The organism is Lysinibacillus sp. COL-1 (assembly GCF_059814265.1).
Map to the genome: position 1 here is coordinate 2,304,732 of NZ_JCAWSJ010000004.1, position 57,671 is coordinate 2,362,402.

The 57,671-nt window shown below is 36.6% G+C and carries 58 protein-coding genes and 2 pseudogenes (2 of these 60 cut by a window edge); 13 read left to right on the forward strand and 47 right to left on the reverse strand.

Annotated features, from left to right (window positions below; genetic code table 11):
* Both AC6BKE_RS19710 and acnA read right to left on the reverse strand, forming a co-directional pair.
* On the reverse strand, nucleotides 1-632 hold the start of the coding sequence (locus tag AC6BKE_RS19710; protein ID WP_499857756.1) for a DUF6612 family protein. It extends 859 nt beyond the left edge of the window; the window shows 632 of its 1,491 coding nt (coding positions 1-632); the start codon lies at nucleotides 630-632; its stop codon lies beyond the left edge, outside the window.
* Nucleotides 633-823: 191 nt separating this feature from the next.
* Nucleotides 824-3,529 carry an aconitate hydratase AcnA gene (acnA, locus tag AC6BKE_RS19715; RefSeq protein ID WP_036120887.1) on the reverse strand — a complete coding sequence of 902 codons (2,706 nt, stop codon included), beginning with the start codon at nucleotides 3,527-3,529 and terminating at the stop codon, nucleotides 824-826.
* A 656-nt stretch (nucleotides 3,530-4,185) separates the two neighbouring features.
* Here acnA and AC6BKE_RS19720 point away from each other — a divergent pair.
* Complete coding sequence (locus AC6BKE_RS19720) at nucleotides 4,186-4,389, forward strand: hypothetical protein (RefSeq protein ID WP_058843690.1); 204 nt, start codon at nucleotides 4,186-4,188, stop codon at nucleotides 4,387-4,389.
* 111 nt (nucleotides 4,390-4,500) lie between these two features.
* On the opposite strand, the gene AC6BKE_RS19725 is transcribed toward AC6BKE_RS19720, so the two are convergent.
* The 7 genes from AC6BKE_RS19725 to AC6BKE_RS19755 form a co-directional block, all read right to left on the reverse strand.
* A complete protein-coding gene (locus AC6BKE_RS19725) occupies nucleotides 4,501-4,923 on the reverse strand; it encodes a hypothetical protein (RefSeq protein WP_342534868.1) in 423 nt (140 codons plus the stop codon).
* A 9-nt stretch (nucleotides 4,924-4,932) separates the two neighbouring features.
* Nucleotides 4,933-5,586 carry a hypothetical protein gene (locus tag AC6BKE_RS19730; RefSeq protein WP_342534869.1) on the reverse strand — a complete coding sequence of 218 codons (654 nt, stop codon included), beginning with the start codon at nucleotides 5,584-5,586 and terminating at the stop codon, nucleotides 4,933-4,935.
* 400 nt (nucleotides 5,587-5,986) lie between these two features.
* On the reverse strand, nucleotides 5,987-6,541 hold the full coding sequence (locus AC6BKE_RS19735) for a M15 family metallopeptidase (protein ID WP_036116908.1): 555 nt from the start codon (nucleotides 6,539-6,541) through the stop codon (nucleotides 5,987-5,989).
* A 2-nt stretch (nucleotides 6,542-6,543) separates the two neighbouring features.
* On the reverse strand, nucleotides 6,544-6,909 hold the full coding sequence (locus AC6BKE_RS19740; RefSeq protein WP_170829827.1) for a phage tail tube protein: 366 nt from the start codon (nucleotides 6,907-6,909) through the stop codon (nucleotides 6,544-6,546).
* 253 nt (nucleotides 6,910-7,162) lie between these two features.
* A complete protein-coding gene (locus AC6BKE_RS19745) occupies nucleotides 7,163-7,930 on the reverse strand; it encodes a hypothetical protein (RefSeq protein WP_058843688.1) in 768 nt (255 codons plus the stop codon).
* A gap of 66 nt (nucleotides 7,931-7,996) precedes the next feature.
* Nucleotides 7,997-8,233 (reverse strand): hypothetical protein, encoded by a 237-nt coding sequence (locus AC6BKE_RS19750; RefSeq protein ID WP_036116996.1) that lies wholly within the window; start codon nucleotides 8,231-8,233, stop codon nucleotides 7,997-7,999.
* A 1,098-nt stretch (nucleotides 8,234-9,331) separates the two neighbouring features.
* Nucleotides 9,332-10,183: a LysR family transcriptional regulator gene (locus AC6BKE_RS19755; RefSeq protein WP_036116998.1), complete on the reverse strand. Its 852-nt coding sequence runs from the start codon at nucleotides 10,181-10,183 to the stop codon at nucleotides 9,332-9,334.
* A gap of 185 nt (nucleotides 10,184-10,368) precedes the next feature.
* On the opposite strand from AC6BKE_RS19755, the gene AC6BKE_RS19760 reads away from it, so the two are divergent.
* The 4 genes from AC6BKE_RS19760 to AC6BKE_RS19775 all read left to right on the forward strand — a co-directional run bounded on the left by AC6BKE_RS19760 (nucleotide 10,369) and on the right by AC6BKE_RS19775 (nucleotide 12,052).
* Nucleotides 10,369-11,286: a DMT family transporter gene (locus AC6BKE_RS19760; protein ID WP_283778197.1), complete on the forward strand. Its 918-nt coding sequence runs from the start codon at nucleotides 10,369-10,371 to the stop codon at nucleotides 11,284-11,286.
* Between the two features lie 23 nt (nucleotides 11,287-11,309).
* Nucleotides 11,310-11,444, forward strand: coding sequence for a YrzO family protein (locus AC6BKE_RS19765; RefSeq protein ID WP_080717008.1), 135 nt, complete (start codon nucleotides 11,310-11,312; stop codon nucleotides 11,442-11,444).
* Between the two features lie 230 nt (nucleotides 11,445-11,674).
* A complete protein-coding gene (locus AC6BKE_RS19770) occupies nucleotides 11,675-11,797 on the forward strand; it encodes a hypothetical protein (RefSeq protein WP_256375530.1) in 123 nt (40 codons plus the stop codon).
* A 138-nt stretch (nucleotides 11,798-11,935) separates the two neighbouring features.
* Nucleotides 11,936-12,052, forward strand: coding sequence for a YjcZ family sporulation protein (locus AC6BKE_RS19775; RefSeq protein WP_080717009.1), 117 nt, complete (start codon nucleotides 11,936-11,938; stop codon nucleotides 12,050-12,052).
* A 1,015-nt stretch (nucleotides 12,053-13,067) separates the two neighbouring features.
* Here the strand turns inward: AC6BKE_RS19775 and AC6BKE_RS19780 are convergent.
* The 5 genes and pseudogenes from AC6BKE_RS19780 to AC6BKE_RS19800 form a co-directional block, all read right to left on the reverse strand.
* Nucleotides 13,068-13,943 (reverse strand): cation diffusion facilitator family transporter, encoded by an 876-nt coding sequence (locus AC6BKE_RS19780; RefSeq protein ID WP_058843684.1) that lies wholly within the window; start codon nucleotides 13,941-13,943, stop codon nucleotides 13,068-13,070.
* 355 nt (nucleotides 13,944-14,298) lie between these two features.
* Nucleotides 14,299-15,045, reverse strand: a pseudogene (locus tag AC6BKE_RS19785) (SDR family oxidoreductase).
* A 235-nt stretch (nucleotides 15,046-15,280) separates the two neighbouring features.
* Nucleotides 15,281-15,937, reverse strand: a complete 657-nt coding sequence (locus tag AC6BKE_RS19790; protein WP_058843683.1) for a hypothetical protein — start codon at nucleotides 15,935-15,937, stop codon at nucleotides 15,281-15,283.
* Nucleotides 15,938-15,983: 46 nt separating this feature from the next.
* Nucleotides 15,984-16,457 (reverse strand): GNAT family N-acetyltransferase, encoded by a 474-nt coding sequence (locus tag AC6BKE_RS19795; RefSeq protein ID WP_036117011.1) that lies wholly within the window; start codon nucleotides 16,455-16,457, stop codon nucleotides 15,984-15,986.
* Between the two features lie 330 nt (nucleotides 16,458-16,787).
* A complete protein-coding gene (locus tag AC6BKE_RS19800) occupies nucleotides 16,788-18,263 on the reverse strand; it encodes a methyl-accepting chemotaxis protein (protein ID WP_036117013.1) in 1,476 nt (491 codons plus the stop codon).
* Nucleotides 18,264-18,400: 137 nt separating this feature from the next.
* Between AC6BKE_RS19800 and AC6BKE_RS19805 the strand changes: the two genes are divergently transcribed.
* Nucleotides 18,401-19,363: an MBL fold metallo-hydrolase gene (locus AC6BKE_RS19805; RefSeq protein ID WP_499857759.1), complete on the forward strand. Its 963-nt coding sequence runs from the start codon at nucleotides 18,401-18,403 to the stop codon at nucleotides 19,361-19,363.
* A 236-nt stretch (nucleotides 19,364-19,599) separates the two neighbouring features.
* On the opposite strand, the gene AC6BKE_RS19810 is transcribed toward AC6BKE_RS19805, so the two are convergent.
* Nucleotides 19,600-21,417, reverse strand: a complete 1,818-nt coding sequence (locus AC6BKE_RS19810) for a DNA ligase D (RefSeq protein WP_499857761.1) — start codon at nucleotides 21,415-21,417, stop codon at nucleotides 19,600-19,602.
* Nucleotides 21,418-21,524: 107 nt separating this feature from the next.
* Here AC6BKE_RS19810 and ku point away from each other — a divergent pair, with 107 nt between their 5' ends.
* Nucleotides 21,525-22,346: a non-homologous end joining protein Ku gene (gene ku / locus AC6BKE_RS19815; RefSeq protein ID WP_499857763.1), complete on the forward strand. Its 822-nt coding sequence runs from the start codon at nucleotides 21,525-21,527 to the stop codon at nucleotides 22,344-22,346.
* Nucleotides 22,347-22,376: 30 nt separating this feature from the next.
* Here the strand turns inward: ku and AC6BKE_RS19820 are convergent, their stop codons facing one another.
* Both AC6BKE_RS19820 and AC6BKE_RS19825 read right to left on the reverse strand, forming a co-directional pair.
* The gene (locus AC6BKE_RS19820; RefSeq protein WP_101966712.1) at nucleotides 22,377-22,898 is read right to left on the reverse strand and encodes an AAA family ATPase; all 522 of its coding nucleotides are present in this window, start codon (nucleotides 22,896-22,898) and stop codon (nucleotides 22,377-22,379) included.
* A 303-nt stretch (nucleotides 22,899-23,201) separates the two neighbouring features.
* Entirely contained in the window at nucleotides 23,202-23,732 is a 531-nt protein-coding gene (locus AC6BKE_RS19825; protein WP_342543904.1) for a dihydrofolate reductase family protein, read from the reverse strand.
* Between the two features lie 100 nt (nucleotides 23,733-23,832).
* Between AC6BKE_RS19825 and AC6BKE_RS19830 the strand changes: the two genes are divergently transcribed.
* From AC6BKE_RS19830 to AC6BKE_RS19840, 3 genes are all read left to right on the forward strand, one after another.
* Nucleotides 23,833-24,783 carry a helix-turn-helix transcriptional regulator gene (locus AC6BKE_RS19830; RefSeq protein WP_499857765.1) on the forward strand — a complete coding sequence of 317 codons (951 nt, stop codon included), beginning with the start codon at nucleotides 23,833-23,835 and terminating at the stop codon, nucleotides 24,781-24,783.
* Nucleotides 24,784-24,880: 97 nt separating this feature from the next.
* Nucleotides 24,881-25,921: a DUF418 domain-containing protein gene (locus tag AC6BKE_RS19835; protein ID WP_036117025.1), complete on the forward strand. Its 1,041-nt coding sequence runs from the start codon at nucleotides 24,881-24,883 to the stop codon at nucleotides 25,919-25,921.
* Nucleotides 25,922-26,363: 442 nt separating this feature from the next.
* Nucleotides 26,364-27,227 carry a PhzF family phenazine biosynthesis protein gene (locus AC6BKE_RS19840; RefSeq protein WP_036117027.1) on the forward strand — a complete coding sequence of 288 codons (864 nt, stop codon included), beginning with the start codon at nucleotides 26,364-26,366 and terminating at the stop codon, nucleotides 27,225-27,227.
* 148 nt (nucleotides 27,228-27,375) lie between these two features.
* On the opposite strand, the gene AC6BKE_RS19845 is transcribed toward AC6BKE_RS19840, so the two are convergent.
* The gene (locus tag AC6BKE_RS19845; protein WP_036117030.1) at nucleotides 27,376-28,230 is read right to left on the reverse strand and encodes a hypothetical protein; all 855 of its coding nucleotides are present in this window, start codon (nucleotides 28,228-28,230) and stop codon (nucleotides 27,376-27,378) included.
* 839 nt (nucleotides 28,231-29,069) lie between these two features.
* Here AC6BKE_RS19845 and AC6BKE_RS19850 point away from each other — a divergent pair.
* On the forward strand, nucleotides 29,070-29,315 hold the full coding sequence (locus tag AC6BKE_RS19850; protein ID WP_036117032.1) for a hypothetical protein: 246 nt from the start codon (nucleotides 29,070-29,072) through the stop codon (nucleotides 29,313-29,315).
* A 54-nt stretch (nucleotides 29,316-29,369) separates the two neighbouring features.
* Here AC6BKE_RS19850 and AC6BKE_RS19855 read toward each other — a convergent pair whose 3' ends face one another.
* The gene (locus AC6BKE_RS19855) at nucleotides 29,370-29,762 is read right to left on the reverse strand and encodes a RidA family protein (protein ID WP_036117034.1); all 393 of its coding nucleotides are present in this window, start codon (nucleotides 29,760-29,762) and stop codon (nucleotides 29,370-29,372) included.
* 681 nt (nucleotides 29,763-30,443) lie between these two features.
* Nucleotides 30,444-31,457 (reverse strand): alpha/beta fold hydrolase, encoded by a 1,014-nt coding sequence (locus tag AC6BKE_RS19860; RefSeq protein ID WP_499857767.1) that lies wholly within the window; start codon nucleotides 31,455-31,457, stop codon nucleotides 30,444-30,446.
* 129 nt (nucleotides 31,458-31,586) lie between these two features.
* Between AC6BKE_RS19860 and AC6BKE_RS19865 the strand changes: the two genes are divergently transcribed.
* The gene (locus AC6BKE_RS19865) at nucleotides 31,587-32,471 is read left to right on the forward strand and encodes a LysR family transcriptional regulator (RefSeq protein WP_089932724.1); all 885 of its coding nucleotides are present in this window, start codon (nucleotides 31,587-31,589) and stop codon (nucleotides 32,469-32,471) included.
* 192 nt (nucleotides 32,472-32,663) lie between these two features.
* On the opposite strand, the gene AC6BKE_RS19870 is transcribed toward AC6BKE_RS19865, so the two are convergent.
* The 15 genes from AC6BKE_RS19870 to AC6BKE_RS19940 all read right to left on the reverse strand — a co-directional run bounded on the left by AC6BKE_RS19870 (nucleotide 32,664) and on the right by AC6BKE_RS19940 (nucleotide 45,478).
* Nucleotides 32,664-33,230, reverse strand: a complete 567-nt coding sequence (locus tag AC6BKE_RS19870; protein WP_058843671.1) for a GNAT family N-acetyltransferase — start codon at nucleotides 33,228-33,230, stop codon at nucleotides 32,664-32,666.
* Nucleotides 33,231-33,390: 160 nt separating this feature from the next.
* Nucleotides 33,391-33,672 (reverse strand): hypothetical protein, encoded by a 282-nt coding sequence (locus tag AC6BKE_RS19875; protein ID WP_036117048.1) that lies wholly within the window; start codon nucleotides 33,670-33,672, stop codon nucleotides 33,391-33,393.
* Between the two features lie 235 nt (nucleotides 33,673-33,907).
* Nucleotides 33,908-34,093 (reverse strand): hypothetical protein, encoded by a 186-nt coding sequence (locus AC6BKE_RS19880; protein ID WP_058843670.1) that lies wholly within the window; start codon nucleotides 34,091-34,093, stop codon nucleotides 33,908-33,910.
* Nucleotides 34,094-34,652: 559 nt separating this feature from the next.
* Nucleotides 34,653-35,858, reverse strand: a complete 1,206-nt coding sequence (locus AC6BKE_RS19885) for an EAL-associated domain-containing protein (protein ID WP_036117053.1) — start codon at nucleotides 35,856-35,858, stop codon at nucleotides 34,653-34,655.
* 536 nt (nucleotides 35,859-36,394) lie between these two features.
* Entirely contained in the window at nucleotides 36,395-37,498 is a 1,104-nt protein-coding gene (locus tag AC6BKE_RS19890) for a TFIIB-type zinc ribbon-containing protein (protein WP_058843669.1), read from the reverse strand.
* A gap of 14 nt (nucleotides 37,499-37,512) precedes the next feature.
* Nucleotides 37,513-38,829: an SPFH domain-containing protein gene (locus AC6BKE_RS19895; protein WP_036117057.1), complete on the reverse strand. Its 1,317-nt coding sequence runs from the start codon at nucleotides 38,827-38,829 to the stop codon at nucleotides 37,513-37,515.
* Nucleotides 38,830-38,989: 160 nt separating this feature from the next.
* Complete coding sequence (locus AC6BKE_RS19900) at nucleotides 38,990-39,364, reverse strand: DUF423 domain-containing protein (RefSeq protein ID WP_499857769.1); 375 nt, start codon at nucleotides 39,362-39,364, stop codon at nucleotides 38,990-38,992.
* Nucleotides 39,365-39,375: 11 nt separating this feature from the next.
* Complete coding sequence (locus AC6BKE_RS19905) at nucleotides 39,376-39,801, reverse strand: acyl-CoA thioesterase (protein WP_499857770.1); 426 nt, start codon at nucleotides 39,799-39,801, stop codon at nucleotides 39,376-39,378.
* 297 nt (nucleotides 39,802-40,098) lie between these two features.
* Complete coding sequence (locus AC6BKE_RS19910; RefSeq protein WP_499857771.1) at nucleotides 40,099-40,419, reverse strand: hypothetical protein; 321 nt, start codon at nucleotides 40,417-40,419, stop codon at nucleotides 40,099-40,101.
* Nucleotides 40,420-41,061: 642 nt separating this feature from the next.
* Complete coding sequence (locus AC6BKE_RS19915; protein WP_499857772.1) at nucleotides 41,062-43,575, reverse strand: ATP-binding protein; 2,514 nt, start codon at nucleotides 43,573-43,575, stop codon at nucleotides 41,062-41,064.
* Between the two features lies 1 nt (nucleotide 43,576).
* Nucleotides 43,577-43,843 carry a hypothetical protein gene (locus tag AC6BKE_RS19920; protein ID WP_499857774.1) on the reverse strand — a complete coding sequence of 89 codons (267 nt, stop codon included), beginning with the start codon at nucleotides 43,841-43,843 and terminating at the stop codon, nucleotides 43,577-43,579.
* 13 nt (nucleotides 43,844-43,856) lie between these two features.
* A complete protein-coding gene (locus tag AC6BKE_RS19925; protein ID WP_499857776.1) occupies nucleotides 43,857-44,237 on the reverse strand; it encodes a glycosyltransferase in 381 nt (126 codons plus the stop codon).
* Between the two features lie 90 nt (nucleotides 44,238-44,327).
* The gene (locus AC6BKE_RS19930) at nucleotides 44,328-44,615 is read right to left on the reverse strand and encodes a hypothetical protein (RefSeq protein WP_499857778.1); all 288 of its coding nucleotides are present in this window, start codon (nucleotides 44,613-44,615) and stop codon (nucleotides 44,328-44,330) included.
* Between the two features lie 233 nt (nucleotides 44,616-44,848).
* Nucleotides 44,849-45,187 (reverse strand): YolD-like family protein, encoded by a 339-nt coding sequence (locus AC6BKE_RS19935; RefSeq protein ID WP_499857780.1) that lies wholly within the window; start codon nucleotides 45,185-45,187, stop codon nucleotides 44,849-44,851.
* A gap of 15 nt (nucleotides 45,188-45,202) precedes the next feature.
* Nucleotides 45,203-45,478, reverse strand: coding sequence for a YolD-like family protein (locus AC6BKE_RS19940; RefSeq protein ID WP_499857781.1), 276 nt, complete (start codon nucleotides 45,476-45,478; stop codon nucleotides 45,203-45,205).
* A 193-nt stretch (nucleotides 45,479-45,671) separates the two neighbouring features.
* Between AC6BKE_RS19940 and AC6BKE_RS19945 the strand changes: the two genes are divergently transcribed.
* A complete protein-coding gene (locus tag AC6BKE_RS19945; RefSeq protein WP_499857782.1) occupies nucleotides 45,672-46,109 on the forward strand; it encodes a hypothetical protein in 438 nt (145 codons plus the stop codon).
* Nucleotides 46,110-46,196: 87 nt separating this feature from the next.
* On the opposite strand, the gene AC6BKE_RS19950 is transcribed toward AC6BKE_RS19945, so the two are convergent.
* The 12 genes and pseudogenes from AC6BKE_RS19950 to AC6BKE_RS20005 all read right to left on the reverse strand — a co-directional run.
* The gene (locus AC6BKE_RS19950; protein ID WP_499857784.1) at nucleotides 46,197-46,931 is read right to left on the reverse strand and encodes a Panacea domain-containing protein; all 735 of its coding nucleotides are present in this window, start codon (nucleotides 46,929-46,931) and stop codon (nucleotides 46,197-46,199) included.
* A complete protein-coding gene (locus AC6BKE_RS19955) occupies nucleotides 46,913-47,596 on the reverse strand; it encodes a RelA/SpoT-related domain-containing protein (protein ID WP_499857785.1) in 684 nt (227 codons plus the stop codon). The genes AC6BKE_RS19950 and AC6BKE_RS19955 overlap by 19 nt, the downstream gene beginning before the upstream one ends.
* A gap of 357 nt (nucleotides 47,597-47,953) precedes the next feature.
* Nucleotides 47,954-48,425, reverse strand: a pseudogene (locus tag AC6BKE_RS19960) (peptidoglycan recognition protein family protein); the annotation flags it as partial.
* On the reverse strand, nucleotides 48,422-48,829 hold the full coding sequence (locus AC6BKE_RS19965) for a phage holin family protein (protein WP_499858328.1): 408 nt from the start codon (nucleotides 48,827-48,829) through the stop codon (nucleotides 48,422-48,424). The gene AC6BKE_RS19965 and the pseudogene AC6BKE_RS19960, both read right to left, overlap by 4 nt.
* A gap of 140 nt (nucleotides 48,830-48,969) precedes the next feature.
* A complete protein-coding gene (locus tag AC6BKE_RS19970; protein ID WP_499857786.1) occupies nucleotides 48,970-49,206 on the reverse strand; it encodes a hypothetical protein in 237 nt (78 codons plus the stop codon).
* A gap of 95 nt (nucleotides 49,207-49,301) precedes the next feature.
* Nucleotides 49,302-50,453 (reverse strand): siphovirus ReqiPepy6 Gp37-like family protein, encoded by a 1,152-nt coding sequence (locus tag AC6BKE_RS19975; protein ID WP_499857787.1) that lies wholly within the window; start codon nucleotides 50,451-50,453, stop codon nucleotides 49,302-49,304.
* A gap of 49 nt (nucleotides 50,454-50,502) precedes the next feature.
* Nucleotides 50,503-50,820 (reverse strand): hypothetical protein, encoded by a 318-nt coding sequence (locus tag AC6BKE_RS19980; RefSeq protein ID WP_499857789.1) that lies wholly within the window; start codon nucleotides 50,818-50,820, stop codon nucleotides 50,503-50,505.
* 94 nt (nucleotides 50,821-50,914) lie between these two features.
* On the reverse strand, nucleotides 50,915-51,064 hold the full coding sequence (locus tag AC6BKE_RS19985; RefSeq protein WP_499857790.1) for a hypothetical protein: 150 nt from the start codon (nucleotides 51,062-51,064) through the stop codon (nucleotides 50,915-50,917).
* Between the two features lies 1 nt (nucleotide 51,065).
* Nucleotides 51,066-51,410 (reverse strand): hypothetical protein, encoded by a 345-nt coding sequence (locus AC6BKE_RS19990; RefSeq protein ID WP_499857792.1) that lies wholly within the window; start codon nucleotides 51,408-51,410, stop codon nucleotides 51,066-51,068.
* 11 nt (nucleotides 51,411-51,421) lie between these two features.
* Nucleotides 51,422-53,593, reverse strand: a complete 2,172-nt coding sequence (locus AC6BKE_RS19995) for a hypothetical protein (protein WP_499857794.1) — start codon at nucleotides 53,591-53,593, stop codon at nucleotides 51,422-51,424.
* A gap of 11 nt (nucleotides 53,594-53,604) precedes the next feature.
* A complete protein-coding gene (locus AC6BKE_RS20000) occupies nucleotides 53,605-54,468 on the reverse strand; it encodes a phage tail family protein (protein ID WP_499857795.1) in 864 nt (287 codons plus the stop codon).
* Nucleotides 54,469-54,487: 19 nt separating this feature from the next.
* Nucleotides 54,488-57,671: the 3' portion of a phage tail protein gene (locus tag AC6BKE_RS20005; RefSeq protein WP_499857797.1), read on the reverse strand. Its footprint extends 1,364 nt past the window's final position; only the last 3,184 of its 4,548 coding nucleotides appear in the window; its start codon lies off the right edge, out of view; the stop codon is at nucleotides 54,488-54,490.

The following is a 57,671-nucleotide window of genomic DNA, read 5'->3' on the forward strand; positions in this document are numbered from 1 at the left end:
GGCTGTGTATCCACAGGTAAGTCTAATGCGTTGACGATAAATGTTGCTAACTGACCACGCGTAACATTTTTATCTACACCAAATTCTGTGGCAGAAACCCCCTTCGCAACGCCTGCCTCATACAGTGCTGTTACTGCCTCTGCAAATGGACTATTTTGCTGTACATCAGTAAATGGGCTTTTGCCTTTCGCTGTTAAACCTGCTGCCTCTGCTACCATTATCGCCATTTGACCACGTGTAATCGTGTCATCTGGACGGAATGTATCATCCTCATAGCCTTGTACAACCCCAAGATTTACTAGTGTAACTATCGCCTTATAGTATGGGCTAGATGAGTCAACATCCTTGAAATTCGGATTTTCTACAGTCAAATCCGTTGTTGTTAATTGAAAAGCACTTGCTATCATCTTTGCCGCCTGTCCACGTGTTACGTCCTGTGAGGGCTTAAATGTACCATCTGGAAAACCATGAATAATATCTGCTGCATGTAATGTGGAAATACCGTTAAAATATGCATGATCTTCGCTCACATCTGAAAATGGACTAGCAGCCGAAACAGGTACTACTGCAACAGTTGTAACCGCCATTGCAGCTGTTGCCGCCGTATAAAGCTTATGTTTTTTCTTTGTCATAATTAATCGTCCCCCCATTTATGTAAAATGTAATGCTTACATATTAATTTTATCTAAAGATTTGGGAAAATGCTAGGTTAGTTGGAAATTAAAATATAATTATCCAATATATCCGTCATTTGGTTCGATCTAATTTTTATCCTCCATATAAAAAAACCGACCTCCTAAGAGATCGGTTTTTATGATGATGATTACTCAGCAGCTTTTGCGCGTAGAACCATTTGTAGGATACCACCGTGACGGTAGTAGTCTACTTCTACTTCTGAGTCGAAACGAGCTAAAGCTTGGAAAGTTTTAACTGTGCCGTCTTCAGATTTAGCAGTTACTGTTAAGATTTCACGTGGTTTTACGTTGTCAGTAATGTTAACAGAGATTTCTTCTTTACCAGTTAAGCCTAGTGTCTCAGCAGATTCACCTGGCATAAATTGAAGTGGAAGAACACCCATCATTACTAAGTTAGAACGGTGGATACGCTCGTAAGATTGTGCGATAACAGTTTTCACGCCAAGTAGGAATGTACCTTTCGCAGCCCAGTCACGAGAAGAACCCATACCGTAGTCATTACCAGCAAGTACGACTAAGCCAGTACCTTGCTCTTGGTATTTCATACATGCGTCATAGATATACTCTACTTCGCCTGTTGGCCAGTAAGTAGTGAATCCACCTTCTGTACCAGGAGCCACTTGGTTACGGATACGGATGTTTGCAAATGTACCACGCATCATTACTTCGTGGTTACCACGACGAGAACCGTAAGAGTTGAAGTCACGGATTGCAACACCGTTTTCAATTAAATATTTACCTGCAGGTGTATCTTTACCGATTGCACCAGCTGGAGAAATATGGTCAGTTGTGATTGAGTCACCGAACTTCGCCATAATGCGTAAGCCGTCTAAGCCTTGGATTGCTTCTGGCTCTTTTGCAAGACCTTGGAAGAATGGTGGGTTTTGGATGTAAGTTGATTTATCATCAAATGTGTATAGAGACTCAGTTGATGTTTCAATTGCATTCCATTTTTCGTTCGCTGTGAATACTGTTTCGTATTCTTTTTGGAATAACTCACGGTTAACAACAGTACTTAATACTGCATTAACTTCTTCTGTTGATGGCCAAATATCCGCGAAGAATACTTCATTACCATCTTTGTCTTTACCGAATGAATCTTTTTGTAGATCGATATCCACTGTACCAGCAAGTGCATAAGCAACAACAAGTGGTGGAGAAGCTAAGTAGTTAGCTTTTACAAGTGGGTGTACACGACCTTCAAAGTTACGGTTACCAGAAAGTACAGAAGTTACGAATAAGTCATTTGCTTTAATTGCATCTTCGATTTCAGGAAGTAATGGACCTGAGTTACCGATACATGTTGTACAACCATAACCTACAGTGTTGAAGCCGATTGTATCAAGGTACGTTTGTAAACCTGAATCTTCAAGGTAACCAGTTACAACTTTAGAACCTGGTGCTAAAGAAGTTTTTACCCATTTAGGCACTGTTAGACCTTTTTCTACAGCTTTTTTCGCCACTAAGCCCGCAGCAATTAATACGTATGGGTTAGATGTATTTGTACAAGAAGTGATCGCTGCAATTGCAACAGCACCTGTTGGAATTTCTACATCGCCTTCAGCGAATTTCGCTACAGAAGTTTTTGCGAATTCATCTTCTGTTAAACCAAAACCTTGTGTACCTTGTGGTGCCACCACTGCTTCTTTGTAACGAGAACGCATTTGAGATAGTGGAATTAAGTCTTGTGGACGTTTTGGACCAGAAAGGTTTGGTTCGATTTCAGCTAAGTTTACTTCTAAAACATCAGTGTAAACTGGCTCTAATGCTGGATCGAAGAACATGTGGTTTGCTTTAAGGTAAGCTTCAACAACCGCGATGTGCTCTTCGTCACGACCAGTTAAACGCATGTAGTTTAATGATTCTTCGTCGATTGCGAAGTAACCACATGTAGCACCATATTCAGGAGCCATGTTTGAGATTGTCGCACGGTCAGCTAGTGGTAATTTAGATACGCCAGGTCCGAAGAACTCAACGAATTTACCAACTACGCCACGTTGACGTAATACTTGTGTTACTTTTAATGCTAAGTCAGTAGCAGTTGTTCCGTTTGGAAGATCGCCAACTAATTTAACACCGATAACTTCTGGAATTGGGAAGTATGAAGGCTGACCAAGCATACCTGCTTCGGCTTCAATACCACCTACGCCCCATCCAAGAACACCGATACCGTTGATCATTGTTGTATGAGAGTCAGTACCTACTACTGAATCTGGGAAAGTTTCGAATGTACCGTCAGCATTTTCGTTTACGTGTACAACTGGAGCTAAGTACTCTAAGTTTACTTGGTGAACGATACCTGTTGCTGGTGGTACAGCACGGAAGTTATTGTAAGCAGTTTGAGCCCATTTTAAGAAGTTATAACGCTCAGCGTTACGTTCAAACTCAAGGTCCATGTTTGCTTGCAGTGCAGATGCATTACCGTATTTGTCAACTTGTACTGAGTGGTCAATTACAAGGTCAACTGGAATAGCAGGGTTGATTTTGCTTGGGTCACCGCCCATTTCCTTCATTGCAGAACGAAGTGATGCAAGGTCAACAACTACTGGTACACCAGTAAAGTCTTGTAATACAACGCGGGATGGTTTGAATGGTACTTCTGCTTCAGGGTCAGCACCATTGCCCCATTTTGCTAATTCGTTTACATGTTCTTCTTTAATTACATACGCATCATATTGACGTAAAACAGATTCTAATAACACTTTAATTGAGTAAGGAAGGTTTGAAACTTTTGCAACGCCAGCTTTTTCAATCGCAGCTAAGTCATAGTAATTGTAAGTTTTACCATTCACTTCGAATGATGCACGGCTGTTGTGTAAATTACCTTGTGCCATTTGCGGATCCCCCTAAATATATCTTTTTGAAAAGGCTTTAAAAATGTGTAGCATCTTTTCTCCAATACCCATGATAGCGCATTTATATTCATAAGTAAATTACATTAATATTATCTTTTTTGATAAGTATAACTTATGACCTTGATTTCTATCCTGATGTTTTTAATTTTTTGATGTGCATAATATCAAGGGTTTGTATTAATGTGGGTTTCTATACCTATCTAACGAAGCATATCTAAATGTATTTAACTGTGGTACAGATTGCGGTACACGAACTTTTTGTAAAAAGTGTACCGCAGGAATAAATAGTAAATAAAAATTCATCCTGACACGTATGAGTAGTAGAAAAAATCAATACAACAACTTTTACTTTTAGATTATTAACTTCTTTATAATTAAACATTAAAGAAATGATGCAACTATTTTAATAACTATATAATATACATATACACATATGACAATACCTTACAATTTGTTTCTTCTTGGATAATCAGTTCTGCTTTAATAAAAAACAAACCAGGTGCACATTTGAGCGTCTGGTACCATTCATATGATTAACCAACAGTTTTTCAACTTGTGTTTTTTAAATGTAAATTGCGGAAAAATTTAGGTACTTCTTTTTAAAGACATCGTACTATATTAAAGAGGAGGATTTAATGAAGAAAAATCCGCAGACTGAGGCGAATAAACGTTGGCAAGCGAAGAATAAAGAACGTGCTAAATATCTTAGTGCACGATCTGGAGCACGTAGCTTTATAAGAGACCACGCCTTAGAGGAAGATTTAGACGAGCTCATGGAATTAATATTAGAACGTAAACAAGTATTATTAGAAATGAAAATAAACCAAGATGGCATGTAGCTGTCTTGGTTTATTTATTTTGGTTTGTATTTTATTAAGTAATTAATTTGTGGAAATAAAAAAAAACCAGGTACTCATTGTTGAATGAGCGCCTGGCCTTTGCTTTAAATCCTAATCAAATTCTTTTTTTATCTGTAATGCAAATTGTTCAATAGATTTTCTATTTTGATAAATTGTAATACCAATACCGGAACGAGTAGCTCTATGAGAGTTATATTCTCCTGCATCAATCCAAAATTGGAATTGATAAATCTGTTCATCAATTAGGTCACTATTATTCGCTAAAATAGCAAATGAAAAAGATGGATCCGTTGAGTCCCATACTTCTGCTTCCAATAATTCGTCCCAATTATTTAATATCAGCGTATGCAGCATTATAAGATCACTTCGTAAAACCAAAAACTTAAAATCTAAATGATGTTCACCACAATTAAATTTAATCAAAATATTACTGGAAATAGTATCACTCTCTATATTAACCACTTCTAAACTTGTCTTTGATGCATCAAATGATCTATCGTATAAGGTTGCCATAATTAAATCTTACCATCCCCAGTTACTACTAATAAATTTCTTAGCGATTTCCCCACTATCAGGTTTGTAAACCGTTACAACCTCTTTTGAATTCCCTATAAACACTACATTAATATTTTGATCTTTATCATAAATAGCTCTAGCACGTGTATGTTTATCCATGAATTTTTTTCCATTTACAATTGCATCAGCAACTTGTTTGGAAGAAAGTTGACGTGCATTAGCCTGTATAACTGCGTGTGAAGAAAATTTCACTGTTGCTTTTGGAATTTGTTTTACAACTAGTTTAACACATGTAGCTGCAACGAACCATACAATCGGAGCGACCCTCGGAGCAACAATAAATTGTTCAGATTCCAGTGAATTCATAAAAGGAGTTCGTGCAGTGTTAATAGAATCCCAAAAATATTGTCTTTCAACATCGGTAAATGATTCATATAGTTCCTTAAATTCCGGATGCTCATTTATATAATTTTCAGTATCTAAAATGTATTTATTATATTCCTCTGTATCTAGTTGAGGAACTAATAATTCAGTTTCCGAATATAAACTTTCATTTTGATCATTATCTGTGAATTCTATTGCTGAGGCAGCTGGTGGAAATACAATGCTAATTAATAAAGTAAATGTTAGTAAAATACTAATAATTTTTGTATGTTTCATGATTTATCCCTTCAAACTTGTATTTGATTCACTAGCAAATCCTTACCTCGAGTTAATTATTATCCTATCATTGGTAACTTCCCCAATTCAATATTATGTTCACGCCACTTTTTTGACGGTGTGAACGCCATTAATTTGACGCTACTCATAGGAAATTCGTCAAGTCCGCCAAATCACGCCACTTATTCCCATCTTTTTTTAGTGGTATCGATATTTTTTTAGTGCTATATATACATTTATAGCGTTAACTCCATTTTATGCTTGACATTTTCAATAAAAACAAAAAAATATTGCTAATAACAAGTTCACTAATTTGACTATGGACATATCATTTACATTACTATTCTTATAATATTTTTATGAAATGCCCATTACTGATTAAGGTAACAGGCATTTGCTGTTAAACGCTACGTTGTGCAATGATAATCTTCAATCCTTCAAAATCACCACTTGTCATAGTTCCATTATCGAATTTTTCAAGCCATGACTTATCAATCACCTTTTTGTCTACGGCTTGTTGAATGTAATCACGTACTGCAGCTTTTGCGGTTGTGCTTGTGAATTTCATAGTATCATCCTCCTTTTGTTTTTGTGTATCCTCTACAATGAGTTGTACCTTTATGGCACTACTTGAGGGCACGATTACTTGTCCTTCAAATTTATAACCTGCAGGCATCTTCCATGTTGTAGGAATTTCAAAATGAGGTGCATCATACTGACCTACAGGCCAATAGCCTCCCCTAGTGATTCCTAGTTTTTTAGCTATTGCCCCAACCTTTGAAAGAGTAGAAATATCATATAAATTTCTTGGCGGTGCTACAGCAATATCCCAAGCTCTACGCGATGTATGATTACTATTTCGTGTCCAGGTAACTACTTGCCCTGGTCTTGTTCTCCCTTGCTCATATAGATAGTTTTGGCGAGCTTGGCTACGATATTTCTGTGATGAAAACAAAGTCAATACCTGCCTTGTAGCACTCTTGAAAGAGTAGTCGGCAGGCTGTTTGTGCCATCTTCTCCAGTGTCTTTATAACGCTTCAATAATTTACGGAAAATAGATGTATTGAAATAGAATGTGGCACTTTCTGGATACTCTGCACCTGTTGATCTATTCCCTTTAGCTACACGACCCATAATAGGGACTTGTGTTTTGGTTTTGTCCATACGTGCCTCTAGGTTGATTAGCTGTGCAAATAAATAACGTTTTCCTTCAACCCTCACATACGCTTTCCCTTGTGCACCATGAATAGCATCACGAGCATGCATGGTTGTGTCTGCAAAGTACTGAAGATTCAACGGAATCACTGGTTTCTTTTGTTCCAATTTATTGCCCTCCCCTCTGCTACTACCGTTGTGATATAGAGCTGAGATATAGCCCTGTTACGTTTACAACTTCGCTCGTAACAACAGATTTCAGACAACAGTAAAGTTGACGAATTTAATGTTTTGTTAAATGATTCTGTATTAAAATAGAAAAATAACCAGGTACTCATTCGAGCGCCTGGTTTTTTACGATAAGATGATACATTAAACAGTCATATTCAGTTAGTGCAGAGCTCTTAAAAATAAATGTTTCTTATCTCATAGGTTTATCTTGGAACCACCAATCGCCAACATTATCAACAGCAAAATCTATTTTCCAAGGTCCAATTGTTAGCGATGAATTAATATCTTGATAACGAAACTTGTATTGATATTGATTTATAGAACCTGGGTACCCAGTATTAAATTTATCTTTTGTTCTGACCAAATCCGCTTTCCATGTGCCGCTCACCTGTCTTTCTACTATTAGAGCTGTAACACCAATTGCGCCTAATGCTTTTGATACTTTATCAGATACTAATTTATTAGGAAGCTTTACTCCTAACCATGCACCTATAACAATTACACCTGTCATTAAAGTGGCTACATCACTAAATGATGTAGCTACACCTTTAAAAGAAAGACTGGCTGGAGCTACATAAACATAATCAGTAGCATAAACTGACATATCTGAATTTGTATCTGCATTAAAGTCAGGTTCAGTTATCTCAAGATTAATATCTTTACCATTTAAAGTAGCAATACCAGTAGAACTATTATAAATCAAAGTACTTTTTTCATTTCCGTTATTGAGTGAGTTTACTACAAAACCATCGTCAGTATATTCAACATTAATATCAATATTATTTAAAGAATTAACTAGATTAAAATTAAGCGAACTATCCGTAGTTACAGAATCTACTACCCTATACTCTGTTGGAGCAATTTCTGAGGCATATGCATTAGGAATACATACACTGCTACTTGCAAATAACATAGTTGAACAAAGAGCACTAGCAATTATTTTTTTTGAATTTAACATTTCATCACCTCATAATAGTATTTTTGGTACTATTTTACACCAACTTAATTAGGTATTTATGTAAAGTTATAATTTTCCGTCTCCTTTTTTTTCCTTTCTACTATAATAACTTCTAACAATTAAATTAAAGACAAAAGTCATGATTATCAAATATGCTGGAACTCCCCAATGACCTGTCGTAAATCTATCATAAAACCCCCAAACTAGGACGGATGTAAATAAAAAGACTACTGTTAGTCTTTCTGATTTTGGATAGATTTTATATTTATGCTTTTTTTCCACATCTTTAATATTGTTATTCATTTTTTCGTCACCCCTTTAAATTTTCTTATTAGTATTATATTCTCCAATTAGGGAAAAAATCCCTCTTTCATTTGTTTCTTAGTACTTGGATTCTTGTAGAAAAGCTTCACCCCGTGGATTTGCAACTAGTTATTCATTTATGCATTTTTAATTCAAATGGGGACATACTCATTCAACAAAGGTAGCCCTTCATGTAATACATTTTGTAAGACTACGAATTGAGCTGAACCTCCCCCACCCCTTTGATATCATAGAGTAAATATTTAATAAATACACATACCGATGATGGCTATAGACCCTTTTCAAAAGGGGCATATCAATTAAATTGGAAAGAGCCCAATACATTGGTCATAAGGTACGCGTTTGATTATACGTCTCTACACAGGTAGTTTCACTAAAATATAATTAGTACTTTTGAAGTTTGCACTAGAACTATGCTAGTAAAGGGTCACTACTCGCAGCGTGACCCTTTATTATTTTCTAACCCCACCATGAAACCCATTTAATGTACAATTTCTTTCAAAAACGATGCCGTTCATGCAATAATTCGATTTCATTATTAATTTTCATTCACATAGCCTGTTTTATCCTCAAAATGTGAAGTAACATAAAAGCTCTTAAATCGGAGAATATATTCAGTCCTTTGGGATGAATAATAAAAAAATTTGTAACATTAACATTCGTAACACCAATCATTTCAACTCGTTATCACGTTGATATAACTATTTTTTATCTACGGGGCTTGAAAATGGAAATTTATATGCGTTTAGAATTGTTTGTACAAAATTTGAAAAGGTCTATTGACTTTTATAAAAATACAATTCAATTAGAGTTATATCCACAAAATGAGACTAGCTTTAAATAGAAAAACCTTAATGTACTTTTAACGCAATAAAATATTCTTTCAAAGGACCATTATTTCAGCAATATTAATACCTGGCGAAAAGGATATACGCGCTCTTTATATTTATTCTTTCCCAATTGCTCCTGTATCTTTTAAATCTTGCGATTCACTTAGGATTCAATGCCCTTAAAATCGCTAATACTCTAAGGACACTATTTAAATCAGTATCGGGACGTCAAAACAAACCGTGAAAGTTATTGGTGCTCAACAATTTTTTTCAAAAAATATTCCATCGATTTTGTCATATATGCATCTTTCCGTCGTATAAAGACGGTTGAAATAATGCCGTATTTATCTGGGATTGGATGACAATAAACCTTGCCTGTAGTAGAAAGATGTTCAACAGTTGATCGCGGAACAATCGTAACTCCTAGACCAATTGCAACACTTTTTAAAATGGTTTCTAATATGTTAAATTCAATGATCCTTTTAGGGAGTAAGCCCTCGTCTTTAAGCCACTGCTCTAGCTTCGCTCGATAACCGCAACCTTGATTTGACATAAGAATTGGTGTAGTCATAAATTCCTCTATATGAAAAGTTTTTTTGGGGGTTATAAGAACGAGTTCTTCATTACATACATCATATTGTTCTAAAAGTGGATGTTTAATGGGCCCGGTAATAAAAGCCCCGTCTAATTGGTGATCTGTTACTTCTTTAATAAGTTCTTCAGTTAAACCAGCTTGCAGTGTTAAATCGACATTGGGACACTCTTTGTAATAAGAAGCAAGAATATTTGGCAATATATTCACCGTTTCAACTGTACCAATTTTTAAAGTACCTGCTGGTGAATCACTATCTAAAAATACTTGTTTCAATTCTTCGACATCCTGCAAAATTTTATTAACATATACTAGCATTTTTCTTCCTTCTGCATTTAATGTCATCCCCTTTTTATGGCGGTAAAAAAGCGATGTTTTGAGCTCCTTTTCTAATAGCTTTATACGCGCAGTTACATTAGATTGAACATAATTTAATTCCTTTGCTGCATGGCTCACACTTCCGTGATTTGCGACGCTCTTAAAAATCAACAAGTCTCGTAGTTCCATTAAGTGCTCCTCTTGTAAAATATCATTTTAAATGATGTTATTAATCGTTTTCAATCATTATACATGATGCATATTCTTTTTTATAATGGCTATTGCGGAATTTAAAAAGAATTGGGATATACGGAGTGATAAATGTGAAAAATGTTCAATTATTAAAAGGCGCAGTGGCATGTTTAATAGCAAGTATGTCATGGGGAGCAATGTTTCCAGTCGCGGATCATGCTTTGGCCTACATAGATCCATTCTATTTTTCAACTATACGATATGGAGCAGTAGCTATTATACTAGTCATTTTCTTATGGATAAAAGAAGGAAGACAGGCATTTCGTTTTGAAGGAAAAGGAAAGCTGCTAGTCTTCTACGGAACGATGGCTTTTACTGTATATAATGTGCTAATTTTCTATGGCCAAATGTTAATGGGAAAATCAGGTATTATGGTAGCTTCTATTATGGAGGCGCTCATGCCGATGATTTCAATTGGCGTTTTATGGGGATTTAAACATGTGAAACCGAAGAAATACATGATGATCAGTATGGCTATTGCTTTTATTGGTGCAATTTTTGTCATTACAAAAGGTGATATAAGCTTCTTACTTACACTTAAGCATAATCTGTTTTCACTCGCATTTATCCTCATTGGTGTTGTTGGATGGGTGATTTATACGATGGGTGGAGCATCATTTAGTGATTGGTCTACCCTTCGCTATTCAACATTGACATGTGTTTTTGGAACAATTGTAACAGGTTTCTTAACAGTGTTATTTACAATCCAAGGGCATGTGTCTATGCCAAACATAGGAACGATTTCTGTAGTTAAGTATGATTTATTATTCATGATGATATTACCAGGTTTTGTGGCATTACTTAGTTGGAACTATGGCGTAAAAATTTTATCGTCCGTAAATGCAATTTTATTCATTAACTTCGTCCCAATCACAACATTAGTCATTATGATGATCCAAGGATATAAAATAACAATTTTTGATGTTGCAGGGACATTGCTTGTTATTATCGCCCTCATGCGAAACAATGTATATCAGCGTAAAGAAGAAAACGAGCATCAGAAGAATTTACTAAAGGAACAGTTGAGTAAGGTTATTTGATTTAAACGTTTGGAGGTTTTTATATGTATGAAAGTTTATTATTCTTCTTTGCTGCTGCAATTGGCTTAGAGCTTGCTGCAATTAATCGAAATGGTCGTAAAAAAATAGAACAGCAGGCTGAAATGATACAGCTATTAAAAGATGTACTTAGAAAATAATTAAGTTTAATAAAGGCATTATTAAGAATAGTGATTACTATGTATCTTCAATGTGTTATAGTGCGTATCTGACTAAGCCATCGACGGGCATAAACCAATTCGAGCTGTGGCGTATACAAACGCTGCGGCTTTTTCTTTATTCATCGCCTTTAAACTATTTGAAACCTTTGCCAGTTTCATCCGTAAATTAATGCAGACAGTTTTCCTTTATCATTATTAGGAGGTTTCCGATGAATACTTTTGCTTTAATAGCTTTTCTATTTGCAGCAGCTTCTTTTGCTTTTGCTTCATCAGCTGATGCTAAGATTAAAAAGCTAGAAAAACGTATCGAAGAACTTGAAAAACACAAGTAATTACTTTAATACATAAATAGGTTAATAGAGTGATTAAATTATTTTTTTACGAAAGGAAGGAATGATTAATTAGATGAATAGCATCTCTCCTATCTATAACTCTACATATTCTAGATTATAGAAAGGGGGAGATTTAATATGGGAAATGAAGTTTATCATACAGACTATGGCAAACATGATAATTTATCATTTGCACTAATCGTTGTCCTATTTATTCTTTTAATTATTGTTGGCGCTCGTTTTATGCATAAGTAACACCTTTATTATTGGCTACATCCATAAACGCCTTCTTTAAGCTACCATAATCTAATGCTATCTAACATCCTTCTACACACTTATTATGATCAAAGGGTCTTCCCCCACCCCAGTGACCCTTTTATTAATTTCTTTTCTTCACCTGCATATATTGTCACAACTCGTTTACTGAACACTTCTTTCAACTATTTCCTTATCTCATTCCTATAGGCTTAACTTCCCTTTTGTCAGCACTGGCTTAGATAATACTTTCACTGTATTCAGCTTCCATGCATAACAACCACCCTTTAAATCACCAAAGTGCAGTTCATCGACCTCTAATTACTTCTGAATTCAATGACCATTTAACTGATTTAGAAGTTAAATGACAACACCCATTGGTAAATTTACATTTCCAATTCCATGCTTTTGAAGCGCTTTTTTAATTGGAGGGACATTCACAATATCCTATGTCCATTGTTTTACCAGCTTGGATAGCAATTGGATCAAGGTGTTGCCCTACTACATGTTTCAATTTTTTCTCACCAAGAGTGATTAAGCTCACTCAAGGTTGCTTAATTGTGGTAGCCTTCATCAGACAATCCCCTTCTAAAGCAAGCTCAACTGCTCATATATTTTTTGACAGGTATGTCTCCAACATGCTATGCACTGTTTCTACCATTTCAAGCAGAACGAACAACTACTTCTGCTACTCCAAAGTGTTCTAACAGCTCTTTACACTACATTAACCTTCATCATTTCGACAGTCTTTTATTTAAAAGATATCCATTAGCTTATGAATATCATTTAGACTGTCTCCAAAACAACATGCTACTACGCAAAAGAATGAAGAGTAAGATATCAAAAGAAAAAACTGTGACAAACATTGTATTTGCCACAGTCTAAAAGCCCCGAATTGAATTGTAGGTGCTATTATAAAATTTTATCCTTACAAATTTAATTATTATTGAATTGGACAGGAATGTACCAAAACTCCTCAAACTTGATGAATGTTCATCGTAACTGCTATACCCGACTATGCTTCCTTGGGTTCAACATGTACATGCACTTCATAAACGCCTTGTTCTTCAACCATATTTTTTTCAACAACAGACGCGACATCGTGAGCTTCCGTTATATCTAAGTTTGCATCTACAAGAATGACGACGTCTATCACCTCGTTGTTACCATAATTTCTTCCTCTGATTTCTTTTAGCCCTTTGACTCCCTCTATTTTTAAAATAATATCTTTGTATGTTTGAAGAATTTTCTCATCAAATCCATCAGAAAGTTCATGAGAAGCTTCTTTAAAGATGTCCCAAGCTGTTTTACAAATGATGAAACCTACCACTATAGCAGTTACTGTATCCAACCAAGGCATATGTAGTTGTGATCCTAAAATCCCTACAGCAGTGCCAATACTTACCCAAGCGTCTGACAAATTATCTTTAGCGGCAGCCATGACTGCTTTACTGTTTATCTTGTCAGCCAATTTTTTATTGTAACGATAGACAGCATACATAACCACTGCTGATCCTAACCCAACATAGGCTGCGATCATATCTGGAGATTCTTTTCCACCTTGAAAAATGGACGTAAAAGCACCCACTAATACTTGAATACCAACGGCCATCATAATAAATGAAGCTACCATCGATGCAATGGTTTCACTTTTCCAATGACCGTATCGATGATCATGGTCTGCAGGTTTTTGAGAAAGCTTTAGCCCTATAAGTACTGCAATAGAAGCAATAATATCGGTCGTATTATTTAGCCCATCTGCCTTCAAAGCTTCTGAACCCGTCATGTATCCCATTGCAACTTTTATGATGGACAAAACTATATAGGCAATAATACTGATGATTGCGCCACGCTCACCTAATTTAAGATTATTATATCTTTCTGCTTCCAATTCACTTACCTCCCACTTACGTACATTTTTATAATAACAACTCAACATCGAGTGGGTCTACAGCAACCTTTTTGCCTTACGATACATAAGTAGGAGGAGTATAAAAGTGTTGATTATGGGAAAAAATACAGCCTTGAGGAAGAAACTTAGTCACTGGTTGAAAACCTAGAAATTATTATTTTAAACGAATAAAATAATATAGAATCTGTTCTTTAAGATTTTTTCCTCCAACGAACACACCTTACAAAACTTGGTCATTTCCATATTTGGGAGTGACCCTTTTTATGTTAGGTCATTTGTTGACATACAAAGAGCCTGCCCCAATGCCTAAGCAAGACTCTTAATCTCAACTTTTCTATCCTCGCAAAAACCCACCTTCTGAATGAATGATTTGTCCAGTTATCCATGTAGCCTCTTCACTTGCAAGAAAGCTAATGGTTTTCGCCACGTCATCCGGCGTACCAATCCGACCCAGTGGAAATTTCGGTAACAGATGGGTTCTAATGCCGTCATTCATCCAAGTAGAATCTGTTGGCCCTGGATTGACAGCATTTACGGTAATATCTAAGGGAGCGAGTTCTTGAGCTAAGGACCTTGTAAACGCTGAAATAGCTCCTTTCGTCGAGACATAGGCTAATTCCCCAACCATCGGACCTAAATCCTGACCTGATGTCATATTAATAATTCTGCCTGCTTTTAAATTGGCCTTTTTCCATAGTCGGGCAAATTCAACAGAAAGAAGAAAAGTTGACCTCATATTGACTGCGTAATGTTGGTCGAGTGTTAGCGCATCTAACTTTAAATAGCCATCTTGTGCTGAATGAGCTGCATTATTTACTAGAATGGAAGGTACGCCTAGTTTTTCAACAACCTTCTGACATATCGTTTATGCTGCCAGTGGATTTGATAAATCAATCGTCATATCTTCACAAGAGACCCTCATACTCTCTATCTCCATTTGGAATTCATCAATCCAAGCAGGATCAGCTTGCCAGTGTGTGAAAAAAATATTTACCCCATCCGCAGCCAATCTTCTGCAAATAGCTGTACCAATATCTCTTGGATGACTTGCACCTGTAACGATAGCTATTTTATTCATCATTCTTAACCTCCATTTTATAGGATATAGAGGTGTTCGTTGATATAAAAAAGGAGCATAACCAAACTGGTCTGCTCAGTCTTTAGTATTAACGTACAACCTCACCCTAAATAGGCTCTCCTCTCTATATAAGAGGGATGTGCTACTATTTATTTCATAGATTGTTTATGCCAGAGTTTTTCTATACAGCTCTTTCCTAATCAATGATCTGCATTTAAAAAACTTTTGTCATAACCCTTTAATCTAAAATTTTGATATTATTTTGAACATCGATAGAAAATTGCTCTACATCATAATGATGTTTCTTAATCATGTCTTCCGCTAGCTGATAAACCTGCTTTTGTATCATGTTATTTTTCTCTTGTGTTAAATTAATCCTTATCTGAATTTCCTCAGATGTAATACTATGATCGATACTGAAGATGCCATAATTTTGGTCAATCATTTCTTCAAATAGATTGGCGAGGACATCATTATAGCTTAGTCGCGTTGAGCTAGGCTCTGCTGGTTCGTAAAGATTTTTTAACGTTAATTGAAAAAAAACAGGATTTAAATTATTTTCTTTCAACACATTCAACATAATTTCTTCTATTTTTTGTTTGGTGCTAGTATCAGCCTTGTCTGGTAATGACACGAGAAGTTCGATTTTGTCATTAGGCAGAACCCCGTAATCTAATTGAAAGCTATAATTTTCTTTGCGCAGGGCATGGGAAATCTCACTGATTAAAAATTGATATTGCTGAATATAACCCAATAATTCATTATTGCTGGGCTGTGGCACTGAAACATTGGATTTTTCAGCATATTGAATAGGTGCATTCGCCAAAAGGAAAAATCCACTACAAACAATAACAGCTAGTAGAAACCATAACGTAAATACCTTTTTGATAAACATTTATAGCCCCCTTATTCGGGACTATATGCAAGTTCTGTAAAGCTAATTACGGTAGAATCTTATAAAACAACACACGATCTTGATTTTCGCCACCGTAATTGCTGTGGACGGACACCTTATCCATCTCTTTGTCACCCTTTTCCATTCTAAAGCCCATATTCGTATGAAAGGCTATCGAAATTTCATTTATAGGTGACGTGACACATTTCACAATATTTCGATGATATTGCTTCACTACATGAAAGAATACGTCGTATAACCTTTTTGCAATATTCTGTTTTCTGTAATCAGGATGGACCCCAACAAAATGGATAAATGCTTCATTTGAGTTGGCCTGCGATAAAAACCCTACAAGAAAGCCAATAATTTCGCCATCCTTTTCCATGATTAGGCTAGTATTCGTAAAATGATCAAAAAATAATTTGGGCAGCTTATCTGACATATTCCTATCTCCCCACCACTCATTAATCAATGGAGATAAAATATAGTAATCTGAACTTTTTAAGCTACGAATGTTCATGGAATCCCTCCTCTATTTTCAACTCATCCTGTAACATTGGTAACGGATCAGGTGCTACTACAATTAAATAAAACGTTACAATCACCCTGGCAAACACGCTACCAATACGTATGAATTTGATTTACAAATCAGATAACGTTGGCGTTTCTTTGTAGCGCCAACGTTCAAAAAATAAAACTTTCTTCTGGATCATATAAGCACCATATACAATAACCATAAACAGGTATGGATAAAACAATGCTGATGAATAACATCTATATACCCTCCATCTACAATGTTAAATCATATTCTCATTTTACCCTACCATTTATTTCAATTTCAATGATTCAATCAAACCTTTGCCATCACTAATGATTTTAACGTATCACTTAACGTCTGAATGCGATTGGTCGTATCGGTCATCCTCACCAGTAGCTGATTTTCATCTTCCACTGAATGTAAAATATCGCCAGTGGACTCAGCATTTTGCTCGGTCATTTTATTAAGTCTTTCAATTTGCACTTGGATTGTCTCGAACTGTGAAATCGCACTGCTTAATTCATGCATTCCCCTAGTTAAATCTGTATTGGTTTGAGCAAATGAATCCTTCAAGACATTTAAGAAATGACTGACTTCCTGCAACAATTGTTCCCCATGCTGTAACGCTTTCTCACCATCGTCAGAACGTTGATGTGCTGCTGTTGATTTTTCAAACAAGGTTTTCGTCACATTTGTAATACTTACGGTAATCGCCGCGCTTTCCTCTGCTAGCTTGCGTACCTCATCTGCCACTACGGCAAATCCTTTACCATGCTCCCCTGCTCTGGCCGCCTCTATGGCCGCGTTCAATGCCAATAAATTGGTCTGCTCTGCAATATGTGTAATTCCCTTTAATAGGCTATCTACCGTTTGCAAGCTGTGCTGTAGCTCATTTACAGTTTCTGCAGTTGAGCTCATCGCATCACTCATCACGCTCATCTGGGCCATCGCCTCCTGCATTTTGTTCCAACCTGCCAAAACCTCCTGCTGCAGCTCAGTTGATTTTCCTACGGTATCCTTTGATATGGTCAAAGTTTCATTCACGAAATGGACGGAATCGCCCATTGTGCCATGAATCACTTGCAGACTAGAGGCTTCCTGCTGAATACTTGCCGAAATAGCCTCTGTCGCTAGCAATATTTGTTTACTAGAGCCTGAAATCCTTTGCATCGTTTGCTGGAATTGCGTGACATGCTCATCCAAGGCCTGACTGCTTTTTTCGATTTCAAGAAAGGTATTTTGTAACTGATTGAAGGATGCTTGTACCTCATTTTGCTGCGCCTTTGCATGTTCAATCAGCTCATTCCCCCATTTGGCCAGCAAATAAAAGACAATAATCACGCCATTCATAATCGCTAGAAGTGTTACAAAGACGATGATATCATCAAATGGGCCCAACAAGGATGACGAGTTGACCATATATAAAATGAAAAAGCTAAGATTTGTTAGAATACCAAAGAAGACAATTAATTCTTTTTTAAAATACAAGGCAATAATGGCCACCGTGCATAGTAAAATATAGTGCTTATTTAATGAAAAGCTATCAAGCAAAAATAGTGTAAAAACAACACTTGATGGAATTAAGCCAAAGATAAAACCTTTGACATACGTTTTGATGGGTAATAAATAATTACAAACTGCCAATGAAATGACAGCAAGCCCAATAAATAAAAAATGTATTCCTTTCGATAGAATCATTGGTCCGCAAATTAAAATGGCTAATATTGAGATGATAGCCAAATTGACACGGTGGACTTTCCGTGTGTCGTAACGAATTTTATTCTCCATTTTTATCCCCCTAAAAAATGAATGGACATTCAGTTTAATTTTCTATTATTATATAGTATAACTACTACTTTTTGTAGCTAAATATTGCATTCGAAAGCATATTTTAGTCATTTTTGAAATAAAAGGGGGAAATACATTTGACTAATGTCCAACAAATCGCACCAAATTTCTATTGTATTGACACACATGATTTAAATCGTGAGCAGCGAACGAGCTCCTATTTATTAATGGATGAAAAAATTGCCTTGATCGAAACTTCTGCAAGCCCTTCCGTTCCTTATATTATGGCAGGATTAAAGGAACTAAATATTGCATTAGAGGATATTCACTATGTAATCGTGACACATATCCATTTAGATCATGCTGGCGGCGCAGGTTTATTTTTACAAAGCTGTCCTAATGCCAAATTAGTAGTCCATCCACGAGGGGTGGCTCACATGATTGATCCAAGTCGCCTTATTTCCAGTGCAAAGAGCGTTTATGGTGCTGAATTTGATAAACTCTTTGATCCAATTGTGCCTATCGATGCTACGCGAATTATTGAGGTTAGCCATGAACAGCGTCTATCTTTAGGACAACATCATTTAACGTTCTTTCATACAGAAGGTCATGCTAAACATCATGTTTCAATGCTTTATTCTGCTACAAATAGCTTGTTTGTCGGGGATACAACAGGCGTTCGTTACCCAGAAATGGATGGTGAAGCGATTGATTTAATCATTCCGTCGACTTCTCCAAACCAGTACGACCCAGAAACAATGGAGCTATCTCTTCAATTGTATGAAAAGCTCCATGCAAGTGAACTATATTTCGGCCATTACGGTGCGTATAAAAATCCAACAGAGGCTTATCGTCAGGTGCGCTATTGGACACCTCTCTTTCTAGCAGAGGGCAGAAACGCACAAGCGGCATCAAGTGACTTCCAGCAGCAAGTTCGCTATCTAGATGATCGCTTAAAGACGCTTTTATTCAGCTATTTACAGGAAAACGACATTCCCACAGATCATCCAGTCTATCAAACAATCCCGTTCGATACGATTGTGTCATCAATGGGCATACTGGACTACTTAGAAAAAGTAAATACCCAGGCGTCACGCTAACAGTAAAAAGAGGTGTCTCTAGTGATTTTGGAGACACCTCTTTTCGGGGCCACAAGGAAACTTGCGAAACGCTTAGCTTCTCCACTTGCATCCCTATAAAGGGGACTGCTGCTAATGTAGTCAAAACTAGCCTGTCTTTCAGTAGGATCGCTTTTTTCCTACTAGCTGATGCTTGCTTATTCTTTTTACTAGGTTTAGAAGGGCCATGTATTCACCTAGATAAATTTGAAAAGGAATCATTCTTTTAAACGATCCAAAGCAGCTTGAAAATCCTGTTGTTCCCCCACCTCACGAAATGATTGAAAGGGGTTACTCCCTTTTTTCATACGTTCCATGACAGCAGGAATCGTGAAGAACTCTGGTGATAGACTCTCATGAACTTCCCCCCAATGCAGAGGTGTTGCGACTAAGCCCTGTACATTGCCACGAGTGGAATAGGGAGCAATAATGGTTTTACCCTCAGCATGCTGTAAATAATCTAAATATAATTTTTCATGACGATTCTTTTTTAAACGCTCCATTGTATATAAATTCGGTTTTTGCTGACATAAAAAACGACAAACAAATTCAGTAAACACACGCACCTCTTCATAGCTAAAAGTATTTTCGGGTAATGGAATATAAAGCTGTAAGCCTTTCCCGCCCGATGTTTTGACAAAAGATTGTAGATTAAAAAAGTCAATAATGTCCTTTAAATCAAGTGCACCTGTAATAGCTAATGAAAAATGCTGTGCTGAGGGAGGATCCAAATCGAAAACAATTTCTGTTGGATAAATGGAATGCTGTGTCTGAAATGGAATGTGCAGCTCTATAGCCAGTTGATTTCCTAACCACAAAAGGGTTTCCATATTGTTACATATTATAGTATCAATATGATCCATCGCCGTCGTTGCCACAAAATCAGGCAGTTTTTCTGGTCTACTTTTTTGATAAAAGCTTTCTCCTGGAACACCATGTGGAAATCGTATTAATGTTAGTGGACGATCCTTTAGAAAAGGTAATAAATAGGGCGCGATGCTTTGTAAATAGGATAAATAATAATCCTTTGTTATACCCATTTCAGGCCACACTGGTTTCTCTGGATGGGTAATGGGTACTGATTCGGGGATTGGAAAAAGCCGCCGCTGCATATGCTGCCATTGACAATCTTCTGGTGATAGCTCTAATCGAAAAGCATGAAATCTAGGCTCTCGAAGCTTACTGCCGTCGAAATCTATACATGCGATATCGACACAAATAGAGGGCTCTAACTGCCATAGTCCTTTATGGCGCTGCCCATTTGCCTGAAAGAATGCGACAAGTGTTTGCTGTTCTTCTTCAGCCATGCCATGTTTAAATGTAACGACTTCTCGTACTTGTCCCCCATCATAAATTGAGCCATGAAAATAGCCATTGACCTGATCATACTGCGTTACTATGACCGTCACATAACGCCAATTTTTAATTTTTAACCAATGACTAGAACGGGTATTATCCAGCCATTTACTTGTTTTCTTCTTCGCCACCATGCCCTCACCATTGTAAACCTTGATGGCTTGCCATACATTCTCTCTGTCCTCATCACCTTGGATCATTTGTATAGACCTTGGATCCTCATAGTCGACGCTTGGCAGTTTTAATCTTGTTGCAAGCTTGGACAATTGCTCTTTACGTGTTTTTAAATAGCGGTTTTGCAGTGACACCCCTTTGAAAACTAGCACGTCAAACACAAGATAGCGAAAAGGAAAAGCTTTTGCATGTGTCTCAATGGCATCTTGATTTTGCATTCTCCCTCTTTTTTGAACAATGGCAAATTCGCTTTTGTATTGATTGCGTAAATAAACTAACTCCCCATCTAAGGTTAGTGGTAAAAATGCTTGAATGGACGCATGTATTTGCTGACAAAAAGCCAAAATTTCAGGAAACAAGTGGTTTAAATTTCGACCATTACGGCTAATGAGCAGCGGCTCTTCATCCCAAACTAATATACAGCGAAAACCGTCATATTTCGTTTCAAATAACCATTCACCGCCACTAGGAATATCATTTGTTTCCGTTAAAAGCATTGGTTTCATTTCACCATACCTACTTTGCTTTTTATTTTCAGTGTTTGATGATTTCAATTTAAGATACATAAAAAGCATCAAAATATATCATAGTAAGAAAAACGAGGTGACAAACAATGCATACAGTGTGGAAAGGCAGTATTTCCTTTGGACTGGTTAATATCCCTGTGAAACTACATGCCGCTACTGAAAATAAAGATGTTAAATTGCGACAGCTTCACAAGGAGTGCCATACGCCGATTAGCTACAAAAAGGTTTGCGAGGGCTGTAACCAAGAAGTAAAAGATGAAGAGATCGTCAAAGCTTATGAATATGCCAAAAATAAATTTGTCGTGTTGGATCAAGAGGATTTAGAAAACTTGCGTAAGGAAAATGAAGATAAAGCTGTGGAAATTATTGATTTTGTGCAATTAACTGAAATTGACCCCATTTATTTTGAGCGCACTTATTTCCTCTCTCCTGATGCAACCGGAGCTAAGGCCTATTCCTTATTACTTAAAACATTAGAGCAATCAGGAAAAATTGGCATTGCTAAAATTATTATTCGATCTAAGGAACAGCTTGCCATCGTGCGCGTTTATCAAAATGCCCTCGTGATGGAAACCATTCACTATCCAGATGAAGTGAGAAGTGTTGGGGATGTTCCAAATATTCCAAGTGAACAGGATGTTGTACCAAAGGAGCTTGAAACAGCTCTATTGCTGGTAGACCAATTGACGACTACATTCAACCCTGAAAAATATACGGACGATTACCGCAATGCTTTACTAGAATTAATCGAGGAAAAGAAAGGTACGAATACGGTGGCGACCAGTGATAAACAACGTCCAATTCCTGATAATGTCACGGACTTAATGACAGCACTACAGGCTTCCTTAGATAAAACAAAAAAGCCAGCTACAAGAAAGCGTACTACACGCACAAAGAAAAATGCTTAAAAAAAGCGTATCCTTTTATCGGGATACGCTTTAGAATTGTTGAAGGAAGTGATGCAAATCCTTTTTATGCTGAACTACTAAAATTTTATTTAACAGATCGCTTTGTTGTTTAAAAAATTTAGGTTTCCCCTTCTGCTCAAAGCGTTTATTCCAACGAAACATTTTAAAGAAAATCGAAAATGTTGGCTGATAATGGGCTTTTTCGATACCGATTTTTTGTTTCATAAACCGCTTCATAATACGGAAGACACGAATAGGATAAGGCGTATTGAGAAAGATGATGCAATCAGCTTGTTGGAAGCTTTCAACAACCCACTCCTCTTGATGAATTCCTTCAATAATCCAAGTGTTCGTTTGGAGAATGCTTTGTAAGTGCTCCTTTTTTTCTTCATCTGTTCGCCTAATATCCCCTGAATCCTTTCGAATCCATGCCACATTATCTAATTCATAAAAAGGAATCTGATAGGTTTTAGATAATTCCCTCGCTAATGTCGTTTTCCCACTGCCAACGGATCCAATAATATGTATTCTTTGTGGAAATCCTATCGTCACCGAATCATCTCCCATCTTATGTATCTTTGTAGAAATATTCCCTTTATTATACAATAATTTTAATAATGGTAAAGAGGAGGTTCATACATGTATCAACATAAATTCGAAAAGAATCTACAAAAATATAATTATCCGACTGAATATGATTACCTTTACGAACACTATCAAGATGATCTTCACTATATTTAGCATTATCTTGGTAAATGTATGCTAATTTCTTACCTCCATTTAGAAAGAGACTTTATCATCATATTTGATACAGTCGAATGTAAATTCTCGCATCTTCGGATAAAGAGGCTCGATTTAAGCCTCTTTTCTCACCTGATAATGCATTTGCACCATTTGACCGTATCGCTTTGTCTCCAGTAGCCTTAAATTTTCGAACGGACGTGGAGATTTAAACAAAGATATCCCTGCACCTAGCAAATGGGGAGTAATGGTAATAATCCATTCATCAATTAACTGTTCCTGTAAAAAGGCGTCTAGAATCCCCGCACCACCAACCATCCAAATTTTTGCACCTTGTTGTTCTTTTAATTGCTTAGTAAATGCGACAACATCCTCTTGAACAAACGTCACATGTTTATCTTTCCCAGATTGAGATGTTGTAAACACATAGCACCTTTTATCAGGATATGGGAACGTATCGCTATACGCTAAAATATAATCGTATGTTCGTTTGCCCATAATAACAGTATCAATAGTTTGATACATATCGGAGTAGCCATTATCTCCTTCCCCTTCCGTTTCTTCAAGCCACTGTAAATCATCATTTTCCTTGGCAATAAATCCATCTACACTTAATCCGATAAATACCACTATTTCTCGTGACATCTCGTCAACTCCTGTTCTTTTGAAAATCTCTTGTACAATCTCTATACTAGATATAAAACATGACAACTATTGGCATGATTAAATAAAAAGGTGAAAAAATATGTCCAAAGCCAAACGATTAATTGATATTTTGTTATTTGTCAGTGCTAAAAAGAAATTTACAGCTCAGGAAATTGCCGACACATTCGATATTTCGGTGCGAACGGTGCATCGTTACCTTTTAGATTTAAGTGACATGGGGCTACCTATCTATGCGGAGCAGGGCAGACATGGCGGCTATACAGTATTGTCAAATGCGATTCTCCCCCCTATCTTATTTACCGAGGAAGAAGCGGTCTCTATTTTCTTTGCGTTCCAATCTTTGCATTATTATCGTGACTTACCTTTTAATACTCAAATCAAGTCTGTTTCTCAAAAGCTTTATGATTCCTTACAGAAGGAGGCCAAGAAAAAGGTGGATACGCTGCAATCCTATATGGCCTTTTGGAATCCTAAAAGAGCCATTACAACACCACTCTTAACAGACGTTTTAGAGGCAATCATCAAGCAATCACAATTGCATATCCAATATGAATCAAAGTCTGGTATCACTTCAAAGCATGTCCAGCCTATTGGTGTGTACGCTCATGATGGCTTATGGTATATGCCTGCGTTACTATTATCAAACGAAAAAATTTTACTCTTTCGTGTTGATCGTATCCATGCCATTGAAGCCAGCGATGAAAGCCATAAGACGACTATGAATTTGCAGCAATGGCTCGAAAGTGCCTATGAACCTCAACATCCTATTCGCTTATATGTAGAATTATCAAGTGAAGGGGTTCGTCAATGTTTAAGTGAGCCACATCTTGAAAAAGCTGTTGTCCTACTTAGTGATGGTACAGGCTATATCGATATAATGATCGATCAAGGTGAACTTCAATTGAATAGCTCCCTTTTCTTTCGCCTCGGTCCACATGCGATTGTCAAAGAACCCCAAGCATTAATTCAACTATTGCGTCAGCATGCACACGAGCTATTAGAGATATATCCAGAGCCAAATGAAAGCTAATCTGTTAGATGACAATTTCGTCAGATTCGTGTAACCTTCATCGTTACTACTTTTTAGTAAACTATCTTATACTTGGCTTTGAAGGAGGAGATGACCGTTGCAACCAACCGACAACAACAAACGAATTGATACATTAGATTATTTAAGAGGATTCGCTCTACTTGGCATTATTTTAGTTAATATTCCCGCATTAATGTGGATTGAACCCCCTACATTAACGAGCGATATTGCCTATAGTCGCTTTTTAACTCTTTTTATAGAGGGTAAATTTTTCATCATTTTTTCATTTTTATTTGGTATAGGATTCTATCTTTTTATTTCTCGTGCCCTTGCAAGAAATGAAAAAGCTTATTCCTTATTTAGTCGCAGACTTTTGATGTTATTACTTATGGGGATTGTCCATTTCTATTTCCAACCAGGTGAAGCCTTAACGGTCTATGCCATTTTTGGCTTTTTAGCCTTGCCATTTTATAAAATACGCAAACAATTCAATCTAATCATTGGATTAATCCTATTAGCTATTACTGCTTATTGGGGCCTTAAAATTTTGATGCCCTTTCCACTGATTTTGCTAGGTCTAACTGCTGGTCAATATCGCTTATTTGAAAATATCTCAATTCATCGAAATAAAATCATACTAGTAACGATTGTTATGGGCTGTATAAGTATTGCTAGCTGGATTTATCAATGGCAGTATGTCCCTGATGCAATCGATACGATGGATCAGCTGTCCAAGGATCAGCTAGACGTCCATATTACAAATATCGAGCAATTTGCATTAATCGGATTACAGTTTAGCCCATTCGCTTCGGCATTTTACATGGGGACAATCATTCTATTACTACAAAGCTCTTTATTTCAACAACTGTTATCACCATTAAAGGCATATGGACGAATGGCCTTAACCAATTACTTGGGGCAAACCGCACTTATTCTAGTAATCGGTCATGCCTTCCAGCTCATTGGACAGCTTCGTTACATTGAGTCTTTGTGGATTTGTCTAGGTATTTATGTTTGTCAATTGCTCTTTAGCAAGCTATGGTTACATTTTTTCCGCTTTGGTCCTATGGAATGGCTGTGGCGAATGGGCACCTATTGGACAGCCCCTCCCCTACGCCAAAGCAAAAAAGGGCACTAATTATTTATCGTCAATGATAAACACCTATCAGTATTGGATTAAACGTCATATATTGGTAATGTACCCTACTCGCTTTCCATCTTTGCTCATATCTTCAGCAAGAAACACATCCCCATTTTATTTGGTCACTTATTGCATACATACGATTACGGTCAGAAATATGCAGATGTGACTAATTTAAAAACAGCGTAAGCCCAGTGCTGACGCTGTTTTTTTATTTTTATAAAATAGCTATTAAGAACCGAAAGTAAACATTTGGGACACTTTATAGGAAACAAAAGAAAATAAATCTAGTGACTCAAACTGTAGATAAACTATTTCTGGAGAGTTCAGATGCTAAAAATAGTTTGTCTCTTGCTTTATAGCAAATTTATCCAACATCATTTATACCTAGTGCTTTCTATGCTACAATTTACTATAAGTGAGGAAAGAAGGGTGTCTTATGAAAATATCTGTTTATGTTGCAAGTGCATTTAGCAAGGATCATAAAGGCGGAAATAAAGCAGGAGTGGTATTTATTGAGAATACATTGACCACTACTCAAAAAATGGCAATAGCCAAACAACTGGGCTATGCGGAAACCGCATTTATATCAGAATCTGAAATTGCTGATTATAAATTTGAGTATTTTACACCAAAAGAAGAAGTTGATTTATGTGGTCATGCCACAATTGGCTCTTTCGCGATACTGATGCATTTAAATAAACTTTTCAGGAATAGCTATACGATTGAAACGAACAGCGGTGTCCTTACTATTACCATAAAAGATGACATCATATTCATGGAACAAAACAAACCGAAATTCTATGATATTGTATCTCCAAACGAGTTCATCGACTGTTTTGACATTAAAGATATAGACAATAAATACCCAATTCAAATTGTCTCCACAGGCTTAAAAGATATTTTAATTCCTATAAAAAGCGAAACACGATTACATGCACTGCAACCTAATTTTGAAAAAATTAAAACAATCAGCAAGTATTATAATGTTGTCGGGATGCATCTATATACTTTTAATGACAATCGAATTATATGCAGAAATTTTGCTCCACTATACGACATCAATGAAGAAGCAGCGACTGGAACTTCAAACGGTGCATTAGCTTGCTACCTTTATGAAAAGCACTACTTGCAAAAAGAAGTCTATGTATTTGAACAAGGGTATTCTTTACACTCACCTTCCGAAATATTAGTTAAATTAGCAACCAATAGCAAGAATGAAATAGAAAAAGTTTATGTTGGCGGCAAAGGCTATTATTGTGAAACTAAGTGTTTAAATGTAGAAAATATTGAGTGTAAATAAAAAGGTTGAGAAAATAATTTCTCAACCTCAGACTGTAGACAAAGTATCTGATTATTCGATGCTTTGTCTTTTCTTCTTGGTAAAATGCAATCAAATATACCGCTAAAAAAATAGTTGTTCGTCACTCTTATAATCCTTGGACTAACATCTATATACGCGTTAATGCGCCATTAGGCTTTGGTAACTCTTGGGCTGTTATTTGATTCATTTTACAAAAATGTTTAAAAAATTGTTGTGCCAGCTCTCGTTCATCTGTGTCACTTTTTAATGAAACTATATCAAGCAAAATTTGAGCCATCCATAAATTTTCAAAATAACGATATTTACCTGTATTCCATGTCATTTTTTCAGGGAATTTTTCATTGATATAATAGTGCCAGAAAAGCAGCTGATCCGATTCCTGTTCTGTAAGTTGAATTCTGTATTTTGAATGAGCTGGAATATATCCATCTTCACAAAGCTTGCCGACAAAGTTTTCATTCACCATATAGACACCTAAGATACGTCTGTCTTTTTCAAGCATGCTGGAATCTTTTGCTGTTAAGAGGACAGCGCTATTTTGGTGCAAACGGCTCGGTTTGTTTGGCTTTCCTTTGTTATTACCACTTTTTAATATGCCCGAAAAAACTTTCCACTCTGAAAAAGAACTATCCTGTTCTTCTGTGTCACACCAAAAAACCATTTGTGATGCGGGATGAAGTTTATGGTTATGCATAAGTTTTTCATGTTCCAAACGAAGTACCAGTTTTTTTCTTTGTAGTATTTTTTCCTCTTCCTTCTTCCATTCTTCCTCTTTTCGCTCAATTTCCTTTTTTTGTATAATCTCTTCAAGTAACTTAGCATCACTTTTATCATGTATTTTTAGGTGCTTTCCAAATACATCAGGGAAAACAAACCTTTTATTTTCCGATCCGAAATGTATTTCAATACTAGAATCATTATGCTTAACTATACTACCTATGCCAAAACGCTTGTGTGTAACTTTCTTATTGATTAGATTCATTATTCTAGTCCTCCTTAAGGAATAAAAACTTGGTTACTATTAGATAGTAAATTAATCATTTTATTCAACTAACTTCCTTTAAAGCACACATAACTGTTTTGATTTTTTCTTCGGCTTAAAAAAGGATATTAAAAAAACGTACCCAAATTCTATCTGTAAAAAAGGACATCGGAATTCGAAATACGATTTTAAAAAAGTAATTGTAAGACTATTATAACATTTTTTTAAAAAATTACAAATTTATTATTGACATCACATTTTACCATAAGGTAAAATGATTATTTATTCTTTGAATTACCTTGAAATAGCTATGTAATAAAAGCCTCCAAAAATCGCAAAATTTCTGGAAAACGCCTCTTTAAATAACCACTTGATTATTGGTGCTAAACATAGGAGGGCTTCATGAAATCAATGATGTTCCCTATAAAGAGACCCCCTGTTGCAAAAGTTTTTTGTAAGAAAATCAAGTTAGGGGTTTGGTTCTAACAAGCTTCTTACCTTCCTCTGCTTTAGATAGCAGCTTATTTAATTGTGGTCGGTCTGCTTTCGCTCCAGTGAATTTCTCTTTGTTAATAACCGTTGCCCTTCACTCACCACTATTATTCAAAACCTGTCATTTTAAAAAAATGCATTTTATACGCCTATTTGCTTGCACGATCAACAACCACTCCAATCAGAGCTAAAAAACGAGCCCAGTGTTATATTGTTGTAGGTGGTTTTCTATTGCCTCTTTGCCAACATCAGTAACCTTTTAGGCTATGTATGCCAAATGATTCTTCACCTGTCACTTATCCTAAACATATAATGCAAATAATACCCTTTTTTGTAGGGAGGATTTTATGAAAAATAACAAGGGCTATAGGAATAGCGAGGGGATCGAATCAGTTAGCCAAGCAGCTAAGCTGGCGGTCATTGCAGGAGCCATTACAACACTCGGTGACGCAATAGCAACTATTGCGGCTGGTCTTGCTTTAGAGGATGAGTTGAAGGAAAATGAAAGCAATAGCAATGATATTGACAAACTACAAAAGCAAATTGACGAATTAAATTATGAATTGAAGCAATTAAAAAGGATGTTACGTTAGAACAGTATTTATACCAAAAAACGACAATATCTTTTGGATATTGTCGTTTTTAGGCTATTTAGCAGCCCAAAGATCAATCTCTATTTTAATATCTGGTAGCCCTAAAGCCGTAACATAAGCAACAGTCATAGAGGGATAGGAATCACCAAACATGGCTTCCCATTGCTGATCGAAATAAGCCCAATCAATCTCCTCTGTTGCCCAAATGTTAGCCTTGACTACATGACTAGCATCCAATTCCTCAGCTGCTAAAATCGTTTCTATATTATTAAATGTATTGGTTATTTGTTCCTCGAATCCTTGAGGCAATTGATCATCTTGACCAATACCTATTTGTCCTGAAAATGCATACATTGTTGCATCTTTCGGGATGATTGTTACATGGCTATATTTTCCGACTGGGTAAGGCACCTGCATTGGATTTTTACGCACTATTTTTACTGTCATCTTCCATACTCCTTTAGGTTCTTATTTTTCTAAAAAAGGGCAAACTTATCCCTTGTTCAACGATTTTAGAAAAAAACAGCCGTGGAGAACCCTATACCCATGCTTAAAAAACGAATAGATCTTTTTTTCATGTAAATTCTCCTCCTGTTCCCTAAAGTTATTTTCACTTTACCATTTCTATTCTAGCTAATCAAGGAAGCGTAGAGACGATTTATGAGTTTCTTTATTATTATTTCTCAGGCAATTAACTATATAACCATAACGAATACAGCATATAAATAATAGTGTAAAGCGAAATTAGCCTTACACCTCCGAAATTGTTACCAGGGTCACACCATCCCAAGTGACTCTTCTCATCTTAAAAAACTAGGCTCTCCTAATCGGAGCACCTAGTTTTTTTGTTCCTATGCGTGTTCATTACTAAAATAGCATAGCATCCTCAACAAATTCTGAACAGACTATCTAAAATTGTTATATTCATAAATGCCATAATGGTTCTATACTGCACTTCATTTAATTTTTAACTTACCTATTACTGGATAGGCATAGATAGTCACTTCTTTTTTGGAGGGTGTTTTTCGAATTAGGTTCTATATAAAGGTGAATTGATTTTATACGTTTAGCCCTCTTCGCAATATGAATGCCAAATAAAAATTCACTTTTACTCCATACATAAATTTGCTATACCAATTGTAAAAACTGTTTCAATTGGTTGTCTATCTCAAGAGAATCCTGTTCGTTTTGTCCAATTCCGAAGCAATGTCCCCACTTAGATTCGATTGGTCGATAAACTGCATTAGGCATGTGCTTTACTTCATAAGTATTATCCTCTGGCGGAAAAAAAAGATCGGTCGACCCTGGCATAACAAGGGCTTGAGCAGTGATACAGTTTAACGCTTTTTCAAAATTTCTGTTGTCTTGAGGATTAGCACTTATATCTCCGTTAATACCTGTTCGTAGCATGGCAATCAAGTCGTTTGCATCAAAGGAAAGAAACACTTTATCCCAATAATCTTCTAGATATGCCTTTAATGTCATGTACCCTTCTTCTTGATAGAGCTGTTCTAAATAGTAGGCTTGAGAAAATCCCCATGGCGCATAGGCGCGTCCCATCGCAGCAAGTCCTGCTGTAGGCTGATTAGTGTAGAAGCCTCGCTTCCAGTTGGCGTCTGCTTGCAATGCTGTGATAAGGCTCTCAAAAACAACTTGTGCATGTGGTCTGGTCTTTGCTGTTCCGCCAAACGGTGCAATCCGTTCGACCATCTCAGGATAACTTCTTCCCCATTGAAAGGTTTGCAGCGCACCGAGTGACCATCCAACGACTAGAGCAATTTTCTTAATACCAAATTTTTCAGTTATGAGTCGATGTTGTAACCGAACATTATCATAGATCGTTACAAGTGGAAAATTACCTTTATCCATAGGAGCCTGTGTATTGCTTGGAGAGGAGGATAATCCATTCCCAAACATATTAGGCACGATTATAAAATATTTGTCTGGATCAAGTGCTTTGCCAGAACCAATCAACCACTCATTATCCGTATGCTGGCCAGCAAACCAAGTAGGATAAACAATCACATTTGATTTTGCAGTATTTAAAGTTCCATAGGTTTTATAAGCAAGAAAAGCTTGAGGCAATTTTTGTCCCGATTGTAGCAAGACATCTCCAAGTGAATAAATTTCGTAATCTTTCATAATTCAAATCCCCTTTTATAAAATTTTGCGTGTAGCTTGATTTTTACTCTACGATACTGTTACCATCAAATCAACGAAACGTTTTTGAATATAACGTTCATTTTTTTTGAATTAAGAGGTGCTGTATCAATGGAAATCCGTCAGCTTAAAACATTTTGGACGCTTGCTTCCACTCGCAGTTTTAGTCGCACTGCCGAAGTGTTGAACTATGTTCCGTCTACTGTAACCATGCAAATCAAGGCGTTAGAAGAAGAATTGGGCGTCAGGTTATTGGATCGCTTGGGCAAGAGTGTCGTATTAACAGATGCTGGCCACCAGTTATTGCCCTATGCTACCAAAATATTAAACGATATAGAGGAAGCCCGTTGTGTCTCCAGTCAGAACGGAGAATTAACTGGCACAATTATCATTGGTGCAGACGAAGTACTCTGTACATACCGTTTACCAGCATTACTCAGAGATTATCGTCAACAATATCCCCATGTTCGTCTGCTTTTTAAACCTTTGTCTGGTCAAAATTTGAAACAAAGTCTAAGAGAAGGAGATGTTGATGTGGTCTTTATGCTAGATGAACCTATCGTATCATCAGATCTTCATACAGAAATTTTATTGGACGAACCGTTTCTTATGGTCGTTTCCCCCGACCATCCATTAGCTTCTCGTGCTACATTAAGCATAGAAGATTTTAATAGAGAGCATATTCTATTAAGTGAAAAAGGTTGCTCTTATCGGACTTTCTTTTATCGTACTTTGGTAAAGAATGGGGCAGACAGCTTGACTGAACTTGAGTTTAATAGTGTAGAAGCCATTAAACAATGTACAATGGCGGGACTCGGTATTGCCTTATTACCAAAAATGGCGCTAAAGGGAGAAATGGAGCGAGGTGAGCTGATCCCTCTACCTTGGGATTTATCTGAAATACAATTTGCCACTCAAATGTTGTGGCATCAAGAAAAATGGATTTCTCCATCGATAAAAGCCTTTACAGATTTAGCAAGAAATTTACTACAGTAATATTCTTAGGAGGAAGGGGCGGATTCAGAAGTTAATGATACTGAATCGACCTTTTTCTAAAGAAAGGAAACAGACTCAAATTAGTGCACAAAGGACTTAAAAAATGTGACTACAACATCAAATTAAGGCTGCTTGAGGCTATGTTCAAAGCAATAGAAAAAGCCACCTCCCATTACGGGACATGACTTCTTCCTAAATCTCTTGATATTCACTTTTCAATATTGAAAAAATGGCAAGATCAACATACTTCCCTTTTTCAAGTTCGTGTTGTCTCAAAACACCCTCTTGACTAAAATTTAATTTTTCCAACAATCTTATAGATGAATTGTTTTCTGGCTCTATTTTCGCTTCGATTTTATTTATTCCCATCGACGTAAAAGCAAAATGTATAATCTTACTTAAAGCCTCTTGCATAATACCCTTTCCCCAGTGTTCAGGTTTTAAATCGTAGCCGATTTCTATGCGGTTATGTTCTTTCTCATAATTCAAATAACCACAAGTGCCAATCACTTTTTTGGTCTTAGCTTCTTCAATTACCCATCTTAAGCCAGTTTGTTCTTTGAAAATTTTATCATACCAGTTTAATTCATGTAATGCATCATCAACTGAAGCAAATAATGTTAATGGCAAATACTTGACCACTTTTTCATCAGAATAAAGTGCAAAAATATCTTTGCAATCATCAACTATACCTTTTCGTAAGATGAAGCGTTCCGTTTCCAATTTAGGAAAATCTTTAAATTCGAAATTTATACTCATCATAACTCCTTTTTTCACCATCATTAGCATTATTCATAAATAAATAGTAACACATTATATTCAGAAAATTATCATAACTATTCAATTTGTACATGCAACTCTTTTTATCATTACAAAAACAAAAGCCACATCTATTGGATGTGACTCAATAATTGATTATTTATAACAAAGTTCGAGACTTAGCACTATTGCCAGATACAATAAATTTATCTGTTTCTTCGTCAAAAGCTATAGTGAAACTAAATTCATTCATTAAGCTTCCTGTATAATCACTAAGACTTAGTGTAGGACTAACCCAAAACACAACTTCATTTCCATCAACCTTCCAGCCGCTCTCAAAGCCTTTGTGCTTATCTTCAAGACGCTTTCCGATAGTTTGTCCGTTATTACTAATGGTATTTTTCACTAAATCAATAAATTTATTTTGCGTTTTTATTTCCATTTAATTCCTCCATTCATACTAATAATAGCTTTAATAGTATTATATGGTTATGAATATCAAATTAAAACATTTTTGATGCCTAATCTCTAAAAAAAGCAAAGGAAGCTCTCTCTGACACACTTAATATCTCTTTCTAAAATTAAAGAGCATCATTCCTTACTTGAATGATGCTCCACTAAATTAAACTAAGGATTACCCTTATTTTCCCAACCATTTTTAGAGGTACCATGATTTATTATAATCGCTCTAAATCCTGGTATTCTTTCATGTAAGGACCTTCCTCTGCAACAAATGAATGATACAATGCCTTTACTGCGAAGTTTTTCTCTAAACCCATTTCAGATTTTAGCTTTTTTAATTCATCATGCAACGCTCGATGTTCATTGATAAGCTTTAGCATTGTTGTTTTATTATATTTCATTACATCCGTCCTTTTTGTTTATAACTTGAATAATAACTTTAAAATAGTTAAATTCAGGGGAATTATGTGGAACTGCAAAATCCTCGGGCATCTGATGAAGTTTTATTATTTTTTGACGTGTATCTGGCCATTTAAATGCTTTATCAATAAACGTTTTAAATTTTTTCATGTCAAAGCTCGGGTTATTTGTTGAAGCTATATTACACCATTATCACTCATAATCGCAAGAACAACTTTAAAGATGCAACAGATACTTTAGTACAACATTACTTTATCACGAATATTTCATTTTCTACACTTCCCATTAATACATCACCTATTTTCACTTGATCTGACCATTTAAAATGACATAGGATATATTTCCACATAAAAAGCCTCCATCCTAAGATGAAAGCTTTGTAAGTTAACAAAAGTCTATGGCATAAATTCATGAAAACCTTCTTTAAGAGAACTACTCGTAAAGGTTAAGTTCAATTCGGATAAATCACTTTAATCTTCAACTTTGGAGTACAATCATAAGTTACGCCCCATAACCCTTGATAGGTAAGCATTTCTAGGCTTACCTAAAAATACTGTGCTCATAAAGATAGTCATAGGAAAGGTCAACAAACAAATATTCATGTTCGTTGATGGCGATGGAGAATGTTCTAGTAATTTCCCCTGTTTCAATATCACGGTATAATTCTGAGATTTCCCCACTTTGATCATTCCGCATTTTAATAATTGTTTGGAGGAAGTATGGGCGCCAGCTCCAGTTTTTATTAATGGCTCTTGGCTGTACTTCCCAGTTACCATCAATTCGCATAATATTAGGTGTTAATTGGAAACCATCCTCATTACATATATAGAGTCGGAAAGAGTAATTATCCAATAACTCGGCAAGATATTCTAGCTGGGATACATTGTCGCTCGTTGGTTTCACACGGTGAACAATTGCCTCTAATTCCTCTCTTAATTTTTTCAACTGCACATATTGCGCCTCTAGCATTTTCTTTTCAGAAGTAATGAATTGCTGGCATTCCTTTTTAAAGCGTTCCTTTAACACATCTTTATCGACAAAGGTCATTGCTGGATTCGCTAGGTACGGACCTTGATAAAATCTACCGCCGTTTTTCCAGGCAAATTGTAGCTGGTACACCGTTTCGATATCTTCAAATAAAAGATTGGCACCAATTTTATAGGCAAGGCTACCAATAGCGGAAATCATGTCCGATTGAGCTGACCAAGAATCATAATTTAAATCACGTGTATTAACCTTTAAAATATGAGGTGCCAATAAAGCAATATGCTCTAAATGACTTTCTGCTCCAACTTCCTGCACAGCGGTTTTCACCCCAAAAGTCGTAAAATAACGCAGGGCGTGGTGTAATTTATTTATATCTCCTAAAAAACGGTGCTCTGATACAACCAGTACGATACGGCGTAAATCCTCTTCAGCTATATATTGTTGGATAATATTAAAATGACTTTCACCAAAATCTTGCATTAGTAAATTTGGATTACTTGGAATGTAAATATCTATATCAGATGCAATCTCATCAATTTTGGCTAATGCCGCATGTAAAATTTTATGCTCCATATCAATTCGATATTCTTCTGGAATATCTTCATTATTGACGAAATCCTTTAAATTAATTTGTTGCCCTTCAATTTGGAGATGTCCGGAAATTTCGTAGGCAATCACCGTATGCGCGTCTGCGCTAAATATCGGTTGATAATACCCATGTATTTGATCTAAATTTGTTAACACTTCAATTGCGTCCATCATCGAAACCTCCATTATGAATAACTTCTTATTGTTATTCAAAAATAACATTATATAGTGCATTAATAGCTTAAAAAATGCTCTCTGACTGTATAATAAGTGGTTTAAAGTAAAATCGCAACTTCACTTATCATAATTAATGGAAAATCTAACCTAAATTTTTGCCTTTTCTTCGCTTTAACCAGTGTTTGATTTTCACCATTTCTAACGACTTTCAGACAGAATAGGTTGCTTTCTCTACTATCTGATCATTTTTAAACCAGTAAAACATTTTTTCAAGGCTGTACTCTCACTATAACGTATGCAGCATACCGCGGAAACAGCCATGACAATACATGATAATAACCCTATCTATACTAAATAAATCAGTCATTTACCCAGCAATTCAGGACAATTTTATGTTATTTCAACCTTCAATACTTATTGTAAAAAAATCTATGTCCAATAGCCCATCTGCTCGAAAAATCTAAACAGTCTGTCGCCCAGAAGTCAGGGATGAAAAAAAGCAGCATTCCAAATTGGAGTGCTGCTCATCATTATTCAGACAGGAAGAAATACCAAATGATTGCTAGTACCATTAACGATAACAGAACAGCTATGGTTACGCGAAGTGGTGAAATTGGCGCATTGCCGCCTACTCGCCCCGTTTGTCCGTTCACCATAAAGCGATAAATCTTTTCCTTATAGCGGAAGGAGGATAGCCAAATCGGTAACATTAAATATTTGTATGTAATATCATCATGATTTGTGGAAAAGCGTAAATTTGATACTACATCCGCACGATTTTCCCAACGAATTTTGGACGTAATTTGTGCATGGAGATGATCATGGATTTCATTTTTTGCTTGGCTCCATCCATCCTGCAAGCCGATACTGTAACGCTCTGATAAAAATCCAGCTACATATTCTGGTTTATAGGCTTTATTATTTAAAAGGTTAAAAGGTTCAATCTTGCGCATCATGTCGCGATCATATCGGGTCGTTGCACTGACTAAGTGATCATCGATAAACTCCTGATAAAAGCCACTTGTTGAATACCAATCGGTTTCCGTGTGCGTTTTCCCATCTTTATCAGTAACCGTTCGATGACGTCCATATCTAGCAGAATATCTAGAGCTTGTTTTGGAGTCAAATGTCCAATATGGAAGATATACTCCTTTAAAAGCATCGGGTCTTGCACTAGTTTTAGCAGCTTTCGGTGTAAACCATCTGCCTTTAATCCATTTTTGAAAATGTTCTCCTGCTTGCTTATCTGTTACTTCAAAAGCACATACCCCATTCGGTGCAAGTGTATTTTCAGCGCTAGCCTCCATAACCTGATTGGAACCACAGTAAGGGCAACTATCTGCAACCTGTAGAGCATCATATATCGTTTCAGCAGCACAGGCTTTACAAATGACCGTTTTTTTCTCCACGCCCCAATTGAAATTTCCACGTTCTTCTGCGTTGAAGAAGTCCATTTCCTGGGCAACTTTTTGTTCCTCCTGATCAGGCGTTGCTATTTCAGTCTCAAAGCCACAATACGGACAAGTCAGTTTACCCGTGGAAGGATTAAATTCAATTGATGCGCTACATGACGGACATTCCGCATCAAAGTCAAGCTGCACTTGTTTGACATTTTCAACATCTTGCGTTGACATCAGTCTTCATCTCCTTACTTGACGTCATTCTCATCAAAAACATCGCCACATTCTGGACAGAATTTAGGCGGATTCACTGGGTCCTCTGGTGTCCATCCACATTTATCACATACATAAAGTAAAGCGCCAGCTGGTTTTTTTGCCCCACACTCACTACAGAATTTACCTTTATTGACCGCACCACAAGTACATGCCCAGCCTTCTTCCGCTGGTTTTGCCGCACCACACTCTGAACAGAATTTCCCCGTGTTTTCATGACCACATGCACAAGTCCATGTATCAGTTGCTTTCGTTGCTTGATTTTGCATCGCAGCTTGCTTATTTTGCTCATTTATTTGATAAAGCTGACTAGCATTGACGCCACCAGCTTGTGCGGCCATATTCATGCCCATAAATCCTGCCATCGCACCGCCCTCATTGTTAGCAGCTGCAATCATAGCCTCTGCCTGCGCACCCGTTAAATGGGCAGCTGCCATGCCTGGATCACGCATAACGGCACTACGTTGTAGCTGTTTAATCATGGCTTCATCTTCATCAGAAGCCTTGAGCGTACTGATACCAAATGACACAACAGCCAAGCCACGTGTTGCAAGCCATTTTTCTGATAATACCTTATTGAGTGCATCTGCTAAAGCAACTGTATGAGCAGGTATTTCACTATAACGAACGCCACTTGCTGAAATTTGCGCGAAAGCAGGCTGTAATGCTGTCATTAATTCCGATTTTAACTGGCTATCAATTGCTACTCTTGTGAATTCATGCTCTACATTGCCACAAACATTTGTATAGAATAATAATGGATCAATAATTTTATATGAATATTCCCCGTGACAGCGAATTGCAATGTCAATATCTAAACCAATATTGCGATCGATGACACGGAATGGAATGGGTGCAGGTGTTCCATATTTGTTCCCTACAATTTCCTTCTTATTAAAATAGTAAACTCGCTGATCTTTCGCAGGCTCTCCTCCAAAAGTGAAACGCTTGCCTATTTGCTTAAACGTTTCCAGAATACCTTGCGACAAATCTGAATCAAACATTATTGATGGTTCTGTTGACGTATCATAAACATATTCTCCAGCCTCTGAAGAAAATTCAACAACTTTCCCCTGCTCAACAATCATCATACATTGCCCTTCATTGATGGCAATAATCGAGCCATTGCTAATGATATTGTCATTGCCTTTATTTGAACCTCGTTTAGAAGTACGTTTCACACCCTTTGTTACAAGAACATCTGCAGATAATGCCTCACAATAGAAATACTCACGCCATTGATCCTCTAAGACGCCTGTTAATGCCCCAACTCCTGCTTTTAATAAACCCATAATTTTTCCCACCTTCATATTAATGTTTAGCTTATTTTATCATCTATCAATACTATGTAATACGCAAAATAAGACAAATTGTTTCATTTTCTTCGTATAATAAAAAACGAGCAGCCTCTATGAAATGAATCATAAGAGCTGTCTCGTTACATTTTCGTTATTAGGATAAGGCAGCTATTATAACAAGCACCCATGCGACGATAAATAACATTCCGCCAATTGGTGTAATCGCCCCTAGCTTTTTCACACCTGTCACGGCAAGCACATATAAGCTACCAGAAAAGAAAACAATCCCTGTAAACATCAAATATACTGCCCAAGAAAGCAGACTAGAGCTTCCTAAAAGTGCCTCATTAGAGAGAATACCTAGCCCCATAATCCCTAAAGCATGATACATCTGATATTGCACAGCCGTTTCCCAAATCGCTGCATAATGCAGTGAAGCAAACTTATCCTTCAGTGCATGTGCCCCGAAAGCACCTAAAATAACACCAAGACCTGCCAAAATCGCACCTAACACTAAAAACATTTCCATCTGTTGCTCTCCTATTTTGCCTCAACAGCAATTTCTTTATATTTGGCATCCCAAGCAGGATCAATTTTACTTAAAGAGACCGGGCGCAATGTATCCTTATGCGCAAGAATATGTACGGATTGAGCTGTGGCTGCCACCGTGCCATCCTCATGTAAAATTTCATAGCTATAGGTTGTTCGTAAACGATCATGCTTCTCCAACCAAGTACGTACTGTCGCTACTTGTCCATAATGCATGGCGGCCTTATACGAAATCGACAAATCCATTACTGGGGAAACATAGCCATCTTTTTCTAAAGCAGCATACTCAAAACCTACATCATTCACCAGCTGCGAACGCCCAATCTCCATCCAAATGATGTAGTTTGCATGGTACACCACGCCCATTTGGTCGGTCTCCGCATATCGAATCTCAATCTGTTTTTCACTCACAAACATTTTCTTCACCTCGTCCTACATTATAGCGTAAAAGTATTGATTTGGCGGGGTTTTTGCTCTAGCGATTAGAAAAAGTTTAAAAATCTAATTTTACAAAATTTTGAAATTAAATTCGGAAATATATTTGGTAAAGAATGTTGGTTTCCGTTTTTACCCGTTGTACCCCGATTAATTGGGGTACAAATTGGGGTACACTGGGGTACACAAAAATACACACCGGGCAGGTGCAATAAAAAAAGTCGCTCATTTTTTTGAGTGACTTTTTGATTACCATTCTATATAGGTGTTTAATTTATTCTACAATATGCAACTTATTTTTTTCATTACATCAATCCCAAAAGAGTTCAATTCTTTATGTATCAATTCGCTATCTTGCAACCCTTGACGATAGCTGTATTCCAAAAAAAATGACTCTACTATAAACATAGCACTTTCTAGTTCGTCTAATAATTTTCTTTGTTCATCATTTGACAATACTCTTTTTAACATATCCATTAAAGTAATTGCATTTGTATTAGCAATTTGATATTCGGGATCATTAATGCATTTTCTGTACGCTACTTCATGAATTTGTTCTTCTAAAATTTCTTTAAATGCTGTTTCAATTGTATTTTCCATATATTACCTCCATAAAATGAGGACATTCACTTTAAATCACAATTGTTTTTAGTTATAATTAATTTTGGTTAGTGAGTGAATGAAAGTGAATGTCACTCGTAATTTTCCACATCTCAAGTTGCTGCTTGGGATGTGTTTTTTTATTTTCTCTTAATTAATACCAGTGATTCTTTAGCACCCCCTGTATTTTATTATTAATGACTCCTATAGCCTTAATAATTGTTACATTTATGGTAGCATTGGAAGCATTAAATTTAAATGGGTTTCCCGACCAATTGAAAAATATTTGTACAGTTCTTACACCGTTCGACAATTTTCTTGTTTTCAAAGCGAAAAGACGCCAACTAATTTCCCATTAGGTGTTAATATTACTTTTTTTACCACCACTCTTCTTTTGCATTTATATAACCCATAAAAAGCAAAATTTCCTTCCTCCTCCATATAAGAATAGATTTTGAGAAATACACATCTCGTACGGATACGATCAAAATAATAAATAGCTAAAAGTTGTAATGTCTCGATGTCCATACTTTAGTATTCGAATTATTTGCATTTTTAAAACTAATCGACATTAATAAAATATACATGTTAAATATAAACAGATTACAAATAGCCACTCGAATCATCTAACGAGTGGCCTATTTATATCAATTCCTGCAATTCAATCCAAAGTCTGCCGAACTGTTTGGTATGCAATTTGGTTAAATCGACATTATTATATATTTTCTTTCTTGGAGGTGCCATTTTACAAATAAATGCTGGTTGTAGTTCTCCTGATGTTCGAACGCTCACAATTGCATGATAGGCAGGCAATTTATGTGCTTCTTCTATTGGTATAGTATCTTCGAACCGATGCTTAGATAAATCAAATGTTTTCGTATGATCATTCATAAATAGGAATTGTTGTACTCCTCCACCTTGTAAGTTTTCTTGTAATGACGGGGATAACTTATTCCAATGATGGAATGCATATAAACTGCCAAGACGTTCTTTTCTGCCCTCTGTGCTAATGCGCCCCATTAATTTACTTAGCCCATCTGTTTGGTACTGTTCTGGTTCATTAAAAATCACGAAACAGCCATTTTTCTTCTCTTCTTTCGTCATTAACATACGAGTCATAAATGTTTTAAGTGTAACCCAGTGCACCAGTGTTTTGGTTGCTAACTCACCTAATTTTCGATTCGGAATACGTAGTATTATCACCTTGCCTTCCTGCATCCACTGCGAGAAATCTACACTCTCAAGTGGATCTTGGGCAAAAGTATCATATAACACATCATTCCCGAAGAATTGATCAAGTCGATTAAGAATGGCATCGGCTTTACTGCCTAATGTATCATTTGTGCCCCAGGACATTAATTCTTTTGCTAGGCGTTGATTGCCAGAATCAATGAGCTGTGCAATGACATCTATTCTAAAATCTTCATCCTCAATTATTTGTTTGATTTTGTATAGTGAACCTCCTGCGGCTTTGGCAGCTGCTTTCAAATACTTTTGAGACCTTGTGAGTCCGTCAATCTGCATGAAGTCTATCATCTCATCCGCGAAACGAGAAGCCCCGTTACGACCAAGCTTCTTGATAACCTCTGTTAAATCCATAGGTACTTTATATTCATCATCTGAAAGATCAATATCTATGATTCGGTCTGCTGGTAATAAATCGCGCGCGCTATCTGCCATACCTCTGCCATCCTCGTTGATGGCGTCTGGAATGACAAAGCTAATGTTATATTTAGTGTTGCAATCTACTATCCAATTTATAATAGCTGTGTCTTTCCCTGCACCTTGCCCGCCTATAAAGGTATAGCCGCGATAAAATTCATCTGGATTGGAGACAGGCATGAAAACATCTATTTTAGAGTCCTTAACTTCTGCTACCCCCAAATGTATGCCATTTTGATCTTGCATAGCTTTGGGGATATCTACCTCAACCTGCCTTTTAGTGTTTAAAGCGTCAGCATACTTCCTTTGCAACTCTTTATTGGGCATCATCATCGCCAGTTTGCTCATTTCATCTGTACTCACTAAATTAACATTTGGATCATGACGAGTTGTAGTATTGAGCTTTAAAAAGTTCATTTCATCAATGATTTTTGCTCGTTTTTTCTTTGCTGATACTTTCACGTTGTGCAGCTCATTCGTTTCTGCTAAATCTTGCAAAGCAAGCGAGATAGATTCAGCCACGCTGTCTCGTGTCAATCTATCGGCAGAGTGAGAAGCTACACGTATATGAGAACGAAAAACAGGTAAGTTACCTTTCTCTCGGTTCATGTGAGTCGTACCTATTTCATCCTCTAAAGAATGAGCTTTAGTTATCACATCTTTCTTTTCAATCTTTTTATCTGATTTTAAAAATGAATTATTGAATGCTTGGAAGATGTCTGTGATTAAATCGTTTATCTCATTAATAAGAGCACTAGCACCTGATTTAAATGCGTTGCCAATACGTTTACTATTCACTGTAGCTCTTTGAGGTACTTTCCCTTTAGTTGCTTTTTCATACGTCCATTGAGCATTTTTCACCCATTTGTTGCGATTCTCCACTTCGTTACAGATGCTTAAACGAGCTGTATCACCATCATATTGAAGTTCTTCGATTACGTTTAATATGTTTGATATTGGTGTTTTCACATCATTCGAATTGCTATTTAAACTAAATATGTCATGCTTTAAGTATCGTAATTCTTGGACTATTGTATTTTCGATCGGTATATGTATATCATCCATAGTTGCTTCAGCAAATGTAACACTCATTTTATTTTCAATTTTTCTTTTTAATTTTTGAGCCTGAAATTCACTTGTCGCGACATAAAATTCTATAATCTTCTTCCCGTTTCGTTGTTTGAATAGTACTTCAAACCAAAACAAATCCTTTTCTCGGAATCTGAATTTGAGACCTTCTCTTTCAAGGCGTGATCCGGGCTTTTCATACATCTCATACATTTTATGCAAGGCCCGCCACAAGCGCTTATTGTTATTAGTGACATTTGCATGCGGAATAATGCGATATACAATCATATTATTCCGCACATACTCAAAATAATTTGACACTTTCAACTTATTTTTTAGGTTTTTGAATGTAAATACAGATTTAGACGTCTCCTCACGTAACGCTGGCAAATATTCATTTATCACAGCTGGATAGTACATTGTCATATCAAGCACCTGCCAATACACAAAGAGATGCAATTAATACGCATGAATACACCCCTAAAGGTTTTATCATACCTTGCCCTGCTGCTGTACAAACAATAACTGCTGCACCTGTAGCTAAAGTTGAATATCCAATTAAATCTGGTAAAACCCCTACAAACCAATCCCATGATGTACTTATTACACTTGTAACCGTTTCAGATGCAGACTCTTTAATATGAGCAATTAATTTACGATCTGCTTCTTCAATCCATTTATCGATGAAATTCATTACTCCATCCCTTCTATATTGATTTTAGGAAGTCTCTAATATCAACAGCATGGCGAGCAAGTAGGTAGCCACAACATACGCCAATCAACAACTCGATAGCTTTTGAACGATGTCCTAGTGTCCATGCAGCTCCTGCAAAAATGATTACTAGTACTACTCCCGCATCAAATATGTTCATCACTGCATCATACACATTTTTGAATGTACTATCCGTTGTAGCAGCAAACACAGTGATGGGTGATGTCACAACAGAAGTTGGAATTGATAATGTGATTAGTTTAGGCATTATAAAGGATGATTTCTTTTTAATTTCATCGATTTCAACTAGCACCTGAGTCAAGTTCGGATTCTTATAATCTTCTTTCAAAAAATCATAAGCAGGGTTTAAAATCATCTAATCGCCTCCATGTATTTATTATTCACCTCATGGTAAAACTAACAACAAAACATTGAGAGGACGGATAAAATGCCTTTTGTAATTGGACTAGGAATCGGCGCTGCTGTCGGTATTGCCACTCACATTATCGGTGCGTTTCTTTAATTGTTCCTGCATACGAGCAAGCTTTTCTTCTGCTGTTTCAAGCGATGATACTTGCTCGTTTTTGTTTTTTTTAGATGTTACCTTTGTTGCTTCTTTTAGAGCTATGTCTGCAAGTATTAATTTTTTTACATAGCCAGAAAAATTCCGTCTCTTTACGTGGTCTAAAATTTTCTTATCTGATTCATTGTTACGGTTAAAGGCTACAGGTTTTGAAAATCTGTTCTTTTCCATGACTACCACTCCTCACTAACGATATGAGCGATATTAGCGTATTATACATAAAAAATGACGGATATTGAGTCCGCCATGTCATGAAAGCTAATAGCGCTTGCTGCTATATAGCTTATGCTCGTATATTAATAATAATGTCTGTCCAAACGAACAATTTACAAATGTCTTTTATCAACATTATTCTTTATCTAAAATTCTACTTTTATTTGGGTAAAAATTGACGTTGTTCAGGCTTAATCATCCTCGTCAACCAGCGATGCTTTTTGTATGCGATCGAATGTAATACGCTTTATTGAAAAGTCAGTATCTAATAGTAATTCCTTTTTGTAGATATCTTTGCCAGTGATCTTCCCTACTTCATCATACAACTTGTGATTATCCCACAACGTTAGCCTAACGAGTTTTCTTAACTTAAATGCTCTTTGTATGATTTGTTCTATCTCTTCTAATTCCCACTCTGTTAAGTCACGTCTTTCATCATAAAATTGCTCTTTTTTCCACTCCTTCAACTGAACCAAGTGTTCAGGCAGCATCAACGATGTCCATTTAATATCTCCACGGTCATGTATCAATACAATCACTCTCCACTAGAATTCGGTATCAGAAATACTCAAAATATCTAAAAAATGTACTTTGTGAACATTAAAGTATTTATCTTTGATGTGAATTAGCTTAGTGTTTACATCCATGTTTGTGACCATACCTTCTAAAAGCTCATCGTGCTTATAGATGGTAAAAGCTTTGGTCTGCTTTTCTTCCATTGCTTCAGTTAATGCATTTGCTATTTCTTCTAAGTCAAATTCGTCTCGATCCATGTGCTTTGGTTCTTTCTTTTTAGTAGGCGTTTTTGTTTTAGCTGCCACTTTAGCCACTCCTCTTAAGAACGTTCGTTCGTTTCTATAGTAGAACAAACGTTTTTGTTTTGACAAGAGTAAATTACAGGAAAAATGAAATCTCTGTTAAAAAGTATACTTTTATAAATAATATTATTTTTATATTGACCAACATTATAAAGTAAAGTACAATGAAAACAAATACTAAGAAGAGGTGTTTTAAATGACGACATTAAGTAAAAAAGAACAAATCATTCAGGCTTCAATTAACATTCTCAGTCAAGCTGGTGCTGCTGGTAAAAAGTATAGTGATTTAATGGAACTACTTGAGGGTATATTCCCTGACTTCCCTAGAAACACAATTCACGGAACCGTTTGGAAACTTCATAAAGAGACTGATGAAATCAAGAAGAGTGGACGTGGTCAATTTATACACAAATCTTACTTGAGTACACATGATATGGATGGAGATGGGTCTTCAACTTTATCAGACTTTTTGAATAGAAAAGAGTATAATATTATAATCGAGTATTTAGAAGAGTTTCGTGCAGATTTTGAAACAGTAGAAATCGTGGAATTAAGTGGTTTGGATCGCGATTCCTTTAACAAGTTTAACTTTTTACTACAGATGTCTAAAACACTTAATTCAATTAATGAATAATAAGCTAAAGACATTTTGTTGTGTTTAATCTTTTAAGCAAAAGAAAAGAGTAAGTTCACTCTTAAAGTGAACTTACTCTTAAAGTTTCTATGCGTTTGCCAAAATAATTTCATCGCTGATAACTGAATTAACCCCTGGTTTAAAAACTCTAGCCCACGGTGAACCAGGACGATGAGTTAGATTAACTAAATCCCATGCAGAATGGTATTCATATTTATCGATAATATCATGAATAACATCTAATGCGGTTAAACCACACTCTGATGAAAATATTCTCATATAAGACGGGTTTACCGCAATTTCCTTTGAGGTGATAATTACAGTATCATCTTCTTCGTATGGTATTGTACTGGATCCATACTCTCGGAATTCTTCATAAAGAGATTTTGTCACAGGCCCATGTTTCCATGCCAAAATCGGTTCATTAAATAAAGGAACTCCTGTATTTACTAAGTGTTTCTCGTATATTAAATAAACTAACTTTTGTAACTTCAATTGTGTCGTTGGCAATAAAGTTAATACATACTTAGCAATATCTATAGCAGTTAAATCTCTATCTTTACCAGCGATATCTATAAAAACATTAGGATCTTGAACTAAAATAACATCTTTAAAATAAGTATCAACTTCAATTACAGAATTCCATTCAGGAGAAGAAGTAGAAAAACGATGTATACCTAATTGAAGGTCACCATGTTTCTTTTTAAATTTCTTTAAAAAGTCTTTCATAACTTCATTGTCAAAGGTTTCCTCACTATAATGCCAAGCAATACGTACACCTTTTGAATAGACACTAGAAATTGCTATGAAATGTTTGTACATTCCTTCTCCTCCTCCTTCATATTTTGAGAATCTTTATAGATTCCTGGCCATTTTGTATAATCTTGTTTATGTTCAGCGTGGGATTCATCATTTGTATGATGATCTGCCCTATTCCAAATCTGTAGTTCCCATGGAAAATACTTATTATCCCCACTACTGAAATAAATATGTGTTGCCTTATAATTGTTCTTACTTGAATTATGTACTTTTACATTGTATTTTTCAAGCAAATTATTTAGCTTACGAACCATTTCATCACTGTGTTCGAAATCATCCATCCATATTCTAAAACCCAATAGGTCGTTTAAACACTTATTTATATTGACTGCACCTAGTTCTTGTTTGTTATGTCTATAGTGTAAAATTTTTGACATTCTTGAATCTGGATTTTTAATTCTTGAAGTTATTTCTATCTGTTCACTTAGAGTATCGTATGAATCATCTAATTGAACTTCAATCAATAAATCACAGTAATCATTAATATACTTTATAAATCCTAGTTCTACGCCTTTTGTATCACACACATGCCTTATTTGCTTTCTTTTCAAGTTGTAAACATTCGACCCTTTTTGTGACGAAATCCATGCTTCGGAAAATCTTATGTGCATTTGACTTATTTGATCTACAATAGCTATTATAGACTGTTCGCTCGATATTAATACCATAATATTTTCAACACCTTTTTTATATTAGGCAAAACAAACTATTACTATTTTACCTTTTTGAGCAAATAAAAAAAAGCCCAAGAAAGCAATTTGAGATGCCTTCTTGGGCTAAAAAATTAGCTTATTTAGTTTTTCTATTTAAGTATGCCATTGCATAACTAATTAGATCTTTATCGGTATACTTATCTACATTTTCATGCTTGCTGCTAAACAATCCTTCACTTATGCCTCGTTGAATCATTTCCTTACACGAATCACGACCTGTTTCATTTAATAATTCTTGTGCCAATTCACTTTCCCCCTTTTGTTCTGATTCATTTGGTTCCATAGCTTTTTTAATACGGTTCAAGAAACTATTCCAACGGTCTTCTACCAATATACGGTGTGGGCAATACTTGCCGTTCCAATCTTGGTGCTTCTTCACTCGTTCAATACCCCATCCAAACTGTTTTAAAAGCTTCGCAATGTATTGAACAGCGTTTTCCTCTGCAACTCCATAACGCACGCCACCACTTTTGCTGTAACAAATTTCTACACCAATTGAAAGCCGATTCCCTTTCTTTAAAGCGTTAGGATCGGTACTCCCTCCACCGTCCCCGCAATGCCAAGCGCTACGGTTAAAAGGAATTGCTTGAATAACCTCTTTATCATCCACGGCAACATGATAAGATACTTGATTATTGTTATTGATCATGTAAGTAATTTCATTAACTGCTGGTGCATCATTTGCTGTGTTGTGTACTGTGATATATTGAGGCACCATTATGTATGGAGCCTTGATTGAATATTTACTAGAGGATAAAAGAACTTGTCTGAACGTATATGTCATTTCGTTTTTTCCTCCTTAGCATTGAAAATTTCTAGTGCCTTTTTGACCGGTGCAGGCATGTCCACACCCAACTTCGCTGAATTTTCACCTAAACTAACTAACTCGTTTAAAATGAACATTAGTACAACTGCATCAGGAATAATTTGCCCAATTGAAAAACCTTGGTCTTGTAGGACTAAATAAATTAGATTTGCTACTACAATCCAAACCCACATCATGCCTTTTTTAATGATGCCTTGATAGCCACGTTTGCTACTGATTGTTCCCCAGTTAGCTGCCATACCTGATAGAAAATCGATTGCATTAAGAATTAAAAGTACCGTCATTAATAACCCCCAACCGCCTACAAGCCACGACACTACTCCGCCTACTGTGCTAAGTAAAAATTTAAATGATTGTTCCATTTATCCACGTCCTTTGCCCTTTTAAGTGAAAATAAAATGCCATGAGAAGTATCGAGATTCAGTACAGTGTACCGTTTGCCCATCTCGATTGCTCTCATAGCATAATAAAAGCACTCACGTATAAAGTGAGTGCTTAGTTATTATTCAAAACTATACGTTTTTGCTGTTTTATCAATTTCAACAGCATAGAAAATTATGTTTCCGAATACATCCACTTCTTTAGATAAAATGCGATATGAAAGATCATTCCTGGATATTTTATCTGACTGCATCATAAGAAGTGCTGTTGAGTATTCAACATTAAATTGATGACTGCTTTTTGGTCCGTGTTCTTTTTCAGCTTCAATTGTAATAGATACTTTCTTTTCAGAATCCAATTATATACACCCCCTTTTTACATACCTACTTTATTCGACAAAAAGAGTAATAATTTCCTGCATTAATGACAAAAAACGTTAGCCTATCCTTGTACCTATTTCTTCAACTCATACTTCAATGCGTTGATCTCCCCACGAATCTTACTAATAAACGTAGGCTTATCATTATCAAAAACTACCGCAACCTTTCGTTTGCCATATTCGCAAATCACTGTTGCTGCCGTAATTCTTGTATCCATAGTAACGCCCCAACCCTTATCACGGGCCGTCACCATATCGCCTATACTGTAATCTTTTTCGAATATCAAACGTGATGTAGTCAGTATCTGGCCACTTAAGTAAATTTCTTGAGCATGTTCTGACAGCTTTTCATTACCACGCTTATTTAAATCAGCTACAACCTTTTCAACAGGACGTGGGTTTCCCTCATCATCTTCCTCTGACACATCTCTGGCATCCACAAACATTTCATAACGGTCAGCACCTACAGCATCACCAATCGAAATAATTCTTCGCTCGACGCCTTCACCCTGTCCTGCAACGACTGCAAAGTTCTTATAATCCATATCACTCTCGGTGTATTCAAGGGATTCGATCGTCTCAAACTCTGTACTAAAGATAGCTTGCGGCAGCCCTGTTTGATTGGCTACTAAATTTCTTCCTTCTTTCACAACGAATACAAAGCGTTTATTTTTAAGATCAAGCTCAATGTTCCAACCTAATCCATGAAGCTCTGATAGTTCGGTCAGCTTTTCATTTAATGGGTCGTACCTTGAATTTTCTTCAATGGCTGGACCTTTATTTTGGTTAGCACCTAGCACTAATCGTGGAAAGATACGCGCAGGATCACTAGGATTAATCATCTGTGTGTTCACAAAATGTCGCATAACTGTTTCTACATTCCCTGCCACACTTTCATGAGTCTTGCCTGCTGCCGGATAGATAAGGCGCTGAGACGTGAAAGTTTTTAGAGACAAGGCTTTAATGCTCCAGTTCTCCGTTTGCTTGCCGTTTTCATCTAACTCAATTTCTCGATGCCTAATGATATATGCTTGATCTAATCGATTGTAAGGGAAAATGATATTACCTTTGACCAGCTTGTCAGCATGTTGTAGGTAACGATTGATCTGTAGCTCTAACTCTCCAATACCTGACCATGAGATACCTATTTGAGCTGAAGAATATCGGTCAACCTCGCCAAGTAAATTAAATTCATCATCAATGATTCTTAGTGGAATGTTTTGCAAGTAATCACCTTCTTCTCCATAATAAAAAGCACCCTCAGGTGAGAGTGCCTTACTTTATCTTAATTGAACTGTTTTTAGATTTTTGCTCCAACAAATTCAATATTTCATCTAATACAACCATATTGAACGAAGCATGTGGAACAAACGGTGCAATTGTACTTAAGTTGGGTTCATAATAATCATATGAATCAATCGTAATACCACCGAATTGCCTTAAATGATTCATATCAACTATATCATTTGAAAAATCCGAAACAATTTGGTTAAAAACCATATTTCTTATTTCAGCATTTTCAAATCTATAAGATTTACTCTCACTTACTTTTCCATCTGCATAATCTAAATTGATTTGATATTCTACATACATTTTTCTCACCATCCTCTTGTCTATAATAATTCGACAAAAGGGTTTATTTACCTTTGAATTCAGACAAAAAAATAACGCTAGCTTTATGCTGCGTCTACTTGTTTTCGTTATTCTGTTCAGTCGCTTTTATTTTGATAGCCTCTTCTTCGGTTATTAATTCTTTAGTAACAGCTAAATCAATTTGTTCCTCCGTAGCTCTACAGTTACACCAATTGCGCAAAAATAGATTGTAAATGGCACTCAAATCAATTACCTCCCATCGATAACATTAATTGCATAAGCAATTCATCTTGATCTGTTTGAGATTTTTCGAGCGCTGTGTTGGCTTCTTTGACTGTAACTAATTCATTTTGCAAATTTTGAATGATTTGCTCGGGTGATAGAGGTAACTCGAAATACTCGTACGACATTTCTTTAGTATCTTTGTTGATATGCAATTCCCATCCTTTACCGTTGGTTTCGGGTTCGGGAATAGCTTCTACCATGATACCACTTCGTAAATCGTCTTCTGTCCATCCTGTTGTGTCGTATGCTATGAGTTGAACTTTTGTTCCACTTGGATGATTTGAGTCTAAAAATACTATTGGCATTGTGTGCCCTCCTATGTCATTATCGTATATGTTTGTTTACTTCTAAACACTTCACCACTAGCACCCGAACCTTGCACCCTAGCAAGATACAACTCTGGGTAAGGCGTGTTAGGCGTACGATCAATATCGAGTCCTAGCATAAAACTTGTAAAGCTAGTGGTGGCATGCAATTTACATTGCCACATAGCCCCTAGCTGTGGCGTAAATTTTGTAAGTCCGAAACCGTTTTTTCCACTATTGTGCACTACATATATGCGACCTTGATTATCAATTTCCATGCCTTTAGTTTCGTTCGTATACGTTCCTGGAATTGAATTAAATACCGTTGAAGGGTTGCTGATGGCACGCGTTTGCATAGTGCCGTAAGCACCAAGTAAAACAAGTTTCTGATTAACTTCATCTACGCGTATACAGTTTACGATTTCTACCGACTGGAAACCCGTTAAAGTCGTAGTGGTAACAGCACCTGTAGCACCATTGATTTTATACAATGTGGATACATATGAACCTGTGTATTCGTAAGCGATAACAAAAATTTCATTGGATTGTGTTGCACATATCGCTGTGATTATACCTGTACCCTTAATAATACCACTCGCTAACGTCCACAACTTAGTGCCATTTGTGGCGAAACGTAAACCCGTAGTACCATTTTGAAAACCTATAAAGCCTTGATTATTAGGAATATGTGTAACCCTGTTAGCGCCGTCCATTCCTGTGTCTGTTGTTTCCCAGTATTGCGCCGCGACATTATTTGAGTCCCTCTTTGATATTTTCCCATCTACCATAGAAATGTAAAGTATACGATTATCTGCATCTAATGAATGAGTATAACCGGTAGTGTTAGTTGTGGTGGTCTGCCACTTTAATGTCTGACCGTCATATGCTTTATAAGCCATGCCCGCTGCTAAATGTAGTACCTTATCTACGTGGTTGTATCGTACAAGCGTCGGCGATGTTGCGATGTTGCTCAATACATTGCCGTAGTTCAATATCAACGGTAGATCGCCAAAAAAGTTAGATGTAATACTTGACGATAACTTGTCAATCGGTATTTCCTCGCTAGTACCATACGCAACGAGCGTACCCGTCTGCTCCCCGTTGTCATTGGTAAATGTCTTGTCTTTTCGCACGTCTTGAGGTTGTGCGTTTCCCCCACCTCCTTCACCCTGTAAGATAAAAGCCCCTGCACGATAACGAACTGTATATACACCATTAGCCTTTGCGTTACTAAATGCTGTGCCATTAGCTTTCTTAATAGGAATAGCACCTAATCCATTTATATTTAACGTCATTGCTGCGGTACTATTTGAGTTAACTGGAAATGAAACAGCTAAGCCGTTTTTATAGCTTGTAAGACCATCAATGGTTGCCGTTAATACATTTGCTGTGCCACCTATGGTTTCAATCCACTTTATATGTGAAACATCAGCTATATGATTATCAAGCCCTTGCTCTAAACTCGCTATTCGAGATGCTAAATTGGCTGCTACATTTTCATCTAATATATCTTTAATCGATTCAATCCAAGTTAAATATTCTTGTTTCTGAATTGCTTGCCACGTCTCAAAGTCATTTTTCTGCTGTAATTGCCAAGCTTCCATATCATCCTCAAGCGTCTGTTTCTTGAGATTAAACCAATAATCCCATTGCTGCTGGAACACGCTTGTTGGTACGCTAATCAGCGAATAAACGATACCACATAGATTTTCTACCATACGTTCATCGACTAGCTTTAATGGCTCTAAGGATGATGTATTTTTGGTAAGACGAATTTGAGCTAACGATAATTCAAATACATATTGATCTCGTTGTAATGCTGGAGGTACAGGGTTGGTAGCCGATACGCCTTCTTTTACAAACAATCTGATGAATCGTGCATTGTTGCGTTTATCGAGTCTCAATACAATACGGTCAATGCGGTCTAAATTTGGCTCAGGTAGACCATGCGTTAAGAATAGTGGTGTTGTATTTTGATATTGATACCCTTGTATTAATGCCTCCCCAGCCTCTACGTACGTTTGCATGGTGCCTACATTTACCTTTACTTGTAGATTAGGTGTGCCGTTCTTATGTAACAGCCCACTAGACAGCACATTACCAAAGTAATCGGCAAAGTCACTCGCATAGTGCCAACGTTCATCTCCTGGTGCTGAATTAAAAAACTTAAATATTTCAGCCACTTTCATCCCTCCTATACTGCGTTGTATCGCTTATGGTAGCTGATGTTTACAATTGCTCCTTGGACGTCATTATCAGCCGTATAATTGATGTCGTTTTCTCCTAGCTGAAGTTTAAAAAATACACTGTCTAAATGGAGCCAGTTTATAACGTTTCTTCGAGATCCATCTTCATCAACAAATTCAACCGATTTTGTCCCTGGTGTTGTATCAATTACCATCTTTTCACCTTCAGCAAGCGTTTGATTAACTTTGATAAACTCGCCAGTTGTTATATTTTCAATTTTCGGATTGGTTGCAGGGCCATAAAACTCGATGTAGAGTGGTGCTGCAACATCTCCATCATTGTTAATGATCCGTCTATCTCGTTGCATTCCCATTTGAAATGGTCCACTGAAAGGAAACTGAAATAACGGTTTAAATGCTGGTTCTTCATCGATTTTCAAACTACGCCAATACGGATCTGGTGCCACAAAATTAAGTAAGCCTTTTTGTAATGTTTTAGCCCTGCCTTCACCATCTGGGAAAATCGGTACACTAGATGCCACTACTAAAATTTCGCGTACTAGAAAATCATTTTCATAACGTAGAGTACCAGGACCAAGCTTTGGATTGACAATACGTGCTACCTCTGTTCTCCGCCTTGACACGGTTTCATATCCACCCTCGTCAACCGCATTAACAATTAAGAATGTAATATCAATAGAACGCTCCTCTAGCAATATATCAATCAATGTACTGCCATCCTCGTAGGGCACCCGTTGTGTTTGTAAGTTGGTTGGTACATCGCCAAGACCGATAATTTCTTGCAAATAAAAAGGAGGACCGCCAAATGTGACGGACTCTCCAAAACGATTGGTATATGTGACGATCTCCACTAGACGACCACTCCTTTAATTAATTGAAAGCCATTTGTTGGGCTACTTTTTTCAATTGACGCGCATTCTCTGATGGAGATAAATGCTTCGGTGAATGTAAGTGCACCTCTTGATGTACCCCTTTATCATTTGTACCTTGTCCACCTTCACCGTTTACATCAACATCTACTTTTACTTTATGTTCAATTTCCGTTTGTATGGCATCGATGGCACCATTAATGTCGTTAATAATATCGCTAACTTCAACGTGCGGTTGAATCCATTCAGCTACTCTTTCAGCAGCTTTAATGGCATCCGATTTCATGTCAGCTAGACCGATAATAATCCCTTTCACCAAATTATGACCTATCATCTTTTTACCCCAACGGCTCGGGCTATGGATGTCTAGAGCTCCTTGAATAGTAGCTTTGATACTTTCAGCAATGGACTGAGCTTGTGCGAGTAGGTCAGGCGTTAATTCTGATAATCCTTGTTGCATGCCTTTAATAACATTACGGCCTATTTGAGGCATTGTGGCAACCATCGCATTAAACTGATTGACGGTACCTGTGCGCACTTCTTTAATTTTGTTGGCCCATTCCGTTTTATAGGTATCTAACTGCGTAGCTGTTTCAGCTGTTAATTCTTCAATCTTTTTAGCTGTATCTTCTTTCATTCCTGTTAGCTCTAATTCAGCTTGGGAACGTGCTAGGTTAGATTTCTCTTGCCATAATGCTACATATTCGGCTAGTTGAGTCGCGCTCAACGTATTTAAAGCTGCAATTTCGGCTGATGCAGATGGTCCTAACGCTTGTAGTTCTGCTAACAAACCTTGGTCAATTCCTTTAGCTCCTAGTGCCTGCAGATTGGCTGCCCATTCTTTAAACGCATCGTTCTGCCCTCTCAAGTTATCAATTAACTTTTGCCCAGACGCAGCTGCCTTCTCTTCCATTTCATCAAAGATACCAGCAACATTATATAAGGACTGAGTCCGTGATTTAACTGCATCCTCATATTCTTGTGTAAGTGCTTTGGATCCATCGATGAGTTTTTGATTAGCCTCTTGAATCTTGGATGTATATTCTTCATTGAGAGATACTAATTTCTCATGAATTTCTTTCTTTGTTTGTGCTACTTTTTCTTCGTAGTAAATACGTTCCTCACTACCAGCTTTGTATTGCTTCATGTACTTTTCATAAGCTGCTAGTTCCTGAGTAAGTGACAACCGATTGAAATTCTTTTTACGCTCAATGTAATTTTTCTCTTTTTCAAACTGTTCTTTGGCAAGTTCGGCCATTGCTTTATTGTAATTATTTTGCGCTTTAATACGTTCTTTTGTATTTTCCTTAAACAGAGTAGTTGCATACTTCCAGTACCCTGCTTGTTGTTCAGTAGACCATAATTCAAGCGATTCTTTATTAGATACATACTGCTCTAAGGCTTCTAACGTTTCAGCTTGTGACTTACTTCTTGCTTTAGCTAGTGCATCAGCTTCTTGTTTGGCTAATTTCTGACGACTAGCTGCAGCATCAGCCATGATGTTATTGATGCGTTGCTGTTGAGCCTTCGTATTTGTTTGAGTTTTTTTTGATGCTGATGCTTTAATAACTGAAATTTGTTGTTCAGTTTTACGGTCAAGATCAGCACGTTTCTTAGCATAATCTTTTTGAATGGCAAGAGCATTCGCACTTGTATTGGACGTTGAATTTTTAACAATATAATTAATGTTATCCATCGCGGATTTCGTTGTTGTAATAGACTTACTAAAATCAGGAATAGCCTTACCAGCCATGATATTTGTCGCCTTTTGAACTACGTTAGTAGCAAACTCAATACCCTTAGCAACACCAATTGGAATCCATTTGGCTAAAGCAATCATGACGCGCGATGGCGAGTGAATACCTAGTTTGTTTCGTAGCCATTCTGGTAGTAATTCAGCAAGCTCCATAACCTTTGCCTTTACCTTGCCGAACCAGTTATTGATCCCTGTCACTAAACCAGCTACAATATATTCCCCAATCTTCACTAGACTAATGTTTTCTAGGAATGATTTAGCTGCATTCCATCCATTAACGACAGCCGTTTTTACATTCTCCATCGCTGTTGAAACAGTGTTTTTAAATCCGTTCCATATTGTTTCGATGACATTTTTAATACCATTCAGTATTGTAGAGACTGTATTTTTAATGCCTGTCCAAATGCTTTTGATAACGTTGGCAATAGCATTCAATACGGCTGAAATGAAATTTTTAATCCCATTCCAAACTGAACGGACCAGACCAGTGATGCTTGTAAACATATTATCTAAGAATGAAGCGATGCTACGCCAAATACTCATGAAAATCGATTTAATGCCTGAAAGAATGGAATCAAAAAACGACTTTATCCCTTTCCAAATAGCCTTAATCGATGTTCCCATTCCAGTAAAAATAGTATCAACGGTATTTCTTATAGTAGCTAAAGTGTTCGTAAAGATACCTTTAATCGTTGTCCAAATGCCTTGTAGGAATGTCTTTGCAGTGGAGCCAAACGCTTTAAGTGGTCCGAGTAATTTACCTACAAAGTAGAGGTTCACAACACCCCATACAGCTTGTAATGCTCCGACTAAGATTTGCTTAACGCCATCCCATACACCCTTCCAATCTCCTTGGAACAAAGATGTGAACACCTTTACAATGCCTAGAATTATGTTTACTGCACCTTTAATTACATTCATTATTGCGTCCCATGTAGAGACAATTAAAGCTTTCACAACAGGCCATACAAACTTCATGATAGCTCCGATGACTGTCATGGCTGTTGTCACTACATCCCCAATAAACTTCCAAATTGTAGATGCAGTTGCCTTAATGCTTTCTTGGTTTTCATTCCAAAATGACGTTATCTGTGACCAAACTGACATGACGGAATTTTTAATGCCTGCTACAGCCATGGAAATTCCTGTTTTAATTACTTCCCAAACGGCTTGAACTTGTGACCTAAATTTCTCATTTGTTTGATACAAGCGTACCAAGACTGCAATGAAAGCTACTATCGCGATTACAATTAAACCAACTGGATTTGTTATTAAACCTTTTCCAAAGGTTTTAACAAAGGTCAAGATTTTTGCTCCTACTGTTGTCAAAGTTCCACTAAAATTAGTGAATAGTCCTCCAACACCCTTCAAAGCTTTCCCTAAACCACCTGTAATGGCTGGACCTAACCCTTTAAAAAGCTCTCCAAAC

What these genes read in the sequence shown, in the direction of transcription:
- AC6BKE_RS19945 (WP_499857782.1), top strand. Translation starts at nt 45,672, where the DNA reads ATGACGACATTAAGTAAAAAAGAACAAATCATTCAGGCTTCAATTAAC.
- AC6BKE_RS19990 (WP_499857792.1), bottom strand. Translation starts at nt 51,410, where the DNA reads ATGCCAATAGTATTTTTAGACTCAAATCATCCAAGTGGAACAAAAGTT.
- AC6BKE_RS19810 (WP_499857761.1), bottom strand. Translation starts at nt 21,417, where the DNA reads ATGAAACCAATGCTTTTAACGGAAACAAATGATATTCCTAGTGGCGGT.
- AC6BKE_RS19755 (WP_036116998.1), bottom strand. Translation starts at nt 10,183, where the DNA reads ATGGAACTACGAGACTTGTTGATTTTTAAGAGCGTCGCAAATCACGGA.
- AC6BKE_RS19920 (WP_499857774.1), bottom strand. Translation starts at nt 43,843, where the DNA reads ATGAATTTCATCGATAAATGGATTGAAGAAGCAGATCGTAAATTAATT.
- AC6BKE_RS19980 (WP_499857789.1), bottom strand. Translation starts at nt 50,820, where the DNA reads ATGTATGTAGAATATCAAATCAATTTAGATTATGCAGATGGAAAAGTA.
- AC6BKE_RS19725 (WP_342534868.1), bottom strand. Translation starts at nt 4,923, where the DNA reads ATGGCAACCTTATACGATAGATCATTTGATGCATCAAAGACAAGTTTA.
- AC6BKE_RS19840 (WP_036117027.1), top strand. Translation starts at nt 26,364, where the DNA reads ATGAAAATATCTGTTTATGTTGCAAGTGCATTTAGCAAGGATCATAAA.
- AC6BKE_RS19830 (WP_499857765.1), top strand. Translation starts at nt 23,833, where the DNA reads ATGTCCAAAGCCAAACGATTAATTGATATTTTGTTATTTGTCAGTGCT.
- AC6BKE_RS19890 (WP_058843669.1), bottom strand. Translation starts at nt 37,498, where the DNA reads ATGTCAACGCAAGATGTTGAAAATGTCAAACAAGTGCAGCTTGACTTT.
- AC6BKE_RS19790 (WP_058843683.1), bottom strand. Translation starts at nt 15,937, where the DNA reads ATGTTTATCAAAAAGGTATTTACGTTATGGTTTCTACTAGCTGTTATT.
- AC6BKE_RS19825 (WP_342543904.1), bottom strand. Translation starts at nt 23,732, where the DNA reads ATGTCACGAGAAATAGTGGTATTTATCGGATTAAGTGTAGATGGATTT.
- AC6BKE_RS19955 (WP_499857785.1), bottom strand. Translation starts at nt 47,596, where the DNA reads ATGGTATTAATATCGAGCGAACAGTCTATAATAGCTATTGTAGATCAA.
- AC6BKE_RS19770 (WP_256375530.1), top strand. Translation starts at nt 11,675, where the DNA reads ATGAATACTTTTGCTTTAATAGCTTTTCTATTTGCAGCAGCTTCTTTT.
- AC6BKE_RS19885 (WP_036117053.1), bottom strand. Translation starts at nt 35,858, where the DNA reads ATGGACGCAATTGAAGTGTTAACAAATTTAGATCAAATACATGGGTAT.
- AC6BKE_RS19795 (WP_036117011.1), bottom strand. Translation starts at nt 16,457, where the DNA reads ATGAACATTCGTAGCTTAAAAAGTTCAGATTACTATATTTTATCTCCA.
- AC6BKE_RS19765 (WP_080717008.1), top strand. Translation starts at nt 11,310, where the DNA reads ATGTATGAAAGTTTATTATTCTTCTTTGCTGCTGCAATTGGCTTAGAG.
- AC6BKE_RS19850 (WP_036117032.1), top strand. Translation starts at nt 29,070, where the DNA reads ATGAAAAATAACAAGGGCTATAGGAATAGCGAGGGGATCGAATCAGTT.
- AC6BKE_RS19895 (WP_036117057.1), bottom strand. Translation starts at nt 38,829, where the DNA reads ATGGGTTTATTAAAAGCAGGAGTTGGGGCATTAACAGGCGTCTTAGAG.
- AC6BKE_RS19865 (WP_089932724.1), top strand. Translation starts at nt 31,587, where the DNA reads ATGGAAATCCGTCAGCTTAAAACATTTTGGACGCTTGCTTCCACTCGC.
- AC6BKE_RS19730 (WP_342534869.1), bottom strand. Translation starts at nt 5,586, where the DNA reads ATGAAACATACAAAAATTATTAGTATTTTACTAACATTTACTTTATTA.
- AC6BKE_RS19880 (WP_058843670.1), bottom strand. Translation starts at nt 34,093, where the DNA reads ATGAAATATAATAAAACAACAATGCTAAAGCTTATCAATGAACATCGA.
- AC6BKE_RS19925 (WP_499857776.1), bottom strand. Translation starts at nt 44,237, where the DNA reads ATGATTTTAAACCCTGCTTATGATTTTTTGAAAGAAGATTATAAGAAT.
- AC6BKE_RS19915 (WP_499857772.1), bottom strand. Translation starts at nt 43,575, where the DNA reads ATGACAATGTACTATCCAGCTGTGATAAATGAATATTTGCCAGCGTTA.
- acnA (WP_036120887.1), bottom strand. Translation starts at nt 3,529, where the DNA reads ATGGCACAAGGTAATTTACACAACAGCCGTGCATCATTCGAAGTGAAT.
- AC6BKE_RS19930 (WP_499857778.1), bottom strand. Translation starts at nt 44,615, where the DNA reads ATGGAAAAGAACAGATTTTCAAAACCTGTAGCCTTTAACCGTAACAAT.
- AC6BKE_RS19800 (WP_036117013.1), bottom strand. Translation starts at nt 18,263, where the DNA reads ATGGAGAATAAAATTCGTTACGACACACGGAAAGTCCACCGTGTCAAT.
- AC6BKE_RS19855 (WP_036117034.1), bottom strand. Translation starts at nt 29,762, where the DNA reads ATGACAGTAAAAATAGTGCGTAAAAATCCAATGCAGGTGCCTTACCCA.
- AC6BKE_RS19860 (WP_499857767.1), bottom strand. Translation starts at nt 31,457, where the DNA reads ATGAAAGATTACGAAATTTATTCACTTGGAGATGTCTTGCTACAATCG.
- AC6BKE_RS19750 (WP_036116996.1), bottom strand. Translation starts at nt 8,233, where the DNA reads ATGAATAACAATATTAAAGATGTGGAAAAAAAGCATAAATATAAAATC.
- AC6BKE_RS19845 (WP_036117030.1), bottom strand. Translation starts at nt 28,230, where the DNA reads ATGAATCTAATCAATAAGAAAGTTACACACAAGCGTTTTGGCATAGGT.
- AC6BKE_RS19775 (WP_080717009.1), top strand. Translation starts at nt 11,936, where the DNA reads ATGGGAAATGAAGTTTATCATACAGACTATGGCAAACATGATAATTTA.
- AC6BKE_RS19875 (WP_036117048.1), bottom strand. Translation starts at nt 33,672, where the DNA reads ATGGAAATAAAAACGCAAAATAAATTTATTGATTTAGTGAAAAATACC.
- AC6BKE_RS19910 (WP_499857771.1), bottom strand. Translation starts at nt 40,419, where the DNA reads ATGGAAAATACAATTGAAACAGCATTTAAAGAAATTTTAGAAGAACAA.
- AC6BKE_RS19900 (WP_499857769.1), bottom strand. Translation starts at nt 39,364, where the DNA reads ATGGAAATGTTTTTAGTGTTAGGTGCGATTTTGGCAGGTCTTGGTGTT.
- AC6BKE_RS19760 (WP_283778197.1), top strand. Translation starts at nt 10,369, where the DNA reads ATGTCATGGGGAGCAATGTTTCCAGTCGCGGATCATGCTTTGGCCTAC.
- AC6BKE_RS19745 (WP_058843688.1), bottom strand. Translation starts at nt 7,930, where the DNA reads ATGTTAAATTCAAAAAAAATAATTGCTAGTGCTCTTTGTTCAACTATG.
- AC6BKE_RS19950 (WP_499857784.1), bottom strand. Translation starts at nt 46,931, where the DNA reads ATGTACAAACATTTCATAGCAATTTCTAGTGTCTATTCAAAAGGTGTA.
- ku (WP_499857763.1), top strand. Translation starts at nt 21,525, where the DNA reads ATGCATACAGTGTGGAAAGGCAGTATTTCCTTTGGACTGGTTAATATC.
- AC6BKE_RS19720 (WP_058843690.1), top strand. Translation starts at nt 4,186, where the DNA reads ATGAAGAAAAATCCGCAGACTGAGGCGAATAAACGTTGGCAAGCGAAG.
- AC6BKE_RS19965 (WP_499858328.1), bottom strand. Translation starts at nt 48,829, where the DNA reads ATGGAACAATCATTTAAATTTTTACTTAGCACAGTAGGCGGAGTAGTG.
- AC6BKE_RS19870 (WP_058843671.1), bottom strand. Translation starts at nt 33,230, where the DNA reads ATGAGTATAAATTTCGAATTTAAAGATTTTCCTAAATTGGAAACGGAA.
- AC6BKE_RS19905 (WP_499857770.1), bottom strand. Translation starts at nt 39,801, where the DNA reads ATGTTTGTGAGTGAAAAACAGATTGAGATTCGATATGCGGAGACCGAC.